Raw genomic sequence first — 56,862 nt, 5'->3', positions numbered from 1 at the left:
CCAATCTATATGTAGTGCAAAGCGGGAATATCCCCGCTATCGCAATATCCTGTCTGGGCTCAAGCCGCTGACAGGTTGGCGGCAGCCATTTTGCCGCGACGATCTTCCTGAAGCTCGTAATTCACGCGCTGGTCTTTTTCCAGTGTGCGCATGCCCGCTGCTTCAACGGCCGAAATATGTACGAATGCGTCATTGCCGCCTTCTTCAGGAGCGATGAAACCATAGCCTTTGTCGGCGTTGAAAAATTTAACTGTGCCTGTTGGCATAACTGTATTCCTTTAATAAACCGCGAGCACCCCGCACGCCGTGGATCGGCGCAGCATTGGTCCCGCGTAACAAGTGCCAGAAACGTATTCGGAAGAGAGAGTAGAGCAGCAAAACGGCCATATTCAGTCACCTAGGGCGACATCCAGCACGGCTTACATAGGAGCGCATCACCGCAATAGCAAGCCGTGTCCGCAAACTGCGCCTCAATAGGCGCCGAAACGGGCAACTCATGGGCCGGATAGCGGGAGAATACCCGCCCTGCTTGACATGGACCACCCACCGCCTTACCGTGTTAATTAAATAACACAGTAAGGAGTATCCCCATGCGCAAATTCTATATCCTACCGCTTATCACCCTGCCCCTCACACTCGCCGCCTGTGAGCGCGTGCAGGAAAGCGTTGAAGAGAAGATTCAGGAGACGGTCGAGGAAAAAACCGAAGTGTCGATCAAGACCGGTGATGGCAGCGAGGATGGCAAGACCAATATCTCGATTAATGCCGAGGGTTTCAATCTCGACCTCGATATCCCTGATCTCAACATCGACGCGCGCACTGACAAGAGCGACAAAATATATCCCGGCTCCAAAATCACCGGACTGAACGTCAACGCCAACAAGAAAAATGGCAAGGGTGATGCCAAGGTCGAGCTGCGCTTCACCTCCCCCGCCGGCAGCGAAGAAGTCGCCACCTGGTTTGCGGACAAAATGCGCGAAGATGGCGGCACCGCCACCATTTCCGGCAACACCGTCACCGGCACCAGTGACGAGGGTAAGGAGTTCACGCTAACGCTCAACGGCGATGGCGACACCACCAATGGCACGCTGAACCTGACGGAGTAGGTCCGCACGGCGGACAGAAAAGAGATTGCGAAGGCAGGCATGCTGAGAAACCCCGATTCCCCTTTCGTGCTGTTCCACATATTTGCCGGCACCATCCTGCTCGCAGCGGGAATTGCCGCGCTGCTGCTCACCAAGGGGTCGCGTCCGCACCGCATGGCGGGGCGCATCTTCACCACCTGCATGGTGCTGGTATGCCTGGACGGCACGTACCTTGCCGCAATCAAGGCAGACGCGTCGCTCGCCACGCGGACAGGGACGATGATTATCGCCCTCACCGCGCTCTATCTGGCCGTGACCGGATGGGCGGCGGCACGGCGCGATGATGGTGAAACCGGGTGGATCGAACGCATTGCCATGCTCGGCATATTCACACTCGCCGCCATCAGCGTCTATATGGGGCAGCTGATCGCAGGGCGCAGCGACCCGCTCGACCTGATGCCGCCCTCTGTCTATTACGTGCTGGCGGGCATAGCCGCATGGCTGGGCGCGCTTGATATCAGCGTGCTGGTGCGCGGCGGGCTTAGCGGGCGGCACCGCATCGCGCGACATTTATGGCGGATGTGCTTCGCCTTTTTCTTTGCCGCGGCGATACTGTTTGTCGCCAATGACCATGTTTTTCCGCAAAGCTGGCGCGACAGCGGCCTGCTCCGCCTCATCCCGCTCGCGATCATCGCCATCATGCTCTTCTGGCTGGTGCGCGTACTCTTCACCCGCTGGTGGAAAACGCCGCATGACGGGCGGATACAGGCTATGTGAAGTCCACTGCATTCGCTGCTGGTTAAGCCAGACGACGATTGAAGGCTTTGCCTGCCAAAAACTGTGCGATATGGTCAGCTATGCAAAATAAAGACGATATAGCATCATCAGGCATCACACTGTCCGGCCTTGCGCTTCATGTACATAGCCCGGACGCACTGGCGCGTTTTTACACCGAATATCTGGGCATGCAGGCACAGCAGGCCGGCGATGAACTGCGCGTCGGATATGGCCCGCAAAGCGCCTATATGGCGCTGCGTCCGGCGTCGGACAAGAAACCGTACCGCCACGCCCCGAATGACCGTTACTGGAAAATAGGCATTACCCTGCCCGATCTGGATATGGCCTATCGCCAGCTAAAGGAAAAAGGCGCGCAAATCACCACACCGCAGCAATTCGGGGATATCGGTTACCTGTGCCATGTCACCGACCCGGAAGGGTTTCAGGTTGAATTGCTGCAACACAGCTTTGCAGGGCAGCCAAAAACTGTAGGCGGAGACAGCACCCTGCCCCTTGGCGGCGGCGCGATGATCGCACACATAACGCTACGAACCAGCAATATTGATGCCGAGCTTGCCCATTACCGCGACCAGCTGGGCATGCGACTGCTGTCGGTGCAGCCCGTACCAGACTATAATTTCACGCTCTATTTCCTTGCTTTTACCGGCGACACCCCGCCGCATGAAGACCTGACCGCTGTTGAGAACAGGCCCTGGCTGTGGCAGCGCCCCTATGGCGTGCTCGAAATCCAGCACCGCCAGGCGGACGACACTAAAATTAGGCAAACACCGGACAACCAATGCGGCTTTGCCGAACTTGTTATCGGCTAAACACCAAACCAATCACAATGCGCGGCGCGCGCATATCCTAAAACATCCCGTTATCGTGCAGCGCGGCTTCGGGAACGATCTGCAGCACGTCCCAATGCTCGACTACCTTGCCGTTGCTGTCGAAGCGAAAAATGTCGATCCCCGCATATTCCTGCGCCTCTGAGGTCTCCGTCGCGGGCCAGGTCTGGAGGCAATGCAGCACCACCTTGTCCCCCTCGGCGACCGTGCGGACAAACTCCACCCGCTTGCCCGGATAGTCCTTCGCCATGCGCTCAAAATAATCCACAAACGCCTGCTTCCCATCCGCAACATCCGGATTATGCTGAATATACTCCGCCCCCACATAAAGCCCCACCGCCCGCGCAGGCTGGCACTGGTTAAACATAAGGTCATAAAATGCCTTGGCGGTTTCGGTGTTCTGGGATGGGGTCATGTGACAGTCCTTTCGCACTTCTGATATGAATAATATTCTACCTACAGTAGTATCATGCTATCTACCCCAACATCCCCCGCAAATACCCCCCCGTAAAGCTCCGCTTATTCGCGGCCACTTGCTCCGGTGTGCCTTCCGCGACGATTTCTCCGCCCTTCACGCCGCCTTCGGGGCCTAGGTCGAGTATCCAGTCGGCGGTTTTTATGACGTCGAGATTATGTTCGATCACGATCACGCTGTTGCCCTGTTCGACCAGGCGGTGGAGGACTTCGAGGAGTTTGCGGACGTCCTCGAAATGCAGGCCTGTGGTGGGTTCGTCGAGGATATAGAGTGTTTTGCCCGTTGAGCGCTTGGAAAGTTCCTTCGCGAGCTTTACGCGCTGCGCCTCGCCGCCCGATAGCGTCGTTGCCTGCTGGCCGACCTTTACATAGCCTAGGCCGACTTCGTAGAGCATCGCCATCTTGTCGCGGATCGGCGGCACCGCCTTGAAAAACTCGACCGCGTCCTCGACCGTCATGTCGAGCACGTCGGCGATCGACTTGCCCTTGAATTTTACCTCCAGCGTTTCGCGGTTATAGCGTTTGCCGCTGCATTCCTCACACGTCACATACACATCGGGCAGGAAGTGCATCTCAATCTTGATCAGCCCGTCGCCGCGGCAGGTTTCGCAGCGTCCGCCTTTCACGTTGAAAGAGAAACGCCCCGGCTTGTATCCCCGCGCTTGGCTTTCGGGCAGGCCGGCAAACCAGTCGCGGATATTGGTGAACGCACCGGTATAGGTCGCCGGGTTGGAGCGCGGGGTGCGGCCAATGGGCGACTGGTCGATATCAATCACCTTGTCACAATGTTCGAGCCCGGTCACGCGCTCATGCTTGCCCGCAATGATGCGCGCGCCGTTCAATGACCGCGCGGCGGCAGCATAGAGCGTGTCGATCGTGAGCGAGCTTTTGCCGCTGCCTGACACGCCGGTGACACAGGTGAAGGTGCCGAGCGGGATTGAGGCGGTGACGCCGCGCAGGTTGTTCGCCTCCGCGCCATGCACGGTGAGCGCTTTGCCACTGCCCTTGCGGCGCTTTTCGGGGACTGCGATCTTCTTTCGCCCCGTCAGGTAATCGGCGGTGAGCGACTTTTTTGATTTCAGGATCTGCTTCAGCGTCCCCTGCGCCACCACTTCGCCGCCGCGCACACCCGCGCCGGGGCCAAGGTCAACCACATGGTCGGCATTGCGGATCGCATCCTCGTCATGCTCGACCACAATCACCGTATTGCCAAGATCACGCAGCCGTTTGAGCGTTTCCAGGAGCCGGTCATTGTCGCGCTGGTGCAGGCCAATGCTCGGCTCATCGAGCACATAGAGCACGCCGCTAAGCCCCGAGCCGATCTGGCTGGCGAGCCGGATACGCTGGCTCTCCCCGCCGGATAATGTTCCCGATGTTCGGTCAAGGTTGAGATAGTCGAGGCCTACGTTATTCAGAAAACCAAGCCGTTCGTTGATTTCCTTCAGAATCGCTTTCGCAATCTGTTGTTGCTGGTCGGTCAGGTGGTCGTTCAGCCCCGCGAAAAACTCCACCGCGTCTCCGACGCTGAGCCGGGTTGGCATCGAAATGTCCTGTCCGGCGATCTTGACCGCGCGCGCCTTCGGGTTGAGTCGTGCACCGTCGCACACTTCGCACGGTGCCGCCGCCTGGTATTTCGACAGCTCCTCACGCATCCACGCGCTTTCGGTCTGCAGCATGCGGCGGTTGAGATTGCCAACCACGCCCTCGAACGGTTTTTTCACTTCATAGGATTTGCGCCCGTCCTTGAACGTCAGCAGCACTGGCAGGCCGCCCGTGCCGTTCAGGATCACGTCCTGATGTTCCGGCCGCAGATCGCGCCACGGTGTATCCATTGCAAATTCGAAATGCCGCGCGAGCGACCCCAGCACCTGCATATAATAAGGGGATGGCGGGTTGGATTTCGCCCAGGGCATAACCGCGCCCTTTTTAAGCGACAATTCGCCGTTGGGCACGACCAGTTGCGGGTCGAAATATTGTTTCTCACCCAGGCCATCGCACGCGGGGCACGCTCCTTGCGGAGCGTTGAAGGAGAATAGCCGTGGCTCGATTTCCTCAATCGTGAAGCCGGACACCGGACATGCGAACTTTTCGCTGAACACGATGCGGTTATCGGGAATTCCGGCGCCTTTCATCGCGCCGCCAGCTTCTGTGTCATCCTCACGCCCCGGCACGGCGCCATCGGCCAGATCAACATAGGCAAGCCCGTCGGCGAGCCGCAGCGCAGTCTCAAAACTATCCGCAAGCCGCGTTTCCATGCCGGGTTTCACGCCGAGCCGGTCGACCACGACTTCAATGTCATGCTTGTATTTCTTGTCGAGCGCGGGAGCATCCTCGATATCATAAAATTCGCCATCAATGCGCACGCGGGTAAAACCCGCCTTGGTCCATTCGGCCAGCTCCTTGCGATATTCCCCCTTGCGGCCGCGCACCACTGGGGCGAGTAGGTAGAAACGCGTCCCCTCCGGCATGGCGAGCACACGGTCGACCATCACTGACACGCTCTGCGCTGTAATAGGTTCGCCGGTCGCGGGGCTGTATGGCACGCCCACACGCGCCCAGAGCAAGCGCATATAGTCGTAAATCTCCGTCACCGTCGCCACGGTCGAACGCGGGTTGCGACTGGTGGTTTTCTGCTCAATCGAAATCGCGGGCGACAGTCCTTCGATATGCTCGACATCAGGTTTCTGCATCATCTCCAGGAATTGCCGGGCATAAGCGCTAAGGCTTTCGACATAGCGCCGCTGGCCTTCTGCATAGATAGTATCAAACGCCAGCGACGATTTGCCGCTGCCCGACAGGCCGGTCATGACAATCAGGCTGTCACGCGGCAGGTCGATATCCACGCCCTTGAGATTATGTTCGCGTGCGCCCCGGACGCTTATCTTGGTCAACATTCAGAAGAAACCTTTATATGAGTCAGAGTGGCAATCCGCTTGTTCCATATTTGTTCCAATGAAGCAAGTCCATCAGTACCTATATTTCGTTCCCCATATGGCGATCCGTGACTAATGTGCAAATGTGTATGTTCCTAACCAATAATTAACCATGTCTACCCTATGCCCGGTTCAAGACCTTAGGAGCATTGCATGACCGCGCAGACACTTAAAATCGATGACACTATTCTGGCCCGTGAAGAGGCACGCTACAGGCAGTATTTTGCCGACACGCTGACGCTTCATAATTCGCACGGTGATTTGAACCGGGTGGGCGCGGAAATGTTTGCGCGCATCGCCGATGATGCCATTGAAATCGGTGAAGCTTTCTGGGGCTTCTGGAAAGACAAGGGGCATGACATTACCGATCTTGCCCGCGGAGATGTAGAGGCACGGATCAGGGCCACGCCCGAATATATCCGTTCGCGCTATAGCGAAGTTGAAAATGGCGCATGGATCGAAAATATCCACGAAACTGCACGAATTGCGAACAGCAACGACATTCCGCTAAACCTATTTATCGCCGCATCAATGGCAGGGTCACAAAAATGCATGGAAATCATGCAACGCAATGTGGCGGCAGATGACCCGGCCTATGCCGATTACCACCGTGTCATAACATCAGTCGCGGCGCTGGAAATCACCATCCTCACCTATTGCTATGACATGGTGAAACAAGCCATGGCGGAAACGCGGCAGAATGAGAGCGGCGACCATTTCACCCACGAAATAGCCAGCACCATTGATGAAATTTCGGGCAATAGTACACATCTGAAAAAACAGGCGCAGCAGGTATCCGAGCGGACGGCGCGGATGCACGAAAAATCATCCGAAGTGGCATCTGCCGCAGAGCAGTCAGCCATAGCTATGCGCGAAGCCGCGACAACCACGGCCGGGCTGATCCGTGTGATTGAAGATACGCGTCATGAAGTTCAGGGCGCTGCTGAAATCGCAACACAAGCCGCAGAGCAGACACAGGAAGCCGCCAATGTTTCCGCCACACTAGCGGGTCACGCGGAATCCATCGAATCCATTGTCAGCCTGATTCAGGAAATTGCAGGTCAGACCAACCTGCTCGCGCTCAACGCCACGATAGAAGCCGCACGCGCAGGTGAAGCGGGGCGCGGATTTGCGGTCGTCGCGCAAGAAGTCAAGAGCCTCGCCAGCCAGACCGCCAAGGCCACAGGCGAGATTGCGACAAAAATCGGAGCGATCCAAAGCGCGGCTTCGACCAATGTCGAAACCAGCCGGCAAATCCGCGCGACAGTCGAAAATGTACAGGCATCAGCCACGCGTATCCGCGAGGCGATGGAACAACAGGCACAGACCGTCACCACCATCACCGCCGCTGTTGATGAGACCGCCCTTGCCGCTGACAGCATGTCGGGTTCGATCGCAATTATCCGCAGCGATACACAGGATGTGAACGACGATATCGAAGCGCTTGAAACCGGCTTTGGCAAGGTGGACGAGAATATGGCCCTGCTCGGCAAGCGCAGCAATGAATTTGTCGGACGGCTGCGCAAAAGCTGGAACGCATAGGCGCGGAGCCATCCTGCCATAATCGAAACCTGTTCGCACTTGGTCGAGCCATATTTGCCATGGTAGCACCTCCTGCCGCATAAGATGCCCACACTAATGGGGGACACTATGGCTTATTCACAAAATATCAGGGCGAAAGCATGTATCGCGGCGGCATTGTTTTCACTCGCCTGCCCGGCAATCGCGCAGGAAACCCAGAACACACCGCCGCCACCAGCACCGGCGCAGACACCCCCGTGCGACACGCCAGAGCACAAGCAGTTTAATTTCTGGCTGGGCACATGGGATGTTACCCCGGCGGGGCGGGATGCGCCGAGCGCCACCAACATCCTGACATCTGAGCATCTGGGTTGCGTAGTGAGCGAGGATTACACAACCAAAGGCGGCTATACCGGCATGAGCATGAGCTTTTACGATGCCGCACGCAAAGTCTGGCATCAGACATGGATCGGCCGTGATGGTGGCGCGCTGTTTATCGAAGGCGGCCTGAATGACAAAGGCGAAATGGTGCTGGGTGACAAAGGCATGGCCCACAAGGCAAAAGACGCACCCATCAGCCGTGTGACATGGACGCCGAATGCCGACGGCAGTGTGCGCCAGCACTGGCAATCCAGCCAGGACGACGGCACAACATGGACGACCGTTTTTGACGGGCTGTACACAAAGAAGATGGATACAAAAGCAAAAACCCGCTAAATTCAGGCCTGGTCATGCGGGGCGCTATACAACAGTTTCTGTCCGTCACCGCTTTCCAGCCACCGCGCATGCACATGATACACATTTTCGATATTCTGCACTGATAACGCATCGGCAGGCCCGCCATTTGCAGCTACCATGCCGCTGTCCAGCATGAGCACATGGTCGGCGAAGTTCATGGCATGAGACAAATCGTGCAGCACCATGACAACACCCATACCGCCATCATGCGCCGCCTTTTGGAGCGCGGCCAGCATGTCCAGTTGATGCGCGATATCAAGGTTGGCCAGCGGTTCATCGACCAACAGCCAATCAGGCTGTGTAGCCAGTACGCGCGCCACCAGTACCCTTGCACGTTCACCGCCCGACAGACTGTTCACGCTGCGGGCCGCAAACCCTGTCACATCCATAGCTGCCATGGCATCATCAATCGCGCTGCGGTCCATCTCGCTTTCACCCGCAAAAGCGCCGCGATGCGGAAAACGGCCTATCGCCACCAGCGCGCGCGCATCAATGTCCCAATGCACATCCTGCACCTGCGGCAGATAGCCGAGCCGCTGTGCACGCTGTCCGGGCGGAATATCAGTCAAGGGGGCATCATCCAGCGACACTTCACCCATATCCGGCACGCGCAAGCCTGCAAGGCAATCAAGCAGGGTCGATTTGCCGGCGCCATTGGGGCCGACTATCGCACTCACCTGCCCGCGCGCAAAAGCCGCGTGCACGCCTTCCAGTATCTGCGTATTGCCTAGCCGGACGCTGATGTCTTGCGCTGCGAGCGTCATGCGAGCTTCCTCCGCATCTGGATGAGGAGCGCCAGGAAAAATGGTCCGCCGATTAGCGACATGGCAATACCAAGACGCAGCTCGCTCGCCATTGGCAATATACGGACCAGGCTATCCGCGGCGAGCAGCAGCACTGCGCCTGCCAACGCCGAAGGGACAAGCAGCGAAGATGGCCTGCCATCTGTGAGCGGGCGTACAAGATGCGGCACAACCAGTCCGACAAAGCCGATTATACCCGCCACTGCCACCGATGCACCGACGCTCAACCCGATGCCGATGATAATCCACCATTGCAGTCGCACCATATTCACGCCCAGCGAACGTGCCGCCGCCTCGCCCAATGTCAGCGCATCCAGCGCGCGCATTGTCATCATCAGGCACACCATGCCAAGTCCAATAAGCGGCGCGGCAATCCAGACATCGCGCCAGCTTCGGTCAGTGAGCGCACCCATCAACCAGGTGACGATTTCGGTCATGGCAAAAGGCGTGGGCGCGAGCGATATGGCGAGCGAGGTAAAAGCGCCAGCAAGGCTGGCAATCATCATGCCCGCAAGCGTGAACAGGATAATGCTCGCGCTGCGTCCGGCGATCAGTGCCAGCAGGAACATCGCTCCACCTGCACCGATTAGGGCGAATATAGGCAGCAGCCACGCGCTGGCCGCAAAACCGAAATAGAGCGACAGCACAGCACCCAGCGCAGCACCCGGTGAAATGCCGAACAGTCCGGGATCCGCCAGCGGGTTGCGCAGAAAACCCTGCATCACCGCACCCGCCATGCCCAATCCTGCACCAATCACAATCGCCAGCACCGCACGCGGCAGGCGTAGTTCCGCCAGAATGATAGCCGCTGTGCCACCTGCGCCCCATTCATCAAATGGCAGCCACACCTTGCCCGCCAGCAAAGACAGCACAAAAGTCACGGCAAGCACAAAAATAAGAAAAAGGTTGAGGCGGGTATTCATTCTTTTACCTCCCGCCTTATCGCCGCCAGCCGCTCTGCTGCGCGGATAATGGTCGGCCCGCCACAAAAAATCAGGCTTTGGTCAAACTGCGCGGTTTTCATCTGTCCTTCAAGATGCTTCAGCGCCGGATGGCCCAGCATCCTGTCCTCCTGCGCCACGGAACCCGTTGACGAAAGCAGCACCCGGGGCGGATTATCGACCAGATATTCAAGGCCCAGCACATCCCACATGGCAAGCCCGTGATCCTCCGCCACATTATCAAAGCCGGCGCGCGACAGCAGGTCGTCGATCAATGTGCCGCCGCCCGGTACAAGCCCCCCGCCCTGCCAGACCAGAGCAGGCACAGGTCCGCCAGACTGCGGTGCGTTTTCGTCAAGCGCTGCGGCAATACGCCTCACCAGCTTTTCTCCCTGCTCCGTCCGTCCAATGGCGGCTGAAATAGAACGGATCGCGGCATCGCTTTCTTCGACGCTGTTCGCAACCGGGGCCTGTACAAGTACAATCCCGAGCCGGTCCAGTGCGTCAACCGCGGCTGGGCTGACATGCCCGCCCGCGATGACAATATCGGGCTCAAGCGCTAACACTTCTTCGACACTGCCCGAAATGGCGGGGTAGCGCCGTGCAATCTCCAGTGGCATCGAAGCCGCCTGCGGATCATGTGAATAATGGCTGATTGCCAGTATCTGCGCAGGGTCGGCCACCTCAGCCAATATCGCATCGGTGCAGGGATTGATCGAAACAATGCTAGGCAGCTCTCCTTCCGGTGCTTCTTGCCGCTCACCACCCGAACAGGCGGTGAGCAGCAAAGATACCGGAAGGAGAAGCCGTTTCATCAGAAACGAACCCTTGCGCCGATTGTGCCCGCACGGCCGGCTGTGCCAAAATTGGCCACGGTCTGGTAATCGACATCAAACAGGTTTTCGATACGGCCATATAGTTCGAACATATCACCGAATGGCACCGATGTACGCAGTGTCAGCAGCGCATAGCCGTCGAGCAGGACGGAATTGGGCGCATTGTCGAAACTGTCGCCGACCAGCCGCATATCCGCACCGATGTTGACGCCCTCACGCGTTTTGCTGCTGTTCCAGTCCGCCGAAAGTGTCAGCGCATGTTTCGGCCGCCGTGCCAATACATTACCGAAATTGGGCGAAGCTTCGCTTCGGTTTTCAGTGTCGATATAGCTATAGGCCGCACTGGTGCGCAGCCGGGCCGATACATCAGCACCCAGCTCCGCTTCAAACCCTCGCGCCCGTGCCTTCGCCACATTGTCATACGTGCCAAACGGGCGACCAGTGCAAATAGGATCAACCACGCCAAAACAGGACACAAAATCAATCTGGTTCCGGGTATCGCGCTGAAACAACGTCAGCGCCGCATAAAACCCCGCTTGGCGCAAACCATGTTCAATACCGATATCATAGTTCTGGCTTTTTTCTGACTGCAGCGACGCATTGCCAAAATCGCTCAGCAGCTGAAACAAAGTGGGTGCCTTGAAACCTTCGCCATAGCTGGCCCGGAAACGCCACTCACCGACGATATCGAAACTGCCATTGGCACCCAGTGTCACTTCAGACCCAAACTGCTCATGGTCATCTACGCGTAGACCCGCCGAAAGGTTGAGTGGTCCGCCCGAAAAACTCAGCAGGCCATAGCCGCTGTCAATCCCCGTTTCTGCGGTCGCCCCGGTATTAAATTCGCTGTTCTCACTTTCCGCACCGAAAGCAAAAGCGAATTGATCCGTAATATACCAATTACCTTTTAATTCAAATCTTTCTGTACGACCTTTGGCAAAGAAACTAGGATTATTCCCGAATGCTGGATTGAAATTCGTGCGATCAATATCGCTGATCGAATAGCCACCCCGCAGGGAGAAACTGTCGCCCAAGTAAGCCAGCCCGGCATAGCCCGACCATTGCTCGGTATCCTGAAACTCGGCCGTATCTGCAAAGGCGAATAGCGGTGCGGGGAAACCGTCAATCTCGGTGCGGCCATCGGCATATCGGCCACGCATTTCGGCGCTTAGGCCGTCGGTGATTTCCACATTGGCCCGCGCATTTACATAGGCCTGGTCAAAACCATCAGCTTCGGTTCCACCCGCAAAGCTGGAATAGCCATCCGTCTGGTAATAACCGCCGCTTACGCCAAGAGACAACGGGCCGATATCACGTGATACATTGCCGGAAATATTGAAGGTATCAAAGCTGCCATATTCACCGCGCAGATTAATGGTATCGCCCTGCCCGCCGGTCGTGATAGCAATAACACCGCCCACAGCCTGACTGCCCCACACCACGGAGTTGGGCCCGCGCAATAATTCGATTTTTGAGATATTGCCCGCGAGTGCATTACTGAAATCAAACCCGCCACCCGGCGACGATGGATCATTCACCCGTACACCATCGATCAGCACTAGCACCTGCTCCGCTTCGCTGCCGCGGATGCGAACAGCGGAAAATCCCCCAACAGGGCCATTGCGAGAGACTGTAACGCCGGGCGCGCGTTCAAGGACTGGCAAGATATCTGCGGCTTGGATGCGCTCCAGTTCTTCTTCGCCAATGACAGTGATGGCCTGGCCTTGCCGGGTGATTTTCTCTCTATTGCCAGTAGCGATTACGACTATCGATTCTTCTGCCGGCAAACGTAGGTCCGCAATTACGATCTTATCGCTATACTCTTTTGCACCTGCAACATCCTGCGCCTTTGCGATATCAGGCACGCTTACCAAAGCCAGGACAGATAACCCGCCCAGCAGCGTATTTCTTCGTAGTTTTTTCATGGGTTTTTCTCCTTCACCATGACCGTTTCACTTAACGCCGTCATGCGAAGGGCTGGTTTCAGAACGCAGCACCATTGCCGCACCCAAAACCATGCTTCGTCCGTTCGGTACACCTCGCCCGTGCGGAAAAACGACCGTTACGGGCTGGTCTCCTGGCTCCCGGGTCCTCATTTCCGCATGCCTTCCCAGATTGCTCCAGTGGCTTGATATGCAAAAACTCGCCGGTCACAGTTGCGAGGGCAGCTTTGGTGCAGCTGTGTGCCTAATGCACGCAGCCATGTTCCAAATTCCCAATTCACGGACGTTTCCGCCCGACCTGTAACGTGAAACGGGCTTTAAAAGCCTATGTACATTTGTGCAAGCCCCTGCGAACAGATGCACGAACGGATATTGAATGCCAGAAGTCGTTAAACGACGCTTATTGCTGCTAAACTAAACATAGCTGGCATCACCGCGCGCGATGCAGTAGCAACCGGCAAGTTCATCCAGTGCCTGAATCGGTTAAACCCAGTATCGGTTAAACCCAGTATCGGCTAAACTCAGTATCGGAAAATTACCATCACACAGACCCCCGACGATGAATTGCCCCATGCGCCGATCGGTAGCGCCACCGGCGCCAGCGAGGCTGGTATGGACAGTGAGCTCGGCCATGACGAGGACAATGCCGCCAACAGCAAACAGGCCCGCTTCCTGACTGGCAATTTGATGCATCATGTCGCGGTTATGACGCTGACCTCATCCTTCGGCCTGCTCGCAATGTTTCTGGTCGATTTTGCCGACCTCTATTTCATATCGCAACTGGGCGATGATGCACTCACTGCCGGCATGGGCTTTGCCGCAACCCTGCTGTTTTTCAACAGTGCGCTCAATATCGGCCTGATGATTGCCATCAGTGCACTTGCCGCACGGCGGATAGGAAGCGGCGATGCGGAGGCCGCACGCGCGCTGCTAACCCATATCGCCCTGCTGGGTGTGGGCCTGTCCATACCTGTCACTATCGCATTTTGGGTATTTTCGCCGCAGATAATGGACCTGTTTGGCGCAAGCGGCGCGGCAAAGGATGCCGCTGTGCAATATATCCGCATCGTAATGCCATTCACGCCGATAACGGTGCTTGGCATGGTCTGTTCAGGCTTTTTACGCGCGCATGGAGATGCAAAAAGGGCGATGAACACCACACTTGCTATGGCGTTTACCAATGGTATCTTCGATCCGATTCTGATTTTCGGTGTCGGCCTTGGTTTTGCAGGCGCGGCCTATTCCACCGTGCTGTCCATTTTTGCCATGGCCGCGTTTGGCCTTTGGCCGGTGCTGCGCATATATGGCGGATTTGCGCCTTTCCGTAAGGAAGAGTTCCAGGCCAACCTGCCTGCCATATGGGACATTATGATCCCGGCGGTGCTGACCAACCTCGCCACCCCTGTGGGCGGTGCAATATCGTTCCGCTTCATTGCCGAATATGGCGCCGCGATCGTGGCGGCCTATGCGCTGATCGGGCGGATTATTCCGGTGGCTTTTGGCCTGTTCTTCTCCCTCTCCGGTGCGATCGGACCGATTGTCGGGCAGAATTTCGGCGCAATGCGGCTCGACCGGGCGCGTACAGCTATCAACAATGCCGTGCTGTTTGCCGCTGGTTACCTGCTCATCATCTGGCCATTGCTTTACCTGTTCGCCCGCCCGATAGCGGCGCAGTTCAACCTGAGCGAACAGGGGCAGGACCTGGTCGCCCTGTTTGGGTTGGTCGTTACCCCGCTCTTCCTGTTCAACGGCATACTCTATATTGCCAATGCGACATTCAATAACCTGGACCGCCCGCGTTGGGCGACATGGCTGAACTGGGGCCGCAATACTATTGGTGTGCTGCCCTTTGCCTGGGCCGGCAGTCATTATTATGGCGCAGAAGGCGTCCTCGTCGGGCCCGCCATTGGCGGCGTGTTATTCGGCCTGCTTGCCTATTGGATGGCGTTGCAGCTCGTCACCCGTCAGCATGCTGCGCAGACCGCTAAGGCCTGAACATATCTCCTTTTGTTCACATGCATGGTTAAATATGCCGGGAAGATTTTAACCAATACTCCCAATTCAATATTAGCCCGTGGGCGGTAACAGTAGCGCATCCCGTTACTCCCATCGCGATGCTGTCTTCTGCATTACACTTTTTGCATTACAAGGGCTTATACCATGCACCCATTTTCTTTATCGCATACCCGATCTGCCAAACTGCCACTTATTTCGGGATATGATTCAGCCCATGGTCGTGCCGCAAACGACAATGCCCGTTTTGAAACAGCTGCGGATGCGCTGCGCAGCCATTATGTCCAGTCCGCGCTGCGCCTGCTCGCCAACCATGGCCTGAACGCAGCTGAACATGCATACCATATGGCTGAAAGTGAGAGGCAGTCCGGCACACATCAAAAGGCGCAAGAATGGATGCAGATATGCAGTATTCTGGACCGCCGACTGATCCAGAGGATGCGTCACCGTAAACCACCGGGCCGCATAGCGGAATAACAGCGAGAGCGTCACTTTTGTCTAAGATACAAAGACACGCCCTGGCATGACAAAATGTTAATTTTTGCGCCGAAAGAGAGGATTTTCCGGCGCTTCAGAGTAGTTTTGAATAGGTTGCCTGTGTTACAAAATATTGTCGTTAAAGGAAAATTTACCAATAGATACACGCAATGAAATTATTACCTGGCCGTTAACCTTAAACTTACAGATTTGTGCAAATATGCACTGTCGACAATAAAAGGAGCCGTCCAATCGTCATTTCGCATTCTTTTGTCGGGAATGACCCCAATGTGTCCATGAACACGCGTACCGGTGCATCTGCGTCATGCATTTGCATTGTGTGTGATAGTGCATCATGGCAGGGAAGGCGCGTAACATGGTGACTGTCCGGCATCATATATTCCGCTTCCGGCGGATGCTGCGAACTATCCTGCAAAAAAGCCGCAATGTCATGGTCTGGGGTCTGCTCACTGCCGTTTTGATAGGCGTCAGTGACTTTGGTGCTCCGCTGGAAGACAGTTTTCAAGCGGCCCGCAACAAGGCACGCAGCCATGATGCAAGCGGTGAAGTTGTCGTGGTCGGCATAGATACATTGGCGGTCGAGGGAATTGGTGACTGGCCTTGGTCCAACGGACAACTCGCAACCTTGGTAAGCAGCCTTGATGAAGCAGGCGCAAAACGGATATTCTTTGAATTCCCAACACAGGCAGATAGATCTGATAGTGAAAATGAAGCTTTCGTGAAAGCTCTTGCATCAAGTAAGGCAAAGGTCTTCCTGAATGGACGCTTTGAAATTGATCCGGTTACAGGCCAGCGGGACGATATACTTCCCCCACCCGAGTTCAGCCAGCACGCCGGTCTGATAAACACGAACTCACCCATTACCGGTTATAATAGCATACGCGATATGCCTTACGGCGTGTTGGTATCTGACATACCTGTTCAGTCTATCGCTTCCAAAATATCCGGTGTTACAGGTGATGTTGGCAGTACTTTCCCGGTGGATTATTCCGTAAGCACGTACACTCTGCCCTATGTAAGTGCATCAGATGTCATAGCAGGCACTGGTGACGTGAATAAAGTTCGCGGCAAAGATATTATCATCGGTACCAACGGTGTGGAGCAGGAACAGAAATACTGGATCATTGGTAGCGGCCCCAGCTCGGGTGTATTTATATCTGCACTTGGTGCGGAAACTTTATTGCACGGGCAGCCATATAATATGGGTTGGGTGGCGCCTCTCTTAGCCATAGCATTGCTGGTTATTGGCATCCAAAAAACAACACGCACCGTAGTACGCCGTACAGCTAAGGTGACGGGACTGGCCGTTATTCTTACAGGTCCGATTTTTCTGGAAGCGCTGAATATCTTTCTGCAGATAATGCCCGCACTGACATTCTTTGGGTTGGCAATGATAGCGGGTCTGTACCAACGCTATAGCCAATCATACAAACTGCGCGGCACGCGCAATGAATTATCCGGTCTGCCCAATTTAAACGCATTGCGCGAATCCAGCCTGCCAGACGAATATCTTCTGGTCGCGGCACGTATCCAGAATTTCGTTGAGGTGGCCACCGCCCTGCCCGCCAATTCGGAAAAGGACTTCGTAAAACAGATTGCCAGTCGCCTGTCTTTCGGGACCAGCGGTGAAACCCTTTACCAGGGCGACGAAGGTATTTTCTTCTGGAGCCTGCCAGCGGCACAGAAAGACGACCTGACCGACCAGCTATCGGCCCTGCAGGCGATTTTCCGTAACCCTGTGCCAGTGCAGGAACGTAAATATGACCTTGATATCTGTTTTGGCATAGATGTCGATACCGAACGCTCGCTTTCGAGCCGAATCTCAAGCGCTTTGCTTGCGGCCCAGGGCGCACATGAGAGTAGCGAACAGTGGAAATTTTATGATCCCTCCGACCAGCAGGCAACAGCATGGAAACTTTCCATGCTGGGCGAACTGGATGATGCGATTGAAAACGGACAGCTGTGGGTCGCTTTTCAGCCCAAGCTGGATATTCGTAATCAGCGCATTTGCGGCGCGGAAGCATTGGTGCGCTGGACCCATCCTGAACATGGCGATATCAGCCCGGAAGATTTTGTGCTGGCCGCCGAAAAGCATAACCGTATTGGCCGCCTGACCGAATTCGTCCTCGGCAAGGCGCTCGATACTGCCGAACAGTTCTCAGCATTGGGATTGGACATCAAAATTGCGGTCAACCTGTCACCGCGCCTGCTAGATCAGCAAGGCCTCGCAAAAATGATAGGCCGCGCCTTTGTTGGCCGTGAAGTGGATAAAAGCCAGCTTATCCTGGAAGTCACTGAAACCGCGGCTATGTCCAGTTCAGAAACAGCGCTCAAGCAACTGCATGACATCAAGGCACTAGGTGTGGCAATTTCTATCGATGATTATGGCACCGGCTTTTCCACGCTTGACTATCTCAGAAAATGTCCTGCCAGCGAGGTCAAGATTGATCGCAGTTTTGTGCAGATGCTCGCACAGAGCAGTAGTGACCGCATCATGGTCAATTCGACAATCGAGCTTGCCCACTCGCTTGGCCAGAAAGTCGTGGCTGAAGGTGTTGAGGACACGCAGACTCTGCAGCAGCTTACCGAAATGGGCTGTGACATCGCGCAAGGCTATCTGATCGGACGCCCTATGCAGCTGGACGCGCTGCGTGATTTTCTCGCCAACTATAAGAAACGCAACGCCGCATAACATGCGTCCCCTTCGCGTTTAATCCCGAAATCTTGCTCTATTGAGGACGCTCCTATCCCAAAGTACGCGTCAGAAAATGGTTAATGTGGATTTAACTGAAAAGGTTAACGACTTGCTAACCATAAATGTAAAATGTAGTATACCCTCCTAAATGCGCGTCAAAAAGCGCATGATAATAAGGAGGCTTTATGAAAAAGCGTACACAACAACAGGGCCGCGGTTTCTGGGAATGGCTTCTCGGAAGCGGGTGGAAATAACCCAGTCCTTAATGAATTTTGCCATATGGCTTAATGAGAAGAGCTCCGGATTTTCCGGGGCTTTTTTTATGTCGGTATATTTTACATTAACTTTATATTAACCATTTATTTTAAATATTTATCGTCCTGTAAAATCGGGATCGCGTTTTTCCAAAATGGCGGCAATCGCCTCGCGATGATCGTCCATTTGCTGGAGCACACCCTGCAACATTGCTGCCTGGTCCAGATTCTCTTTCAGCGTCATATCACGCGCATCTTTCAGCAAGCGCTTCGATTTGCGAATCGCCTGTGGCGGAAACCCGGCAACCGATTCGGCGATTTGATTCGCACGGGCCAATAGTTGCCCATTTGCAACAATTTCCGACACCAGGCCATATTCGACTGCACGGTCCGATTTTACAAATTCACCCGTGAATAACATCTGGCTGGCACGCGCCATTCCGACAATGCGTGGCAACAGCCATGCTCCGCCGTCCCCCGGAATGATGCCGACACGCAGAAAACTTTCTGCGAATATGGCATTTTCATCGCAAATCCGGATATCACACATACATGCCAGGTCGCAGCCTGCGCCAATAGCATGGCCATTTACCGCAGCGATTATGGGAACGGACATGGCATCCATGGCAAGCGGAATTCGCTGTATACCCTCGCGGTACCATTGTTCGATTTCCAGCGGACTCATATCCTGCTCTGCCGTCATGGCACGGATATCCTTGATATTGCCCCCGCTACAGAAACTGGTCCCCCTGCCCGTCAATATCACGCAGCTAATGTCAGGATCCGCCTCCGCACGTTCCAAGCCCTCCACCAGAGATGCGATAACATCATCGGCCAGCGCATTGCGGCTGCCAGGCCGGTTAAGCGTAATAGTGGCAACCTTGCCATCCACCTCAAACAGTACGGGTGTATCGTCACGAACAGCATCACCTGCAGGTTCAATTTGTGTTGTTCCTGAATTTTCAGCCAGTGGTGGACGCTTTTTCTTGTCGGCATAATCACCGCCATGGAACAGCAATGGCGGCTTATCGGCATGGTCGTAATCAATCACTTCACCCACGAAAATCACATGGTCACCGCCATCATATTGATTGCGGGTGCGGCACAGGAATCGCGCGGTGCAATCTTCCAGCAATGGCGCGCCTTCCTCGCCATGTTCAATCCCCGCGAATTTGTCGATATCGCGCGAGGCGAACCGATTGGACAGCGCATCCTGGTCACTCGCCAGAATGTGTACGGCAAAGCTCTCCGCCTGTTCGAACACTTTCATCGACCGTGAAGACCGCGCCAGTGACCAGAGCACGAGTGGCGGGTCCATCGACACCGAATTGAAACTGTTCGCGGTTACGCCTACCGGATGTCCATCGGCGGCGCGTGCCGTAACAATCGTCACACCAGTTGCAAACTGGCCCAGAGCATCGCGGAATGAATGGGGGTCAAAATCAGCCATAACCGGCATTTAGCGGCAAAAGCATGTACGATGCAATCGGCTAAATAGCGCCCGGCTGAGCACGGCATCAAGGCCAGTTACCAACCAGTCGGCCTGCCGAGCCCGGCAAAAGCCACCTTTTCGACGCCCGAATCTTCGACCAGCTTCATATGCTGTACAAATACATCATAGCGCGTGCGCGGATCGGACTGGAATTTCAGCAACGAGCTGTCATGCGCCGACAGTCCTTCCAGCCTGGGCTTAAGCTCTGTCATGGTGACATTTTCTCCGTTCCAATATGCTTTGCCCTGTGCATCCAGCCGCAGTACATATTCGTCGGTTTGTGGAGGACCGGCCGGCCCTTGCGGCAAGGGGACGGTGAGCTGGTGCGTCGCAATGGGTATCGTCATGATCATCATGATCAACAGCACCAGCATTACATCAATCAGCGGCGTGATGTTAAGATCGCTCATCGGCCTGTGCGCCGCCGCGGCCTGCGCGTAGCGGTTTCGCCGTGCCTGTAAATGTGTCTTATACGCCATGATGCTTCTCCCTTCGCAAATCACTCCCTTATTATGTTATGTGATAACATCGCATGTTTAACGCTACATAAAAAGATACCGTAAACGTCAATGCATTTTAGCATTGGCACTTGCCCCTCGCCTGCTATGCTGAAAACGGCGCAGGGGCGGGAGAATATTGCCATGGGCGATGAAATTGATGCAATAGGCACGATGGCCGAAGGGGCACTTGTCGCCCGCGCGGTCGAGGACAAGGCCGGTGAAAAGGCATCAGGCCATGATAGCGCTGCCTGCCTCAATTGCGGGGAAATCCGCAGCGGCAATTATTGCGGGAGCTGCGGACAGTCCGCGCATATCCATCGTTCAATTGGTGCCTTCTGGCATGACATATTGCACGGTGTGCTGCATTTTGAAGGCAAGTTCTGGCGCACCATGCCCATGCTCGCATGGAAACCAGGAGAGCTGACGCGGCGTTATATCCATGGCGAACGCGCCCGGTTTATATCCCCCATGTCGCTTTTCCTTTTTGCCATATTCATGATGTTCGCGATCTTTTCTTTCATGCCTGGCAGCGGCGACAGCATTGAAGATTATATGAACAGCGAAGAAATAACCAAAACCGCCGAAAAGCTGGATCAGCAGATTGCGGAGGGTATAGACAGGCTGGAGGCATCGGGCGAACTGTCAGCCAAAGAGCGGGAGATATTGGAAGAGCAGATTGACGACTGGAAAACCGAAAGCAACGGCATTTCCTATGTCCGCACTGGCAAACCCAAATATGCCGGCTCTGAATCAAAAATTGATGCGGACGGGCTCAAGATCAGCACTGGCAACGGACTCGATTCCGGTTGGACTGCGCTAGATGATACGGTAAATAAATTTGTCAAGAAAACTCAGACAAACCCGGACCTTATCCTCTATAAACTCAAATCCAACGGCTATAAATTCGCGTGGCTGTTGATACCACTTTCGATACCCTTTGTCTGGCTTGTCACGATCGGCGTGCGCGGCCACCGTTTCTATGATCATGCGGTTTTCACCACCTATTCACTCGCCTTCATGTCGCTGGTGTTTATCGCCGTGGTCTTGCTCGGTGGCCTTGGTGTCGAAACTGGCCTGATCATCCCGCTCGCACTGGGGTACGCGTTATTCCACCTTTACCGGCAGTTGCGCCATGCCTACGCACTCACGCGTATAGGCGCATTGATCCGTCTGATCTTCCTGCTCGCCTCTATCGTGATCGCGCTGGTGCTGTTCGCTCTGATCCTGTTGGTGCTAGGGATGCTGTCCTGAGCGTGAGAGTGCCTAGCTGGCCGCCGCGCAGCTGCCCATAAATGCGCGTTTGATATCCTCGGCCAACCTCGCGGGGCGGAGTGTTTCGGCATCAACGCAGCACCAGCTGGACTTGACCTCGGCCAGCACTTCCTCGCCGCGCGTAATGACCGTATCGTAAAATGCGCGCGCGCCGTGCACTTTTTCCAGAATCACCGTGGCTATCACCTCATCGTCCAGAAACGCGGGCTTGCGATAGGTAATCTCATGCTTGAGCGCGACCCACAGATGTTCGGCTACAGCTTGCGGCGGCGCAATTTTCTGCCAATGCGCAATCACGGCATCCTGCACCCAATTGAGGTAATTGGCATTATTCACATGGCCCATAAAGTCGATATCGGACGCCTGGACAGAAATATTATGATCGTGGATCTTGCTCATGATGCTGACATTAGTGTCAGCGGCAGGAGATTCATAGGTGAAAGCGGCGAAATGATAATATTTTTATATCTTGCGCAACATTTACACTACCCATCCAAGACGATAGGAGAATATGGAAGCGTACAGGGGATAAATCATGGCTGTAATGGCAGAAAAACTGGCAAGTCCTTTTTGGACACTCACTTGTGCCGTCCTGCTTTGTTTAGGGCTGTCCCTGCATGCTGCACCTGCAAAAGCACAGGCAGACAACAATAGGCAGTCCACTGTCTCCAGCGAAATTCAGAAAATCAGGCAAGAGGCGTGGGATGCTGCCGAAAAAGAAGATTATGAAAGTTCATTTCGCCTGTATAAACAGCTGGCAGATGCTGGTGATGTAGAAGGAATGTATGGCCTTGGCGTGTCATATGGAAAAGGCCATGGTACCGCACAGGATAACGAAAAAGCCGTGCAATGGTATCAAAAGGCGGCGCAGCTCGATCATGCTGCATCCATCACCGCACTGGGCGTTTATACAGAACTTGGAACAGTGTTGCCCAAGGATGCTCAAAAGGCAAACATGCTTTACGAACGCGCTGCAAACCTAGGAAGTGCACGTGCGGAATATTATATCGGATACAATTATTCCGAAGGAATTGGATATCACGAAGATGATGCCGAATCTATAAGATGGTATCAAAAAGCGGCAGCAAAGAATTATGCCCGTGCTATGACACAGTTGGGCCTTGCCTACCGTAGCGGTGAAGGAGTTGAGAAAGACGCTTTACTGGCTGCAGCATGGTTCATGAAAGGCGCAAGCCTGGATGATAAGGACAGCCTTTTCAATCTGGGACTGACGCTTGACCAGGGGCACGGCGTTGCAGTCAATTATGCACAGGCTGCTTTCTGGTATGAAAAAGCGATCGAGGCCGGCAATATTCAGGCATATAACAATCTCGCCGTCATAAAAGTGGATGGTGTTGGTGTGGCAAGGGACATCTCACAGGCTATAGAACTGTACAAAAAAGGCATTGCAGCCGATGATGAATGGGCGATGGCCAATCTCGGCTTTCTGTACCTGAAGGGGGAGCATATAAAACAGGATGTCGAAGCAGGGCTCAAGCTCATAGATGTTGCTGTCGAACGAGATCTGAACTGGGCAGTTACGAAACTGGGCGTAGCCTATGAGGAGGCTAAGGGTGTGCGTGTTGACCGGCATAAAGCAAATAAGCTGTACCGCAGGGCTGCTACCAACGGGCATGCAGAAGCAATGCGCTATCTAGGTCTAAACTATGAAAATGGGATTGGCGTGCTAAGAGACCCTGTCGTGGCAGAGCAATGGTATACAAAAGCCATCGAGGCAGGTGATGAGAAAGCCAAAGAGTTGCTTCAGAAAATAAAAACTAAAAATACAAAGCTTTGAACCTGTAACGAAGCAGGTTAAATCACCCGCGCCCGCGATAGCCGGGAACGCCCTGTTCAGGGATCCACAGGCCTTCAGGCGGCGGACCGGATTGCCAGAACACGTCGATGGGAATGCCGCCGCGCGGAAACCAGTAGCCGCCGATACGTAGCCAGTGGGGTTCCATTTCGGCAAACAGCCGCTGACCGATACCCACCGTGCAATCCTCGTGAAACGCCGCATGATTGCGGAAAGAACCGAGGAAAAGCTTTAGCGACTTGGATTCGACAATTGTCTCATCCGGCGCGTAATCAATCACGATATGCGCAAAATCAGGCTGGCCAGTAACCGGGCAAAGCGAGGTGAATTCCGGCGTCACGAACCGCGTCATGTACAGACTGTCCTTGCGCGGGTTGGGCACATAATCGAGCACCGCCTCTTCGGGCGTGGTCGGCAAAGGCGTGTCCTTGCCAAGGAATTTCGGTGCGTCTGGTGTATCTGTCATATCCGCCATATAGGTGAGTGGAGCGCCATTGTCATCCGCAAGATGCAGCGAAACTGATTGGTTCAACAAAACGCTGGTATGTAAAATGTTCAGCCGTTATTCACTGCCATCCGCTAGTTTGAAACGTTAAAGTCTTTCACAAAAACTGCTATGCTTGGAATCATGTCCCGTTTGCGTATCTTTTCCTGCACTTTGTTCACAGCAGTCAGCCTGACCGCTTTACCAGCGCAGGCACAAAATCAGTCGCCTCCACCCTTGCGTGATTTTTCGTTGGAGCCGCAGCCCAAGCAAGAAGCACCCAGCAAGGTTCAGGGACCTGTTGTAGATGGACAACGCCCACGCGATTTGAGCCAGCCGCAACAACAAAGTGCGCCCTCACAAACCTCGCCGCAGGTGCAATCGCGCCGTCCAGCGCCATCATCTTCATCGCCTGCAACAGTACAGCCGCTGCCTGAGCAGACGCGTAACACACCATCACGCACCGCCCCCGCGCGTACCGCCGCTCAGGCACCAGCACGCCCACCGGTCACACCAGAGCAGCAGGATACTACGCCCGCACAGCCAGCCGATGGCACTGTAACTGCTACACAGGAACAAGGTGTGCCGGGCGAAAGCGCGGCGCGCCCTTCACCCGCTATAACTGACACTGGCAACGCCGCCGCACCTGAACCAACGGACAATGACACTGCCAATAACAGCATAGCTTCATCTCTACCGCTTTGGGCTTATATGCTTGGCGCGCTGGTACTGCTTGCCGCAATGGCATGGCTTTACCTGCGCCGCCGCAAGAATGCACCTGTGCAGCCCATGGCGCGGGAAGACGAACAGGCCGTTTCCCAGCAACCTTCCCCGCCTGTCACGCTGAACAAGGCACCCAAGAAGCCAGCCCCGGCACCGCAAACGGAGCGCAACCCTGCGCCGCAGCCTGCCCCTGCCATGCCATCACCCGCTTTTTCAAGCGTGGCAGGCAGTGATATGCCGGGCAGCAGTCTGGCCATAGAATTTATTGCCGAAAGCGCCGGGGCGACACTCATGAACGCAGTGCTAGGATACCGCATCACTGTCCGCAATGGCGGCGAGATGGCGACAAAGCTGAAGCTTTCCGGCATAATGTTACAGGCCGCAAATGGCAGCGAGAATATGCCGGACGAGCTATACCAGCCTTTGCATGAGCTGGAAAAAATTGATGGCCGCGGGGAAGAAGAACTAAAAGGCGAGATCCGCCTGCCGCTCACGCAGATACGCCCCATTACCTATAACCGGCAGGCTTTATTCGTGCCGGTCGCGCATTTCGTGCTCGAATATACCGATGGCAAAGGTGAAATTCGCCGCGAACGGCACAGCTTTATTGTCGGGCGCGAACATGAGCCGCCACGTGCAAAAATGGCACCATTCCGCCTCGACCTGGGGCCACGCACATTCCATGGTGTCGGACAAAGGCCACTGGCAATATAATTCGCGCAGCTTTCCAGTGCTTAACCAGGCACACAAACCACCGTGCGATAAAAATCACTTTTCATGCCATTGCCCTCTAGCCGAGACCAGAATCAGGCGATAGGTTGCGATTTCGCAGTGCAATAAAGCGTCATGGAGTCGAACATGGAATCATTAGTAACAACCGAATGGCTGGCCGGTGAAATGGGTGCGTCCGATCTCAGGATCGTCGATGCCACGAAATTCCTGCCTGATGCGGGGCGTAACGCTGCCGCTGAATATGAAGCTGGCCATATCCCGGGCGCCGTGTTCATGGACCTTGGCGAACTGACTGATTCAAACAGCGATATCGACAATATGCTGCCGCCGCCGGAAAAATTTGCCAGCCGCATGCAATCGCTTGGCCTGGGTGATGGCAGCCGCATCGTGCTTTATGATGACAGCCCGCTCAAGTCATCCGCCCGCGCATGGTTTATGCTGACCATGTTCGGCGCACATGAAGTCGCCATGCTGGACGGCGGCATTGCCAAATGGAAAGCCGAAGGCCGTCCGCTTGAAACCGGCAAGGAAACATTACGCCACCGGCACTTTACCGCATGGGCCGATGACAAGAATGTCCGTACCAAGGCTGATATGCTGTCGAACCTGCACAGCCAGGGTGAACAGGTTGTCGATGCCCGCCCCGCAGCGCGTTTCAGCGGTGAGGAAGCCGACCCGCGCGATGGCATCGCATCAGGGCATATTCCAGGTTCGGTTAGTCTGCCGCATGGAACATTATTCAACGGCGATGGAACGTGGAAAACCGGTGATGATCTGAAAGCCGCATTTGAAAGTGCGGGCGTCACTCTGGACAAAGCCATGGTCACCACATGCGGATCAGGCATGACCGCCGCAGTGGTCGCATTTGGCGCGCACCTGCTCGGCAAAACTGACGTCGCACTATATGACGGCAGCTGGTCCGAATGGGGCGCTGACGGCAATACGCCGAAGGAAATGGGTTAGCCTGAAACCCTATACGCATCTAGATGGTAAAAAGGCCGCCTCCCATATGGCAGAGCGGCCTTTTTAATGCCTGCTATTTTCAACCGAAACCAGAACCAGATGATCCCGGTTCCCCGCACCTGATCAGCCGCGATGTCTGCACGGCGGCCTGCCGATGTACCACGGCTTTGCGGTATTCGGGGTCTGTCACCATTTCCATGAAACATGATGCATCGGGATAACGCGCGATAAACACAGCGTCCCAGCGCTCGTCAGATGGGCCGATAACCACACCCTCAAAATCGCCGCGCCAGATAATTTCGCCGCCTACGCGGGCGAATATCGGGCCGGTTGCCTGTCCATATGTTGTATAGGCCTCCGCCCCTGTCAGGTCTTTGCCGTGCAGCTCATGGCCTTCGGGATATTCCGCCTCGGCCTTGAAACGCACAAGGTTGAGCATATTAATGGGCCTGTCACGCGGCAGATCCTTGAATGCTGCAAATTGTGCTTCCTGCGGATCAACATGATTTTCTGTCGTCATATGGAACGCTCCTTATTTCTTGCACGCCATTCATCGCGCGTCTGGCCATAACTGTCGACCCTGTGCTCATGGAACGGTTCGGGCATCTGCGTCGGGCCCTGGTTATAGGAGCCCAGACGTTCGGCCAAGGCCGCGGACGCATGATTATCGGGTGCAATGCAATGCATCACCTCATCCCAGCGCAGCACATCAAATACATAGTCGAGCGATGCACAGGCGGCCTCATAAGCATAGCCCTTGCCTTCAAATTCAGAAAGAATGCCCCAGCCGACTTCCTTGCCCGGCCAGCCTTCGGGCTCCCATGGCCCTATCCGGCCAATCCATTCACCAGTGTCACGCAAGATCAGCGAAAACATGGCAAAGCCGCGAATATGCCACGCGCCTGACATACTGCACAGGCCGCGCCACGCTTCGCTGCGCGCCTGCACTCCGCCCAGATGCTCCATGGTTTTGGGGTCGGCATGGAATCTCGCCCAGCCGTCCATGTCTTCGGGGCCGGGTGGACGCAAGATCAACCGCTCCGTTACCAGTATCGGTCCGTTTATCATGATGATCGCCCCCTCAAAAAATCGCGGAAAAGCGACCATAGGGGCAGCGGCGCAAAAGGCAAATAAAACAGGGCCAGCCGATCCGGTATGGATGGCTGGCCCTGATGGTTTGCAATATGGTGAGGGGATGAGAATTCTCGTTACATATCCCCTCACCCTTTGCGACCCGGCAGGCTTTGCCGGACCTTATCACTGCCCCACACACTGGCGGGGCGGTAATCCGTTAAAAAATCAGCGGCAGCGGTAATTGCCACGGTCAATGGCACGGCCAAGGATCGCACCGCCCGCAGCGCCCAGTATCGTACCCAGCGTCTTGTCACCGCGGCCCGCAACTTCATTGCCAATCAAACCGCCGACTGCGCCGCCAATCAGCAGGCCGGTCGTGCCATCGTCACGGCGACAATAATAACGGCCATCACGGCGATCGCGCCAGATGCGTGTGTCACGGCGAATCTGCTGGTTACGGTAATAGGTACGGCGATCCTGGCGGTAACGGCGTTGATCCTGACGGTATCGTTTTTGGGCCCGCTTATACCGTTTTTTGGAACGCTTATAGGCACGTTTGTCACGGTAGCGGCGGTCACGGCGGTAATCATCATCGTCGTCATCGTCATAACGATAGCGACCATAGCGGCGGTAACGCCGGCCATCATCGTCATCATCAAACATAGCTGCGGACGCCATGGCAGACGGCATATAGGTTGGAGCCGTATCGGCGATAAGTACAGTAGAATAGCCTGAAATCGCGGGGGCCGCCATTGCTGGCGCGGAAACGGTCATGGCACCAATGGCCAACGGTGCGGAAACTAGTGTAAATAACGCCTTATTCATTTTTCTCTCTCCCTGGCAAAATCCGTATGAATCACTTTGCGCAATTCGTATGTTCAGAATTACGCCCCGTTTCCTGAACATTTTACAACCAGTCCGACAGATGGAGGATTTTCGCGACGAACCGTTTACATTTCAGCTTTTCCTGTCCCGCAGGTGAATAAAATCACGTTCTTGTGCGGAAATTCACACCATTTTTTGGTGCCGCCTATTGCAGAATATGGCTGCATTACCTATATAATACACATGGCTAATATAGTTTCTCTTATTATCGGCATTTTCGCTTTGATACTCGCAATACCTTCTTTCATACCGCTGCTTGGCTGGGGCAATTGGCTGGTTGTACCCATCGCGCTGGTCGGTGTCGTCTTTGGCGTTATTTCCAGTTCGAACACGGGCCGCAATTTGTGCCTGATCGTGGCGCTGGTTGGCATCATCCGGCTATCTTTGGGTGGCGGCTTCATCTAAAGCGCGTGGATGAACAATGATTCATCCGCATCTTCATCAAAAACCGGCCTGATACAGGCGGTCATCACCTATAGCATCTGGGGTTTCATGCCGCTGTTTTTCAAACAGTTACAGCATGTTTCTGCACTGGAAGTTGTGGCGCACCGGATTGTCTGGTCGGTCGGCATGCTATTGCTGATATTATGGATGCTGGGCCGGATGGACGAATATCGCGCCGCGCTCGCTGAACGGCGAACACGCAATATGCTGTTTTTCAGCTCGTTCCTGATCGCGGCCAACTGGCTAATCTATATCTGGGCGATTTATCATGACCAGATTCTGGCGGCGAGCCTCGGCTATTATCTCAACCCGCTATTGAACGTAGTGCTGGGTGCGCTGTTCCTTGGTGAGCGGCTGCGCCCTGTGCAGTGGTTGTGTGTGGCGCTCGCCGCCATCGGTGTCGCCGTGCTCGCTTCGGAAACGCTGTCGACCATTTGGATTAGCTTTGCGCTTGCCCTCACATTCGGCACCTATGGCCTGGTGCGTAAGGTCGCACCTGTCGGTTCTATCCCGGGCCTGACCGTGGAAACCACCCTGCTCTTCCCGATTGCACTCGGCTTTGCCGCCTGGGCCTGGTTTTACAATGCCAGCCCCGGTTTCGGCTATGACACACGCACGGATATCTACCTGATTGCCGGAGGCGCAATTACCGCAACACCCTTGCTGCTATTTGCTTCTGCGGCCAAGAAACTCACGCTCGCGACGTTGGGTTTTATCCAGTATATCGGCCCCACCATCCAGTTCCTGCTTGGTGTATTCCTGTATAAAGAAGCGCTGACACCAGCGCACCTGATCTGCTTCGGTCTGATCTGGGCCAGTCTGATTATCTATTCGGGCGATGGATGGCTACGCTCACGCAGGCAGGCACAGCCCGTTTAGTCAGTGACTATCCGCCAGTTCAGCTTTTCACCTGCATGGAAAGGTACGATAGCGCCACCTGCAAGCGTAATACGTTCGGGTACATCCGTGACCGCACGTTCAAGCGTGACCGTGCCATCGTTCAGTGGCAGGCCATAAAAAAGCGGCCCGTTTTTCGAAGCAAACGCTTCCAGCCTGCCCAGTACGCCTTCCTCATCAAACACCGCAGCATAGCTTTCCAGCGCATAGGGCGCGTTGAATATGCCCGCACAGCCGCAGGCGGATTCCTTTGCACCCACTTCATGTGGCGCGCTGTCGGTGCCAAGGAAATATTTAGGAGAGCCTGACGTTGCCGCTTTGCGCAGCGCCAACCGGTGCTCTTCACGCTTGGCCACCGGCAGGCAATAGGCATGTGGGCGGATGCCGCCGGCGAAAATCGCATTGCGGTTGATATGCAGGTGCTGCGGCGTGATGGTCGCGCCCACATTATCGCCCGCGCCATCCACAAACTGCACCGCGTCGCGGGTAGTGATATGTTCGAACACCACTTTCAGCTGCGGCAGGCGCTGTATCAGCGGAGCCAATATGCGCTCGATAAACGCTGCTTCGCGATCAAAAATATCGACATGCGCTTCGGTTACTTCGCCATGCACCAGGAGCGGCATGCCGATGTCCGACATACGTTCCAGCACGCTCATTATGTTAGCAATATCGGTGACGCCATGCGCGCTATTGGTTGTGGCATTGGCTGGATATAGCTTGGCAGCAGTGAAAACACCGCTTTCAAACCCGCGCGTCATATCATCCGCATCCGCATCATCGGTCAGATAACAGGTCATCAGCGGGGTAAAATCACTGTCTCCAGACAGCGCGCCCATGATCCGGTCGCGATAGGCAGCCGCGGCCCCCGCGCTGGTCACGGGTGGCGACAGGTTCGGCATGACAATCGCACGTGCAAACTGCCGCGCGGTATAATGCGCTACAGCACCCAGCATATCGCCATCGCGCAGATGGACGTGCCAGTCATCAGGGCGGCGGATCGTGATTGTGTCGGTCATAGAGATAGCTTTCTTTTTGATCGCCTCACGGCGATAGTCGGGAACAGGCCGGTACCGACTTGTGAGAAAGAGCGAACCAAAAAGACTCTACCCCACTCACTTCCATTTCCTTATCGCAACTCCTACCTAATCAACATGACCAACACCACCCTAATCCACCGCGCTCTAATCAGAATTTCCCCCATGGACGCGCCAGACGGCACACGAGAGGATATCCGTGCTTTTCTGCAAGGTCTTGTCACGCAGGACATGACCGCCGTACAGCCAGGCGCGCCGCAATGGGCAGCATTACTGAGCGCGCAGGGCAAAGCACTGTTTGATTTTATCCTGTGGGCAGATGGAACCGATGACATACTGATCGACTGCGAGCGCGAAGCGGCAGGCGACCTGGCCAAACGGCTGACGCTCTATCGCCTGCGCAGGAAAATCGCGATTGGCCGGGAGGAAACACTGTGCGTACACTGGTCCCCTGACAGCGAGCAGGGCACAAATGATCCTCGCCTCCCCGCGCTTGGCAAGCGCTGGCTGGCGCCTGAGAACCCGGACGATACAGATGAAACCGATACGGCATGGAAAGCGCACCGCCTGTCACTAGGCGTGACCGAGGGGCAGGCTGAACTGGGTAGTGACAAGACACTATGGCTCGAATGCAATGCGGCGGAACTGAACGGCGTGAGCTTTACCAAGGGCTGTTATGTCGGACAGGAAAACACTGCCCGCATGAATTATCGGCAAAAAGTGAACCGCCGCATAGTGGTTGTCCCGCTGGATCAGGCTGAGGAAAAGCGGCAGCGCACCGCTTATGCTGATCTGGGCCTGTCGGTCGAGCATCGCCGGGTGGATGATTTGGGTGGACTTGCCCTGCCGGACTGGCTCTCAAATGCGATTTCAAACGGTAACACCGCTGCCGGTGCATAAAACGCCTTTCTTGTTGCAAAAATCATAATTGATAATTTTACTCAATTATCATATAACTGTCTTACTTACCTATTGCAGATACTTACTTACCTATTGCAGATAGAAGACAGGAACCACATATGGCACGCCCCCAAGTCGATATGGAAGTCACCAAAGCCAAGCTGCTCGAAACTTGCGAAGACATGATCCGCGAGCGCGGCGCCGTCAGTTTCACCATGACAGATATTGCGCAGGCCGCCGGCATGTCACAGTCCAACGCATACCGTTTCTTTGCCAGTAAGGATGAACTCGCCGAGGCGATGGCAGGTCGGTGGTTTGAGGAATTGACAGTCATGATGGAAGACGTCGTGGCATCGGACCTCCCCGCACGTGACAAGATGTATCAGTTTTTTGCCCGCCGCCTCGAACTCAAGCATCAACGGCTGAACGAGGATCCATCGCTATTCGCGGCCTATATGGAGCTGGGTGATGAGCATTTTGAAGTGGTCCGCGGCTATATCGATCTGGCCGATCATTATATGGCAACCATCATTGCCGAGGCGATGGAAGAAGGGCATTTCAAAGGGCTGGAAATTGACGAGACTGTCTCGCTGATCAACACAATGGTGCAGCCGTTTTGCAACCCGACCCTGATGATGCAGCTTCACACACTCGCCAATACCGAAAAACTGGCCATGGTGATCGACACGATTTTCCGGGGTCTTCACAGAGACGGTGATACTAGGGTTTTCACGCCGGAATTGCGGCAGGTCAGCTAGGCACTAGCCCTCTGCATCGCGTGAGGCTTTGACAAAACGCACACGCGAATCGTCCATGTCCACCACATCGTTCAGCTCGTAGATATTGCGATAGCCATAGCCGTACAAGTTAATGAATGTCGGGATATTGAGTGCGAGCGGCGCACGTTTAGTCACGACAGGCGCGCGGTCATTGCTGAAATTATTGTTGCAGTAGATCAGGATCGTGCGCCCCGTATCGCCAATCACGTTGGCCAGCTTTTCATCGGTGAAATCGGGAAAAGGCAGGTTGACCGCACCCTCAATATGCCCGGCGGCAAAAGCAGCGGCGCTGCGCGTGTCAAGCACCAGAACGCCCTTCTGCCCAGCCAGTTTCTGAAAATCATCAAACCCGACCAGCCGTGACTGGCGATATCCGGCAATATTCGATGCCAATTCCGCAAATGCTGCATAATCCACCTGTGGATTGTCCGGCAGCGGCGCTACGGTCTGGGCATACCCAGCGGCGGCGGGTAACAGCGCGAATAGCGCGGCGGCAAGACGTATAGTCAGCATGATTGCTCCTCCACTATGGTTGGAGGATAGGCTTTTCCTCATAAACGCGTGCTGAATGAGCTGGCTACGCCTGAAATCAAGGCGCAGTATCTTCCTCAAGCACCGTGTCAGGCGGCAACCAGCTCAGCTCCACTCGTCCGCTGCTCCCGCTGCCTCCCGGGCGGACTGCAGAGGCGATATCCTGTGCCCGCAGCAGCTCCAGAACGCGCCGGGCATCCTGCCCGCTGCCCTGTATGCCCAGCGGCGCGTCAATGCGCTGCGCAGCCCAGGCCGCCAGCACGATATTGCGCGCGCCCACAGCAGATGGCTCACCGTCTTTCATCTCAATCACTGGCAATTTGCTCGCGGGCGGTTCGATTATCACGCTCCAGCCCTCTTCCAGCGCCTCAGCCCTGCGTTCGAGAGCATAATAGGTTTCCAGCGTGGCACCAGGCAGCTTCTTCGCTTCCACCACTGCCCGCTTGGCCTGTCGGTCGATAATGACATCCTGCGCCGGCACACCTGCGACCAGTGAAAGCCGTTGCGCCAGTTCGGTGATTTCCTGTTCCTGCGCCGCTATCTGTTCATTCGCCTTGGCCGCCGCGATTTCCGCGGCCTCCGCATCGCCCGTATTGGTACCAACTCGGAACTGGCTGATCTTTACATCGATATCCTGCCCCAATTGCACTTCCATCAGCTTTTCCGAACGCCGTTCGGCATCAGGCTGGAATTCCGGCGTGAGCACGGTCGCATTGACCGCAAGCGGATGTGCGCTGAAGTCGAGATCAATCTGGCTGAGCCGTGCGCCGCTCCCAAATTCATCCTTCACCACGCTGGTTGCAATGCGGGTGGCATTGGATTCCCAGGCAATCTGCCGGAGCGAATAGCCTAGCGGAACGGCCAGTGCGATAAATATAATCACTGTGACAGCAGCCTGCAGCTTGGTCTGCTTGTCCGACAACCGGCTACGGAAACCGTACAGCCGTGCCATGATCGCAGCAGTGAGCGCGATGGTCATCAGGTTGGTGAAGTAAAGCAACAATGCCCCGCCAAACACGGTCCAGTTAAGTGTGGCCAAGCCAAAGCCCACCACGGCAAGCGGCGGCATCAACGCGGTGGCAATCGCCACGCCCACAATCGTGCCTTCGCGCCCGCGGATCATGGAATAGGCGCCGGCCAGCGCGGAAAACAGCGCCACGCCAAGGTCGAACAGGTTCGGCCGCGTACGTGAGGCTATTTCGGGGGTTACATTCTGCAACGGTGATAGCATGACAATAAATGCGCAGAACAGAATTGATATGATTGTCCCGACCGCAAGCGCATAGGCCGACTGCTTGCCCCAGTTAAGATCGCCGATCGCCAGTGCAAAGCCCGCGCCCATCATGGGACCAAGTAGCGGTGAGAGCAGCATCGCGCCGATCACCACCGCGGGTGAGGACAGCAGCAGGCCGAGTATGGCGATACCTGCCGACATCAGCAACATGAAGGCATAGCGCAGCGACCAGCCCGATTCCTCACGGACCTTGTCAACCACCGCGCGCTGCTTGATTTCCTGCCGCACCCCCTTGCGCCACCAGTTCGCAAAGGCATCCCAGCTCGCTTTCAGCGGATTGCTGGATATTTCCTGCGGTGAAGGTTCAACGGCGGGCTTACGGTTCGAAATAGGCATAAGAGGCAAGTTAGCCGCAATTTGAATGGCATGGAAGTGGGTTTGGGATATGCCCTATGCCTTATGAAATCACGGCCCCGGACATCTTGTGTCCTAGATGTCCGGGAATGCATAAATTCCAATAGCAGTTTACGGTGCTTTGCGTACCTGTCGGATCACAGCCATTGTTCCGCCCATGGCCACCAGAAAAGCGAAATATCCGCCGTGACCGGGTTGCCAGATGATATGCAGGTTTCCTATCATTATGGCAGCCAGGACTGCGATAGCGGCCTGTTTGGCAATCTCGTGCCAGACAATCGCCCTGGCATCCGGCAACGCGCTTGTCCGGCCAAGATGCGCTTTATATACGTCGCCATGCCGGTGGCGCAGTTTGCTGTCCTGCATCACCAGGCCAATCACGGACAGTAACGAAAAACCCGCGAAATAGACGCTGGTTGCCAGTGTGGAGGATATGAGGGCATGGGCGCCCGCCCAGATTGCCAGACCAGTGAAAAAGGGGTGCCGGGTGACCCGCGATATTCCCTTTGGTCCTGCCAGCGGCTTATGCAGTGCAGCTCCCTGCAGGCGCATTCTCCGTCCCAGTACGGCCATGGCCGATTTCGCATAATCCATCAGGCCCAAGAGCATCAACACCATGCCCAGGAACGAGGCACTGCCCAGCACAAGCCACCCCACCGGGTGCTTCCCCCATGCGAGCCCCGCCATGCCTGATCCGCCATGCAATATTGCCGTCACGCCAAGCAGGCTGAGGCTAAATGCAGCAATAAGGGCATAGAGGCCAAGAAACCTCTCTGATCCGACCCGATCCGCCAGATACGTGCGTAGCGGCGTGCCGCTGAGTAGCAGATGGCTTCCCCCGAATAGCAGCCAGGCCCCCAGGACGGATAGTACAGGCGTCATGCATCACCGCCTGTCAGTGCCATCGCGGCATGGAAAGTCGCTTCGACCAGGCTATCCACCAGAGGCGGAGGGGTGCCACCTTTTTCCAGATAAGGGCGAACAGCTCCCATCGGCGCTTCAACCATTGCATAGCACAGGATACGCATCGTCTTCCTGTCGTCACGGCCGGTAAGTTTCCGGCAGAAGTGCTGCTGCGCAGCCTGCATCTGCCTGCCCAGCATTTCAGCCTGTTCCAGCATCTTTACAGGCCATCCGGGCACAAGGAAATCCTCGCGCCGATGCAACAGCATCAAACGTGCCTCCGCAGTATTTTCACGTACATAGCGCGGAACGAACAGCGCCGCGTCAAGCGCTGCACGTTCCACATCAGAACCATCCAGAAGCTTGATATAGGCATTTTGAAAGTCGGTGACGGCCTTCAACCACACCTCTCCGAGCAACACATCGCGGGAACGGAAACGGTGATATATTGATCCAGTCGGCGCATCGGCCTGTGCAGCAATTTTCGCAATCGAAGCACCAGCCGGGCCTTCCCGCGCAGCAACAGCCAGCGCAGCCTCTATAATATCTACATCTTTGAAACGGGCAGGTCGCATAGTTTTAGAATATATATTCTAATTACTTTGTCAACAGGATATTCTACTTTGCGCATACAAAAACGGGCGCCTGTAAAGACGCCCGTTCATGAACTTCGCATTTGGCTGTTCCTACTTCGCCAGGTTCCTTGGCACGTAATGCAGGATACCACCGTTCAGGAAATATTCCATGTGGGGCATGGTCAGTCCCGCTTTACCCGCTTTTCATCCCTAATCACACCATCCGCGACGGAAAGTGTCGGGATTTCCCCATATGGCTCCTCCCTGACATACCAGCTAAATACGGCACGTTGTGGAGCGCGGCGCACTGTCTCCCCAGATGAACGGTCAACCCAGATTGCATCGAAGCTACCTGTTGTCGACGCCAACCCACGCCACATGACCGGACCAGAGTCGAAATAGGCCTCACCAGCATTCCAGTAACTGCGCTGCCCGATATGCTCAGGTAACTGAGCAACAATATCGCTACCGTTTACAACGGTCAAAAACACAGGCTCGGCAACATGCTCGACAGAACGTGTAGTCCCGTCGACACTGCGCGACAGGCCCCAACCTACACGGATCGGTTGCCCTGCCCTCACTGCGCCGAACAGTCTTGCTTTTGAACCTTCAAGCGACTGCCCATCAGTGCCACTGCGATAGACCATTGTCCATGCGGGTTGTCGCGCCAGACACCACAAGGTCCCGACCTTGCGACTGCGCACTTCATCGCTACCTTCCATCCGTCCGCTGATGACGCCGTTGCTGCCAACCAAGCCATGCCAGGCGGAAAAGCCCTCAGTAAGGGCAATTTTTGCCTCCCCTCTCACCGGCCTTTGTCTGTGGATGGATTGCACCTGGGTAAATATTTCTCCCTCGAAAACGGACAGGAAGGCTGCCGCAGACCAGTGAGACAGATCCGTCGCGCCATCGCCGTCAAAATCTATAAACCAGCCGACACGTATCGGCTCGCCGCGCTCTGTTGCAGCAATCAGCGTCTCCTTGGAACCGCTGACCACGGAACCATCAAGCGCGGTTTCCAAAAGCGGCGCACTGCACCCCCGGTCATGCGGAAGTTCGCTTTCGGTCGCAGACGCGGTGGCAGCAGACAGTGATATTGCCATCACCGTCATGAAGAAAGTTACAGACATTACATTCTCCCTGAATATGGGATATAAAACTGTAACTACCTAGCATATTATAGCGATGGCGATAAGTAACAGCCTACTTCGCCAGGTTCCTCAGCACATAGTGCAGGATACCGCCGTTGAGGAAATATTCCATTTCGTTCGCAGTATCGATGCGGCATTTGGTCATAAAGGTCGATGCCGTGCCATCGGCGCGGGTCATTTCGACTTCGACTTCCTGCAATGGCGTAAGCTCCGACACACCCTTGATAGAGAAGCTCTCCGTCCCATCCAGGCTCAATGTATTCCGGTCCACGCCTTCTGCAAATTGTAGCGGCAGAACGCCCATGCCAACCAGGTTCGAACGGTGGATACGCTCATAGCTTTTCACAATCACGGCTTTCACACCGAGCAGGTTCGTGCCCTTCGCCGCCCAGTCGCGTGAGGAGCCGGTGCCGTACTGTTCGCCGCCAATCACCACCAGCTGCGTGCCATCCGCCTTGTGCCGCATTGCCGCGTCATAGATCGGCATGATTTCACCGTCATATTTGGTGTAGCCGCCCTCTTTACCTTCCGCCATTTCGTTCTTGATACGGATATTGGCAAATGTGCCGCGCATCATCACGTCATGGTTGCCGCGGCGTGAGCCATAGCTGTTAAAGTCCGCCTTTGCGACCTGATGCGACATGAGGTATTCGCCCGCCGGGCTGTCCTGCTTGATCGCGCCCGCAGGGGAAATGTGGTCGGTGGTGATGCTATCGCCGAGCAATGCCAGCACTTTGGCATCGGCAATATCCGCCACCGGTGCCGGGGTCATTTCCATGCCTTCGAAATAGGGCGGGTTGGCCACATAAGTGGACCCCGCACGCCATTGATAGGTATCACCGCCGGTCACGTCGATATCCTGCCACGCGGCATCGCCATCATAGACATTGGCATAGCGGCTTTCGAACATTTCGCGGCTGACCGCGCCCTGCATGGCGGCTGAAACCTCATCATTGGTGGGCCAGATGTCACGGAGGTACACATCTGCGCCATCGCTGCCCTGCCCGATCGGCGTTTCATACATATCCTCGCGCACCGTGCCTTTCAGCGCATATGCGACCACCAGCGGCGGCGATGCGAGATAGTTGGCCTGCACGTCCTGTGACACGCGGCCTTCAAAGTTACGGTTGCCAGACAATACCGACGCCGCGACCAGGCTATTGTCGTTAATCGCTTTTGAAATCGGTGCCGGCAAAGGCCCCGAGTTACCGATACAGGTTGTGCAGCCATAGCCGACCAGGTTAAAGCCAAGATAATTGAGATCCTCGCTCAACCCCGCCTTGTCCAGATAATCGGTCACCACCTGTGACCCCGGCGCGAGCGACGATTTTACCCAAGGTTTCCGCTGCAGGCCGCGTTCACGTGCCTTGCGCGCCACCAGGCCCGCGGCGATCAGTACGCTGGGGTTCGATGTATTGGTACAGCTGGTGATGGCCGCAATCGCCACGTCACCGTGCCCGAAATCATAATCCGCACCATCAACGGCAGCACGGCCCTTCGCATCGTCTGCACCAAATACTTCGCCCAGATCGCGGTTAAACCCTTCGTCCAGGTCCGCCATCGACACGCGCTGTTGCGGCAGTTTCGGACCCGATAGCGAAGGCACAACGCTGGTCATATCCAGCTCAAGCGTGTTGCTGTAAATCGCGTCCGGCGTGTCATCGAGGCGCCAGAAACCCTGCTCTTTCGCATAGGCTTCGGTGAGCGCAATATCGTCTTCGCTACGGCCCGTGAGGCGCAGGTAATCAAGCGTCTTGTCATCAATCGGGAAATAGCCGCAGGTCGCGCCATATTCGGGCGCCATGTTGGCGATGGTCGCACGGTCGGCGAGCGACAGCGCCGCCACGCCGGGACCGTAAAATTCCACAAAGCGACCCACCACGCCCACTTCGCGCAGCATCTGTACACAGGTGAGCACCAGGTCGGTCGCGGTAATGCCCTCGGCCAGTTCACCGGTCAGTTTGAAACCCACCACTTCGGGGATCAGCATCGACACCGGTTGCCCCAGCATCGCCGCCTCTGCCTCAATACCGCCCACGCCCCAGCCAAGCACGCCCAGGCCGTTGATCATTGTCGTGTGGCTGTCCGTGCCCACGCATGTATCGGGATAGGCCACGCGCGCGCCGCTCGCATCTTTCGATGACCACACGGCTTTCGCAATATTTTCCAGATTCACCTGATGGCAAATGCCCGTGCCGGGAGGAACAACGGAGAAATTGTCAAACGCTTTCGACCCCCATTTCAGGAATTCATAACGTTCCATGTTGCGCTGGTATTCCAGTGCCACGTTATTCTCGAACGCCTGCGGCGTGCCGAACTCGTCGACCATTACCGAGTGATCGATGACAAGATGCACCGGCACCTGCGGGTTAATTTTCTGCGCGTCACCGCCCAGCGCCTTGATCCCGTCACGCATCGCGGCAAGGTCGACCACGGCGGGCACGCCGGTAAAATCCTGCATCAGCACGCGCGCCGGGCGATACTGAATTTCCGCATCGGAGCGCGCGTTCTTCTGCCAGTCGACCACCGCCTGCGCATCATCGGTGGAAACGGTATGGCCCCCATCCTCAAAGCGCAGCATATTTTCGAGCAGGACTTTCAGCGTAAACGGCAACCGCGAAATATCACCCAGCTTTGCGGCGGCTTTAACAAGCGAATAAAACGCAACGCTCTCCCCGCCAACGTTCATAGTATCGCGTGTGCCAAGTGTGTCCTGTCCGGTAGTCGTCATAAAATGTCCTCGTCTTAAAGTTCGGTGTTTTAAGCCGTTTTGGGGAATGTGTGCGAAGGCAGCGAAGACCGCCAGCCAAGGCGCACAAAACGGGCATAAAGCCATGTGAATCGATGGTTCGGATGTGGTTTAGCGGAACTGTGCGGGGAGTGGAAGGGCAAAGCACCCAAAAACCACTCCCCGACAGTCGTTACCAAAAGGCATAGCGACTATATATTATTAAATTTCATATTCCATGGTCTCGAACGAAACGACATATTTGGATCCGCCGTTTCGTGCTTCCAAATATAATAGCGCGGTTGGGTCGTCCGGGTCCGCTTTATGACATGAAACAGTGGTCTTGCCATTCGTGCCGGTAGCGCCATTCAGTAGGCTTGTCGAAACATCCATATCACTGCCGGACTTGATTTCCTCTATGTCTCCCGAACGGGCGTCAAAGCGAAAATAACCCCAATGATCAAACTCGCCTGCGTTGGTACGTGTCACTTTCATGTAACCCACTGGCATTGGCGGGGTAATGATCTCGGCAGTGTCATCGGGCAGTGAAAATAGCTGGAGGTTCCAAGCCGTGCCATTGTGCACAATGGGGAAACCTTCCGCCGTACCATCTACGCCGTCCCTTAACACTGTCCTGCAGTTGGGTGATGTTGTGATATCCTTAAAATCAGTCCGCCTGACCTGCCCCTTGACCAGCTTGACGCAGCGCTTCGACGCGGGGTCAGCAGTGAACGGTGCCAGCGCGCTAAATGCATCACATTCAAGAATACATTCTGTTGCACCCGCGCCAAAATGGACCAGATTGCCAGCATCGGCAAAGGTGGGATTATGACAGCTCACCTCGACAATCACATTATCCGCATTTTCAAGATAGACGAGATCACCTTTCATCGTTTTCATATTGCAGTGGATGTTGCGGAAAAAGCCTTGATTTATGCGCGCGTTTGTACCGCTATTGTTCACAATGCCCGACACACGGGCCCAGTAATCCCCAAGATCAATAGTCTCAACAACCTGGTCCGCAATGTGGAACTGGAAATCTGCGCCCGGTTTTTCATTGAATATATCGATTTGCGCATATTGGCCGGACCGGATTACTGCATTGCTCGACCCGATAATGGTTTTTGCACCGCGCACCGTGCAGTTATCGAGCACCAGACCGGTTCCGCCGGTGTTGAGTTTCAGCCCCCAGTCGCTGAATGCATCGATATCACAGTCGCGTAGTGCCCAGGAATAAGCCAGATCGGTCGGATTTCCGACATCGTTACCAAGCGTGATGCCTTTTTTCGCACTGTTAAGACCCTGCAGCTTGACGCGTTCAATAATGCCATATGCTGCATCATCAATTTCGATTGCAGAGGCGTCATGATCCCCGTCATGAATAAGTTCCTGATCAAGGATTTGAACATAATCATAGCGACTGGGCGCGGATTTCCCTTCACCCAGAACCTGGATAATAGGCGCATCGACCGTATTCGTGATCACGGTATTGCCGATCCCCCTGCCCGTCAGCCGGTCACCGCGGCCCAGGGACAGGTTTGTCTCGCCGCCATAGAACCGCCATTCCAGCATATCATACTGCCGAACCCAGGCACCTTCTGATCCATCGTCCTTAACAGCCTTGGCGATATAAATCGCTTGATTAGGGTCAGCCGTCACTTCATCCGAAAGGTTAGCTGTCGAAAATATGAATTTTCCTTCGCGTCCCGGCTCACTCAGATAGGCATCTTCCAGATTGCCTGCCGTGTTACCTGCGGCGGCCATTGCCGCAATTGTCGTATATCCTGTACCCATGTTGTAGCTCCTGTAAAATGCAATTGAGAGGAGCTTGATATCAGCCAGGCATATTTGTAGGACAGCAAAATATTCACTTAAGCTGTTGATAAATATCCAACAAACCCAACATTGGCAGTCTTATCGCTCGACCCTGGTACTTCTCACAAACCCCTGTCCTACACATCTCGGCATATGCTAGTCCCAAGGCGCTGATGTTTCCTCGTGCGAACCGCTGGCTCCGGCTCCCTTCGAAAGGCTTTCATATTGTTGCCCACTCCCTTTGGCGCCCGCCTGCGCGAGTGCACAATTACACTAACAGCTCACTTACCCCCCCAAATATGTTGGATATCTCCTACACGATTATCCAACAAATGGCGCAATCAACACGCTCCTGGGTGCGAAGCTAAGGGAAGTTAAGGAATGGCTGGCCCTCTCCCCATCCCCGTTTACCCATAATTAACCATGTTCGGCGATACCGGTGTCATGAAATGTAAAATGACTTTGCGGGCCGCATGGATGCGCGGTTTGCAAGGAACTGATAAACGGGGAAATATCATGTCGCACATGGATAATACGCACATTCGCTATACCGCGCGCAGGGGGGATATCCGGGCGCTGTTTGGCTCTGTGGATAGCAGGCGGAGCACGCTGTTTTATGCGGTCGCGCTGGGCCTGGCCGCCTTGCTGGGTTCCGCCATGGCGACGTCCGCAGCGGCACAGACGGCAGCTCCCACGGGGGCAAAGGCCGTGCAGATCAGCTCTGAAATACAGGTTGAGCGCACAGATGCGAATGGCAAGGCAGAGCTGGTCGCACCCAGCGATGTGACCGTGGTGCCGGGCGACAAGCTGCTTTTCACCCTCACCTACCGCAATGCAGGCTCCACACCCGCAGGCAACTTTGTCGCGGTCAACCCGGTGCATAAAGCTGTCCGCTTCACCGGTGTGGATGAGGATTGGGCCGCCGTGTCAGTTGATGGCGGCAAGACATGGGGCAAGCTTTCCGCGCTGACCGTCGATGACGGCGCAGGCGGCACGCGCCCTGCACAGGGCGGCGATGTCACGCATATCCAGTGGAAATTCGCGCAGGCCATCCCGGCGGGCAAGAGCGGAAAACTGCGCTTTCGCGGGGTTGTTAAGTAAGAAAGAGCTTTATAAAGCCACTTGCTCCGGCTCCGCCATTTCCGGCCGCCGCCGGGCGACGATCAAGCACCCACCGACGATCAGCACTGCGCCGATCAATGTCGCTGCGGTCACCGGTTCGGCAAAGAATATCCAGCCGAAAATGATGGCCCAGATAAAGGCGCTATATTCGATCGGCACCAGAGCCTGTGCCTGCTCCCGGGCATAACCCCAGCTTATCAGCAACAGCGAAACAAGCGCCAGTGCCGCTGCGCCTACTATCGCGGGGCCATGCTCCGCAAAGTCGGGTACGACGGCAAAGAAAGGCGCGAACAATAGCAGGATCGCGGTGACGATGCCGTTCTGGAACAGGCCGATTTCGACAGGGCTGGCAATCTGTGCCTGCTGCCGCTGCAATATCAGGTTGAAGGCATAGAGCACTGCGGAAGTCAGGATCGCGGCAATGCCCCATTTCGCGTCGCTGTCAAAATCCTGGCCCAGCTTGCCCGCGACAATCACGATCACGCCCGACAGGCCCAGGACCGAGGCGAATATCGATGACCGCCCCACCCGCTCGCCCAGCATGACGGCAGCGAGATAGAGCGCGATGATGGGTGCGATAAAACTGATCGCAATCGCCTCTGCAATCGGCGTGCGCGCCAGGCCCCAGAAGAAGGTGAAGGCCATGACCGACGTGATGCTGCCGCGCAGGACGTGCAGCCTGAGCGCCGCTTTCTCGGGCCATTTGCTGGGGCGGATGGCGAACAGGACCGCCGCCATGACAACTGCGGCACCGCACCGCCACAACAGCGCATTATAGGTGCCCAGCGCCAAAGCGAGCCCCTTCATCAACGCGTCCATGCCGCCGAATGTGGCAATACCGGTCGCCACCGCGAGGAATGGCAGTATCGCATGGTCACTATGGCGGGCAGCGGTGTTCATACACGCAGCCTATCGGCGCGTGAGAGCAGATTGTCCAGATGGCAAATTGCCAAATCTTGGCGAACGGCTATAGTTACGCGCAGCAACAAGGATATTTCCTGATGAACCGCAGCTCCGCCGCCATTGCCGCCATGTCGCTAACCTGCCTTGCCGCATGCAGCATGGGCAGCACGCGCGAACCCGATATTGCGATGGATGAGCCTCCACCGGCAACAAGCAGTCCGGCCACACCGCCGCCGCTCACCCGGACTGAGGTGGATAGCGCAGAAACACTTGAAAAGCTTACAAATGCGCGCGGCATGACGCTGCAATGGATCAGCTGGGACTATATGGGACCGGTCGCTGTATCAGATAACAGCGGCGTGATCCGCATTTCGGCGAGCCAGAGTGCGCGCAGCGGTGATGGTAAAGCAAGCATGCTGGGCGATATTGTACGCATCACAGATAACGAATTCGTCTTTCGCGGCCGTATCGCCATTATCGACACGCCCGATGCGGGGCGCGAATGCATACTCGACAGCGCCACCGCAGGCGACCAGATTTTTGCCATTACACAGAACCGGCAATACTGGCGGCTGCGCAATTTTGAATGGTGTGATGGCCTGACCGACTATATCGATATCTATTTTTAACCGGCAATCGGGGGCAATAAAGAATGACTGAGAAGAACTGGTGGCGGCTATGCGCATTGGCGGGGCTGGGCGTGATGACAGTCAGCTATATCATTGGCACTATTCCGAATGTGAATACAGCGTGCGGGGGCTCCAGCGAATTGCGCCCCATATTGACGTTCGAATTTGCCCGCACACCCGCGGATATCACCGCGCTGTTCGGTGAAGACCCGTGCCGCAGCCAGCTTGTCCGTGCGATGGATACGCTCAACACCGTCGATGTCTTTGCCTTTATCCCGCTCTTTGTCGCGTTCCTTGTCACGGGCGCAATGGCAGTCAAGGGGCATGGGCGCACGCTTGCTTTAACAGCTGCAGCAATAGCAGTCATCGCCGGGCTGTGTGACCAGGCGGAGGACCAGATACTGTTCGCCATCACGGCGGACCTGCCCGGTACACAGCCGCAGCTCAGCTGGCTGTTCTGGTTCGTGCACATCAAATTTGCCGGACTGGCGCTGGCGGGCATGGCGATTGGTTGGCTGGCGCTTAAAGACACTATATTCGGCAAGGGGGTAGGCCTGATAATGGTGCTTGGCGGGTTGGTCAGCCTGTTTGGCCTTGCAGGCGCCAGTTATTGGCCGCTTGCATCGCTGGGCCTGGTGCTCGCCTGGCTGCCGCTCTGGGCCTATGCCATCTGGAACGGGTTTATCCGCAAGTCTGCAGCGTAACGCGCGTTATTCCAATCCGTCGAAATAAGTGAAAATTGCGTCTTCGCTGCGGCTGGCGGCGTTGCGCCAGCTTTTGGCATCTTCCTCGCTGTTGAGCAGGGTGCCATCGGCGGAGAGCACCAGCACCATTGGCGTGTTTTCCTGAGATTCAATGCCAAAGCGCTGGGCAATTTCTATATTCCGCCCCTCGCCTTCCTGTGGCATGCCGACATTGACATAAACCGTTTCATATTTGCCGCCAAGCATGTTCGAAAAACGCGGTGTGGCGAACCAGCCCGCAAGCCCGCGGCTATCATGGCACCAGTTTGCGCCCATGACCACGATCACGCGCTTACCGCTCTCTGCCGCACGCACCAGTGCCGCATCAACATCGGCCATCGCGCCACCGCTTTCCTGATAGGGCCGCGCTTCGGGATGCGCATCCATAGACGCGCTTTCGATATCGCTGTCGAGCAGGTCCTGTGAGGGCGCCGCGGCCTCTGTCTGTGCAGAAAGTTGATCTGCAGGAGAACAGGCAGAAATTGCCAATATTCCAGCTGATACCGCTGTCAGATCAAATACTGTCAAACGCATCACGCCGCCTGTTCCTTCGCGTCATCGGCGCTGATCGCATCGCCTGCTTCTATTTCCGCTGCCTTGGCCTCGACCAGTTTCACGATATGGTCGACCATATCGTCATCCGCGACATGGTGGTCGGTGACGCCGGAGAGATAAACCATGTGTTTGCCCTTACCGCCGCCGGTCAGGCCGATATCGGTTTCACGTGCTTCGCCAGGGCCGTTGACCACGCATCCGAGCACCGACAGTGATAGCGGTGTGTTGATATGCTGGAGCCGTTCCTCCAGCGTCTGCACGGTGCGGATCACATCAAAGCCCTGCCGCGCGCAGCTGGGGCAGCTCACCACACGCACGCCGCGGGTGCGCAGGCCGAGCGATTTCAGCATTTCATAGCCGACGCGCACTTCTTCTTCCGGTTCAGCCGACAGGCTCACGCGGATCGTATCGCCTATGCCCGACCAGAGCAGGTTGCCGATACCGATCGATGATTTGACTGTGCCGCCAATCAAGCCGCCTGCCTCGGTAATGCCCAGATGCAGCGGGCAATCAACCGCATCGGCGAGCTCCGCATAAGCCGCCACAGCCAGGAACACATCCGATGCCTTTACCGCGACTTTATATTCGTGAAAATCATGGTCCTGCAGCAATTTGATATGATCCAACGCGCTTTCCACCAGCGCTTCGGGGCACGGTTCGCCATATTTTTCGAGCAAATCACGCTCGAGCGAACCTGCATTGACGCCAATACGGATGGCGCAGCCATTGGCCTTGGCCGCATCGACCACTTCTTTCACGCGGTCCGCGCTGCCGATATTACCCGGGTTGATGCGCAGGCAGGCCGCGCCTGCTTCGGCGGCTTCGACCCCGCGTTTATAATGAAAATGGATATCGGCCACGATCGGTACACGGCTGGCGCGGACAATCTGTTTCAGCGCCGCTGTGCTGTCTGTATCCGGGCAGGACACACGGATAATATCCACGCCCGCCTCTTCACAGCGGCGAATCTGGTCAATCGTCGCCTTTGCGTCCGATGTCAGCGTATTGGTCATGGTCTGCACGGTGATCGGCGCATCGCCCCCCACAGGCACGTCACCCACCATGATCTGACGGCTTTTTCGGCGTTCAATATCACGCCATGGACGCAGGCTAGGATTTTCGGTTGTCATTCGCAGGCTTGCTCCGCTATTCAGGGGGACGAACCAACTATATAGCGCCGCACCCTGCGATATGCGAGGGTTGAAATTTGCGGTGACGCAAAAAACCGAGGTCATAGAACAGGGAAAAGGACGCACAACCATGCCAACAGTTTTGATCACCGGCGCCAATCGCGGCATAGGACTGCAATTCGCGCGCGATTATGCCGCCGCAGGCTGGGATGTGATCGGCACATCGCGCAATCCCGACCGTGCCGATGATTTGCGCGCAATCAGCGGTGCTACCGTAATGCGCCTGTCGGTTGCCAATCCGCACAGCGTCGACAATTTTTTTGACGAGCTGGGCGACCGCCAGGTGGACCTGTTTATCAGCAATGCAGGGTCCTATGGCAGCCGCGACCTGGACAAGGATAGCTGGATTGAAACGCTGGAAATCAACACGATTGCCCCCACGGTAATGGCAACCCAGCTCAAGAAAAATATGGAACAGAGCGATGTAAAGAAAATGGTGGTGCTTTCCAGCCAGATGGGCAGCGTCAGCGATAACCAGAGCGGCGGTTCAATTATCTACCGCTCCTCAAAAGCCGCTGTGAACGCAGCATGGAAATCGCTCAGTATTGATTTCAGGGATGACGGTATTGCCATCGGCATATTGCACCCCGGCTGGGTCAAAACCGAAATGGGCGGTGAAAATGCGCTGATCAATACCGAAACCAGCGTGGCGGGCATGATGCAGGTCATCGAAAACCTGTCACTGGAAAATAGCGGTGAGTTCCGCGTTTATGATGGCAGCAAAATGGGCTGGTAACTCACCGCTTGCCCACTACCGAAACGCCTCCTAGCCTGTCCTGACCTCGACTCAAGGAGAGACACACATGATCCGCTTCCTCACAGCAATAATCGGAGTATTTCTTATGGCGACTGGCGCACAGGCACAGGGCAGTGACACCACAGACAAAAGCTGGTCACTGACCATCCACGGCGGCGCGGGCGTCATTGAACGCGAAAACCTGACCGAGGAAAAGGATCGCGAAGTCCGCGCAGCGCTAACACGGGCGCTCGAAGCCGGATCCGAAGTGCTGTCAGGCGGCGGCACATCGATGGACGCGGTTCAGGCGGCCATTATCGTGCTGGAAGATGATCCGAATTTCAATGCCGGGCGCGGTAGTGTTTTCACTTATAAAGGCCGCAATGAAATGGACGCGGCGATCATGGATGGTAAAACACTTGATGCAGGCTCAGCTGCTGGTGTGACTGCCACGAAAAATCCTATCAAGCTGGCACGTGCAGTCATGGAACAAAGTCCACATGTGCTGCTCAGCCGTGACGGCGCCAATGAATTTTCGATGGAGCAGGAGCTGGAACAGGCCGGACCGCAATGGTTTGCCACAGACGAACGCTATCGCCAATTAGAAGAGCTGAAAGCACGGCAGGCAGAAGACGAAGCCAGCGGCAGCGGTGCCAAAACCAGCTATTTCGATATTGATATGAAATATGGCACGGTCGGCGCAGTGGCGGTCGATATGGACGGCAATATGGCGGCGGGCACATCAACCGGCGGCCTGACCGGTAAACGCTGGGGCCGGATTGGCGACAGCCCGATTATCGGCGCGGGCACCTATGCCGACAACCGGGCCTGCGCTATCTCCGCCACCGGAGCAGGCGAATATTTCATCCGTCTGGGCGTTGCGCATGAAATCTGCGCACGGATGCGGATGAAGGGCGAAGATGCAAAGACTGCCGCCGATGCTGTTATCAAGGAACTGGGCGAACTGGGCGGCACAGGCGGCGTGATTGTCGCCGCGCCTGACGGCACTGCGGCCTGGAGTTATAACACGCCCGGCATGTACCGCGGCCGCGCCACCAGCGCTGGCATGAAACAGGTCGGCATTTACGGTGATGAGGAATGAACTGACCGAACGCCTCTGATAACGAAGAGGCATTGATACATATATTGGCACCATTTTTGACAATTCCTTGACTTTATGCTTCACTCTAGGAAGTAAATGGGGGAATATAATGAAAAACCGTATAGCCAATTGCCAGTATAAAAAGTTTTTTACTTTAACTGTCTTACTAACCGCACTTGCTGCATGCACACCATCGTCTGATATCACTGATCCTGACGAGCATGAAGATTATGATGACGATGGTGTAATAGGGCCTGTAGACGACAATCCTCCATTGACTCAGGATGACCCTGCACTCGTAACCTGCCTTTTGCCAGAGCTTGTCAACAATCCGCCTGCACCAAGCGACAAATGTTTCAAAAAAGCCAGTGACGGGTCTGACAGCTACACCGCAGCCAGTTGCCAAATATCCGCAAGGCAGGACCAAGCCTGGGTCAAAGCGAAAAGCCAAAGCTACTATAATAGCTGGGTATTGGTATCGGAATCAGATCCAAAACTGACTATCGGTATTTCAATGCCCGGTAATGTGCGCACTGTATCTTATGCCCCTGATATTATCTATGATGGAGATAGAAACACGTTTAGCCATAAGGAATGTGATTTCACAAACCTTACACGGCAACAATGTCCTGTTCCTGATGCAGATAATAATTGTTTGAGGGCAGTTGAAGGCGATCCCAGCGTAATCGATCAAGGAGGGAGCGCAGCACAGACTATTCCCGAATAGCGCAAAAGCCGCCTGTTTGTGACATGCTCGAATATTAATGGCAAATTTCTGTAATGGATATTAGCCAACCCAGTTTCTGGGGCCGGCATATTATGCCGCGTCTTATCTGTTATGCCTGCGGGCAACCGCAGATTATGAAGCGGCGAGCGCAGATAGTGCCCAAAGCATCAGGTAAAATACTCGAACTGGGCGCGGGCGGCGGGATTAACCTGCAATTTTATGATCCGCAAAAAGTGGATCACGTAACGGGTATCGACCCATCGACCGAACTGATCAACCGTGCAAGGCAAACGGCAACACGGTCGCAAACACCGTTTGATATTGTCGGCGGGGTTGCTGAAGATATGCCGTTTGAGGAGGATAGTTTTGACACGGTTCTTATCACCTTTACGCTGTGCACCGTTACCAATCAGGCGCAGTCATTACGCGAAGTACGTCGTGTCCTGAAGCCCGGCGGAAAACTACTCTATCTGGAACATGGCCGCGCACCGGATGATGCTGTACATATATGGCAACAACGTGTGGAGCCCATGTGGAAACGCATGGCCGGCGGATGTCATTTGACGCGCGGTATTAGCAGCGCTATCGAAAATGCCGGTTTCTCTACCACTGCAACAACTGGCGAATATATGCCCAAAACACCGCGTATATTGGGTTGGATCGAAAGCGGCGAGGCAAGCATAGTGCAATAGCCAGGCAGACAGGCGCAATGCGTTTGTCGATTAACACTTGCCGGCAAGCGTGCTGTCGCTAGAGGAGGCATATGATGAAAAAGCTGTTGATCCTGTTCGCCGCGCTGCTGGCGCTTCTCCCTGCCCCCGCACTGGCATGGGGCGAGTATGCGCATCGCACCATTGCGGAAATTACCGGGCAGAATATCAAACCTTCGACAGCAGCGAAAATCCGTGAACTGCTGCGTTCCGAGGCACTGCTGGGGACGCCCGAATGCGACCTTAAGTCTATCAGTGATGCCAGTGTCTGGCCTGACTGCGTACGCCGTGACCGGCTCCGCTGGGGCTACACCGCGCCATGGCACTATCAGAATGTCGATATCTGCAAGGATTTCACCCTGCGCGGTAATTGTCCCGGCGGCAATTGCGTATCGGCTCAGATTGACCGCAATGCCGCGCTCCTCGCCAATAAAAGCCTGCCCGCACATGTTCGTCTTGAAGCGTTCGCCTTTCTCGTCCACTTTACCAGCGACTTGCATATGCCACTCCATGCCGGTGACCGTTCGGACCGCGGCGGCAATGATGTTTCCGCCGCTTATGGCATTGTCGAAGGCCGCATGAACCTGCACTGGCTGTGGGATGGGCCATTGGCCGAGCGCGCCATTACCGATGGTGCCAATATTGTGCGGCGCTACAGCGCATCTGAGCGCGGCGAAATGAGCATGGGGACGAGCGAGGAATGGTCACGTGAGGCTTGGGAAATCTCACGCGATTTTGCCTATCGCACTGCCGAAGATGGGAAAGCATGCGGCCCAAAAATGGAAAGCAGGGCTCAGGTCGACAATGATGAAATCCGCGCCCTTGTTCCAGTGGCCCGCCTGCAAATACAGCGCGCCGGTCTGCGCCTCGCGCGCCTGCTGGATGAAGCGCTGGTCTAGAGCGAAACGCTTTTCTTCACAAAGTCCGCTATTGTTTCAACCAACTCGGCCGAGACAGGCAGGTTCGGGTCTGTATAGGTTTTCTGATTAGCAGCACGATCATCGCTATCCACAGTTTTCAGCGTATGTGTCATTTCAGCTATCAGTTTCAGTGTCGCTTTTGGCTGAGCTGCTGCAATTCTCTGTGCATCTGCGACTGAAACCTGAATATCACGTTCACCCTGTACAATAAGCAGGGGTTTCCTCACGCCAGCCGCCAACACAGCTGGATCCTGTGCAAACAGGCTGATGATAAAGTCCTGCACGGCTGGTGCAAAAAGCGGCATGAGAGGCGCCGGAATATCCTTTGCATCAACACGGTTGCCTGCCTCCAGCACCTGCATTATTTTTTCCGATGGTTCCAAAAGCGAGGCATTAGCCGGGTTGGCGCGCAATTGTTCGCGCAGAACATCCGCTAGCGCACGCCCCGGTGCTGCCATTGTAATTACACCACAAATTTCCGTATTATCCTGCGCCGCCGCCAGTACCATGAGACCGCCTTCGGAATGTCCGGCAATCCATATGCAATCGCGCCCTGTATTTTGCCTGACTGTCTTAATCCAGCTATTGATGTCGTCAACATACGCCCCAACAGTCACCTTGTTGGCATCTACGACTGCTGCCGCACTGCCAAACATGCCTCTCTTGTCAACACGAAGCGTGGAAACATTTTTCTGCGCCAATTCTTCGGCCAATAATTTATAACTTGCCGCTTTCAAGGAACGAGGGTTGTTGCCGTCACGGTCAGTCGGGCCGGAACCTGGAATGATCAATATAAGCGGCGTATCCGGGCCTGCATCAATCATAGTGCCAGCCAAATCGCCTTCCGGACCAGGGGCAGTTATTTCCTGTGTAGTAGTTTGTGATAATGTGACACCTTGCTTATCCGCACTACTTGCATAAGCGCAGCTTGATACTGCAAACAGAGCCAGCGCAGCGACACCCGAATAAAATCCAGTCATGATAATCCCTCTTCCAATATGTTTTGTCGATGCCTTATTTTCCCCAACGCCAGCGCCAGCCGCCTTCAGTTTTCTTCCACGTGCTGAATGTAAACAGCGCTGTTACAATGATGATTACGGCCCACCATAATATTGTTACTTCACCACCATAGCGCGCTGCGTACATTCCCATGCCAAGCATGAAGGCCAGATACAGTCCCACAAAAGCCCAGCCCTGCCATGTATGGGGATAGGAACCTAGGCCATATTTTTTAGAACGAAACCAATACTTCTTATCAAACATCATATGTAACATACTCTCTAACCTTCATTTTTATTCTTAGTCGGCCTACCTCTCTTGCGTTTTTCCGGCGGAGCTACCTTGACGCCGCGGCGCGCAAGTGCCTCGCGCAGCAGTACTTCGACCTCCGCATTCACGCTGCGAAACTCGTTCGCCGCCGCCCGCTCCAACGCTTCGTAAAGCGCAGGCTCCAGCCGGAGTGGGAATGCTTTTTTGGGTTTCGCAGTCATGACCTGCTCCCGGGTTTCAGGTTACTGGTAAAGCGAACCGGTATTGACCACCGGCTGGGTATCACGCTCACCACACAGCACCACCATCAGGTTCGATACCATGGATGCCTTGCGCTCATCGTCCAGATTAACAACGTCCTTTTCAGACAGCATATCGATGGCCGTTTCCACCATCCCGACTGCGCCCTCGACAATCCGCTGGCGCGCAGCAACCACTGCATCGGCCTGTTGCCGTTTCAGCATCGCATGTGCGATTTCCGGCGCATAGGCAAGGTGCGTAAGACGGCATTCATCAATCGTCACACCCGCAGCAGCCACACGTTCCTGCAACTGCTCTTCCAGCTGGTCGCTCACCTCTCCAGTATCACCGCGTAGCGTGGTCTGATCATGTTCAAAATCGTCATAGGGAAAGCGGCCGCCGATGACGCGGATCGCGCTTTCGATCTGGATATCGACAAATTCTTCATATTTCTCGACATCGAACAGCGCTTTGGCCGTGTCCGACACACGCCAGACCACATTGGTCGCTATCTCAACAGGATTACCGCGTAAATCGTTAACCTTGACTGTTTCCGATGTCACATTGTGCACTCGGGCTGATATTTTTTGCCGGGTCAGCCAGGGCCAGCGCCAGCGCAGTCCGGTATTACGGTCCGTGCCCTTATATTCACCAAATAGCTGGATCGCCGCCGCCTGATTGGGATTGAGGAAATAAAATCCTATCGCAACAAATGAAAACGCGAATATACTTACCCCCATGGCGAATATGCCAATTTCTCCCATCCGATCAATAATGAAGATCGACATCACCATCGCGGCAACTGTCAATAACAGGACCAATAACATGCCATAACCGCTTACCGTCGTTGATTCGCGTTCAGAACTGGCGGTCATCTCGCGTCTTTGCCCAGAATCCTCACCCGGGTTAACCATATCTGTCATTATTTTTCTCCTCGAAATTAATTATGATATCATCATTATATCATTAACCAATAAGAAGCAAGCATATTCGTGCTCGCGGGACTGAAATTACCGTGCAGTTTACATCTAAGTCCATGTATTTTACATATTATAACACTCACTGAACACCTGCTTCCCATTGCGTTCATGTGGAAAGTTGCATATCCTCTCATCGACTGTGGAACACTTCTCGTCGTTAACGGTTGTTTCCATGTCACAGGGAGAAAAGACAATGACGGTTCAGATACCATCTAAAGATTTCGCTCAGCAAATGCCTTCGCGCGGTTTTATGCCGCTCTATTATGCAGGTGAAAACAACTATTGCCCCGGCTGTGGTGGACGCCATTGGCATGTTGGCCGCATCAGTGCACAGTGCGCGCACTGCGACACTGCACTGCCCATTGCGATGGCGGATTATGACTTTGACGGTGAGGTACTCGCCGCCTGATATTTATAAGCAAACCGGCTGTGAACCAGTTATAACTGACTAGCCGGATTATGCTGCAAAGCTTTTTAGCGCAACCCGGGCTATAGGGTCGCCCCATTCCTGCACAAAATGCCCTCCATCCTCGATCATCATCGGGTCAGGACATCCTTTTATCATTCTTTGCAAACTCTTCATTGTGTCCGGGCCAAGTACCGGATCGAGCACACCCACGGCCATAAAGCTTTTGCCGCTCCACTTCTCTGACCAGAAACGCGCCGCAGCCAGGCTGACATCCACACCTTCCATCTCAGGTGATACAGGGACCAATGCAGGGAACACCTGCGCGCCTGCCTTATATTCGGGCGAAGGGAACGGTGCATCATAAGCCGCGATTTCAGCCTCACGCAGATGTGGCGTGCCGCGGGCGATCAGGGAACCGATCGGCAGATCAGGTGTTGAGAGTGCATAATTTTTCCATGCCATAAAGCCCTCACCGGGCGCTTTGCCAATGCCCAACCCCGTGTTCATCACTATGAGGCGCGACAGCCGGCCTGCAAAATCATTGTCTACCGGCAGCGTCAGGCCAAGGAGCCCGCCCCAATCTTGTACCACCAGAGTAATATTCTTAAGATCCAATCTTTTCACAATTTTTAACAGATAGTTACGGTGAAAATGAAAGGAATAGTCTGATTGTAGTGCCGGTTTGTCAGAGCGGCCAAAGCCAAGCAGATCTGGCGCTATGACCCGCGCGCCGTCTTCCAGAAAAACTGGTATCATCTTGCGGTAAAGAAACGACCATGACGGTTCCCCATGCAGGCACAGAAATGTGTGTTCTGCGTCTTCTGGTCCGGCATCCACATAAGCAATGCGCAGGTCCTGATAGTCGGGAAGGTCATCGACATATTTTACCGGAAAATCAAAATCGGGAATACCGGCAAACCGTTCCTCGGGTGTACGCAATGCTTTCATAGGGGCTCTCCTTTTCAGTTGCTGATTGCAACTATGCGGTGTTGGCACGCAAAAGAAAAGGGGCGAGATACCCCGCCCCTTCTTTCCTTAAGTGTCATGCCTGCTTATTCGCCCGGCACCGGGAAGCCGCGGCGACGCAGCAACGCGTTTACATCAGGGTCACGTCCGCGGAACGCGCGATACGCATCTGCACGGTCTGTTTCGTTACCGGTGGACAAAAGCACCTTGCGGAACTTGTCTGCCACGGTACGATCCCATGGACCATCCGCCTCTTCAAATGCTGCCCATGTGTCTGCATCCATGACTTCAGACCACAGATAGCTGTAATAGCCAGCAGAATAGGCATCCGAAGTGAACAGGTGGTTGAACTGCGGCAAGCGGTGGCGCATCACGATTTCGCGTGGCATACCGATTTCTTCCAGCGTTTCACGCTCAAACTTATCCACATCGGTGACAGGATCGGTGCGGTTGTGCAATTTCATATCGACAATTGCACTAGCCATATATTCGGTTGTCGCAAAACCCTGATTAAACGTGTCGGATTTGAAAATCTTGTCGACCAGAGCCTGCGGAATAGGTTTGCCTGTCTTATAATGCTTGGCATAGTTTTTCAGCACATATTCGGTCATCAACCAATTCTCATTCACCTGGCTCGGATATTCCACAAAATCACGCGGTGTGCCGGCAAGGTCGGGATAGTAAACATCCTGCAACAAGTAATGGATGCCATGGCCAAATTCATGGAACAGCGTGGATGCGTCATCCAAGCTGATGAGTGTCGGCTCACCATCTGCGCCTTTGGTAAAATTGTTATTGTTCGACGCAAGCACATTGTCTTCACCGCCCAGCCCTTTCTGACTGCGGTACGTGGTCATCCACGCACCCGAGCGTTTGCCGTCACGAGCGAAGTTATCGAGATAGAGCACGCCGATATTTGAATTGTCACGCTTGTCGAATACTTCGAACGTGCGCACATCGGGGTGGAACACCGGTATGGTTCCGGTATTTTCTTTGAACCCCATATCATACAGCTTGCCAGCAGCATCGAACATGGCATCCACCATATTATTCAGTTCAAAATACGGCTTGATCTCGCTTTCATCGAGATCATATTTCGCTTTGCGGACTTTTTCGGCGTAATAGCGGTAATCCCATGGCTCAATGGTAATGCCCGCACCTTCTTTGTCGGCAATCGCCTGCATATCAGCGACCTCTTCCTTCACTCGCGCTTTTGCGCCCGGCCAGACTTTCATCATCAGGTCCATCGCCTTGTCCGGGTCTTTCGCCATGGTATCGGCCATACGGTAATGCGCATGCGTTTTGAAACCCAGCAGTTCAGCGCGTTGCTGGCGCAGTTTCAGGATTTCCTCAATCACCGCATTGGTGTCATTGGCATCGCCATTATCGCCGCGACCCGCATAGGCTTTGAAGACTTTCTCACGCAATGCGCGGTTATTTGCATATTGCAAGGTTGGCTGCATCGAAGAACGGGTATTCTTGATCGCCCATTGGCCAGGTTTACCCGCGGCCGTTGCCGCGCTGGCAAGTGATGCCTTGAACGCATCCGACAAACCGTCCAGTTCAGCTTCATCGCTAACAAAAATGTTGGTCTGCTCGTCTTTCAACACACGCCCGCCAAAATCAGTGAACAGCTCGGATAAACGGCTGTTAAGCGCAATTAGTTGCTCTTTCTGCGCCGGCGGCAGGTTTGCGCCGTTGCGCACAAAACTGTCATAGGCGCGCTCGACAATACGCGTCTGCTCAGCATTCAGGCCAAGCGAACTGCGCTTTTCATATACTTCTTTATACCGCGCAAAAAGCCGCGGATCGAGTGTCAACTTATTATAAAAAGCCGAAATCTTAGGGCTCCACTCGGCATCGAGTTCACGGACACGATCGCTGGAAAGATTGGAAGTTTGTACACCCCAATAGGAGAACAGCCGGTCCATTTTTTCACCTGACAGCATCACC

56 protein-coding genes and 1 riboswitch (1 of these 57 running past the window's edge) are annotated in these 56,862 nt (G+C 55.1%); of the genes, 25 read left to right on the top strand and 31 right to left on the bottom strand.

What is annotated here, in order from left to right:
• Positions 1-59: 59 nt before the first annotated feature.
• A complete protein-coding gene (locus tag G6Q15_RS05265; RefSeq protein WP_164116393.1) occupies positions 60-266 on the bottom strand; it encodes a cold-shock protein in 207 nt (68 codons plus the stop codon).
• Positions 267-590: 324 nt separating this feature from the next.
• Here G6Q15_RS05265 and G6Q15_RS05260 point away from each other — a divergent pair, with 324 nt between their 5' ends.
• The 3 genes from G6Q15_RS05260 to G6Q15_RS05250 all read left to right on the top strand — a co-directional run bounded on the left by G6Q15_RS05260 (position 591) and on the right by G6Q15_RS05250 (position 2,692).
• A complete protein-coding gene (locus G6Q15_RS05260) occupies positions 591-1,106 on the top strand; it encodes a hypothetical protein (protein ID WP_164116391.1) in 516 nt (171 codons plus the stop codon).
• A gap of 39 nt (positions 1,107-1,145) precedes the next feature.
• Complete coding sequence (locus tag G6Q15_RS05255; protein WP_164116389.1) at positions 1,146-1,862, top strand: DUF2306 domain-containing protein; 717 nt, start codon at positions 1,146-1,148, stop codon at positions 1,860-1,862.
• An 80-nt stretch (positions 1,863-1,942) separates the two neighbouring features.
• On the top strand, positions 1,943-2,692 hold the full coding sequence (locus G6Q15_RS05250; protein WP_164116387.1) for a VOC family protein: 750 nt from the start codon (positions 1,943-1,945) through the stop codon (positions 2,690-2,692).
• Positions 2,693-2,729: 37 nt separating this feature from the next.
• Here G6Q15_RS05250 and G6Q15_RS05245 read toward each other — a convergent pair whose 3' ends face one another.
• Positions 2,730-3,125, bottom strand: a complete 396-nt coding sequence (locus tag G6Q15_RS05245; protein ID WP_164116385.1) for a nuclear transport factor 2 family protein — start codon at positions 3,123-3,125, stop codon at positions 2,730-2,732.
• Positions 3,126-3,186: 61 nt separating this feature from the next.
• Positions 3,187-6,078, bottom strand: a complete 2,892-nt coding sequence (gene uvrA, locus G6Q15_RS05240) for an excinuclease ABC subunit UvrA (RefSeq protein WP_164116383.1) — start codon at positions 6,076-6,078, stop codon at positions 3,187-3,189.
• Between the two features lie 192 nt (positions 6,079-6,270).
• Here uvrA and G6Q15_RS05235 point away from each other — a divergent pair, with 192 nt between their 5' ends.
• Together G6Q15_RS05235 and G6Q15_RS05230 are read left to right on the top strand one after the other, a co-directional pair.
• Positions 6,271-7,659, top strand: a complete 1,389-nt coding sequence (locus G6Q15_RS05235) for a methyl-accepting chemotaxis protein (protein ID WP_164116381.1) — start codon at positions 6,271-6,273, stop codon at positions 7,657-7,659.
• A 108-nt stretch (positions 7,660-7,767) separates the two neighbouring features.
• Entirely contained in the window at positions 7,768-8,355 is a 588-nt protein-coding gene (locus G6Q15_RS05230) for a hypothetical protein (RefSeq protein WP_164116379.1), read from the top strand.
• A 2-nt stretch (positions 8,356-8,357) separates the two neighbouring features.
• Here G6Q15_RS05230 and G6Q15_RS05225 read toward each other — a convergent pair whose 3' ends face one another.
• The 4 genes from G6Q15_RS05225 to G6Q15_RS05210 are packed head-to-tail and all read right to left on the bottom strand — an operon-like array spanning position 8,358 to position 12,881.
• Positions 8,358-9,140 carry an ABC transporter ATP-binding protein gene (locus G6Q15_RS05225; protein WP_164116377.1) on the bottom strand — a complete coding sequence of 261 codons (783 nt, stop codon included), beginning with the start codon at positions 9,138-9,140 and terminating at the stop codon, positions 8,358-8,360.
• Positions 9,137-10,102 (bottom strand): iron ABC transporter permease, encoded by a 966-nt coding sequence (locus G6Q15_RS05220; protein WP_164116375.1) that lies wholly within the window; start codon positions 10,100-10,102, stop codon positions 9,137-9,139. Before G6Q15_RS05220 ends, G6Q15_RS05225 begins: the two co-directional genes overlap by 4 nt.
• Positions 10,099-10,935 (bottom strand): ABC transporter substrate-binding protein, encoded by an 837-nt coding sequence (locus tag G6Q15_RS05215; RefSeq protein ID WP_164116373.1) that lies wholly within the window; start codon positions 10,933-10,935, stop codon positions 10,099-10,101. The genes G6Q15_RS05220 and G6Q15_RS05215 overlap by 4 nt, the downstream gene beginning before the upstream one ends.
• Positions 10,935-12,881, bottom strand: a complete 1,947-nt coding sequence (locus G6Q15_RS05210) for a TonB-dependent receptor (RefSeq protein ID WP_164116370.1) — start codon at positions 12,879-12,881, stop codon at positions 10,935-10,937. Before G6Q15_RS05210 ends, G6Q15_RS05215 begins: the two co-directional genes overlap by 1 nt.
• Before the next feature lie 124 nt (positions 12,882-13,005).
• A riboswitch (cobalamin riboswitch) is annotated at positions 13,006-13,216 on the bottom strand.
• A gap of 247 nt (positions 13,217-13,463) precedes the next feature.
• Here G6Q15_RS05210 and G6Q15_RS05205 point away from each other — a divergent pair.
• From G6Q15_RS05205 to G6Q15_RS05195, 3 genes are all read left to right on the top strand, one after another.
• Positions 13,464-14,894, top strand: coding sequence for an MATE family efflux transporter (locus tag G6Q15_RS05205; RefSeq protein ID WP_164116369.1), 1,431 nt, complete (start codon positions 13,464-13,466; stop codon positions 14,892-14,894).
• Positions 14,895-15,059: 165 nt separating this feature from the next.
• On the top strand, positions 15,060-15,389 hold the full coding sequence (locus G6Q15_RS05200; protein ID WP_164116366.1) for a hypothetical protein: 330 nt from the start codon (positions 15,060-15,062) through the stop codon (positions 15,387-15,389).
• A gap of 355 nt (positions 15,390-15,744) precedes the next feature.
• Positions 15,745-18,102 (top strand): EAL domain-containing protein, encoded by a 2,358-nt coding sequence (locus tag G6Q15_RS05195; protein WP_205518090.1) that lies wholly within the window; start codon positions 15,745-15,747, stop codon positions 18,100-18,102.
• A 375-nt stretch (positions 18,103-18,477) separates the two neighbouring features.
• On the opposite strand, the gene G6Q15_RS12235 is transcribed toward G6Q15_RS05195, so the two are convergent.
• A complete protein-coding gene (locus G6Q15_RS12235; RefSeq protein WP_164116361.1) occupies positions 18,478-19,809 on the bottom strand; it encodes an enoyl-CoA hydratase-related protein in 1,332 nt (443 codons plus the stop codon).
• A 77-nt stretch (positions 19,810-19,886) separates the two neighbouring features.
• Positions 19,887-20,330 carry a biopolymer transporter ExbD gene (locus G6Q15_RS05185; protein WP_164116359.1) on the bottom strand — a complete coding sequence of 148 codons (444 nt, stop codon included), beginning with the start codon at positions 20,328-20,330 and terminating at the stop codon, positions 19,887-19,889.
• A gap of 126 nt (positions 20,331-20,456) precedes the next feature.
• Here G6Q15_RS05185 and G6Q15_RS05180 point away from each other — a divergent pair, with 126 nt between their 5' ends.
• Complete coding sequence (locus tag G6Q15_RS05180) at positions 20,457-21,602, top strand: DUF3667 domain-containing protein (protein ID WP_164116357.1); 1,146 nt, start codon at positions 20,457-20,459, stop codon at positions 21,600-21,602.
• A gap of 12 nt (positions 21,603-21,614) precedes the next feature.
• Here G6Q15_RS05180 and G6Q15_RS05175 read toward each other — a convergent pair whose 3' ends face one another.
• Positions 21,615-22,022, bottom strand: coding sequence for a thioesterase family protein (locus G6Q15_RS05175; protein ID WP_164116354.1), 408 nt, complete (start codon positions 22,020-22,022; stop codon positions 21,615-21,617).
• A gap of 136 nt (positions 22,023-22,158) precedes the next feature.
• On the opposite strand from G6Q15_RS05175, the gene G6Q15_RS05170 reads away from it, so the two are divergent.
• Positions 22,159-23,421, top strand: coding sequence for an SEL1-like repeat protein (locus G6Q15_RS05170; RefSeq protein ID WP_164116352.1), 1,263 nt, complete (start codon positions 22,159-22,161; stop codon positions 23,419-23,421).
• A 22-nt stretch (positions 23,422-23,443) separates the two neighbouring features.
• Here G6Q15_RS05170 and queF read toward each other — a convergent pair whose 3' ends face one another.
• Positions 23,444-23,905: a preQ(1) synthase gene (gene queF, locus G6Q15_RS05165; RefSeq protein ID WP_164116539.1), complete on the bottom strand. Its 462-nt coding sequence runs from the start codon at positions 23,903-23,905 to the stop codon at positions 23,444-23,446.
• A gap of 192 nt (positions 23,906-24,097) precedes the next feature.
• On the opposite strand from queF, the gene G6Q15_RS05160 reads away from it, so the two are divergent.
• Both G6Q15_RS05160 and sseA read left to right on the top strand, forming a co-directional pair.
• Positions 24,098-25,360, top strand: a complete 1,263-nt coding sequence (locus G6Q15_RS05160; RefSeq protein WP_205518089.1) for a hypothetical protein — start codon at positions 24,098-24,100, stop codon at positions 25,358-25,360.
• Positions 25,361-25,504: 144 nt separating this feature from the next.
• Positions 25,505-26,341 (top strand): 3-mercaptopyruvate sulfurtransferase, encoded by an 837-nt coding sequence (sseA, locus tag G6Q15_RS05155; protein ID WP_164116348.1) that lies wholly within the window; start codon positions 25,505-25,507, stop codon positions 26,339-26,341.
• Between the two features lie 79 nt (positions 26,342-26,420).
• Here sseA and G6Q15_RS05150 read toward each other — a convergent pair whose 3' ends face one another.
• From G6Q15_RS05150 to G6Q15_RS05140, 3 genes are all read right to left on the bottom strand, one after another.
• Positions 26,421-26,861 (bottom strand): DUF1330 domain-containing protein, encoded by a 441-nt coding sequence (locus G6Q15_RS05150; protein ID WP_164116346.1) that lies wholly within the window; start codon positions 26,859-26,861, stop codon positions 26,421-26,423.
• Positions 26,858-27,448, bottom strand: a complete 591-nt coding sequence (locus G6Q15_RS05145; protein WP_240330756.1) for a GNAT family N-acetyltransferase — start codon at positions 27,446-27,448, stop codon at positions 26,858-26,860. The genes G6Q15_RS05150 and G6Q15_RS05145 overlap by 4 nt, the downstream gene beginning before the upstream one ends.
• 192 nt (positions 27,449-27,640) lie before the next feature.
• Complete coding sequence (locus G6Q15_RS05140; protein WP_240330755.1) at positions 27,641-28,240, bottom strand: glycine zipper 2TM domain-containing protein; 600 nt, start codon at positions 28,238-28,240, stop codon at positions 27,641-27,643.
• A 243-nt stretch (positions 28,241-28,483) separates the two neighbouring features.
• On the opposite strand from G6Q15_RS05140, the gene G6Q15_RS05135 reads away from it, so the two are divergent.
• Both G6Q15_RS05135 and rarD read left to right on the top strand, forming a co-directional pair.
• Entirely contained in the window at positions 28,484-28,705 is a 222-nt protein-coding gene (locus G6Q15_RS05135; protein ID WP_164116344.1) for a hypothetical protein, read from the top strand.
• Positions 28,706-28,714: 9 nt separating this feature from the next.
• A complete protein-coding gene (gene rarD / locus G6Q15_RS05130) occupies positions 28,715-29,623 on the top strand; it encodes an EamA family transporter RarD (protein ID WP_164116342.1) in 909 nt (302 codons plus the stop codon).
• Here rarD and pyrC read toward each other — a convergent pair.
• The gene (gene pyrC / locus G6Q15_RS05125) at positions 29,620-30,660 is read right to left on the bottom strand and encodes a dihydroorotase (protein WP_164116340.1); all 1,041 of its coding nucleotides are present in this window, start codon (positions 30,658-30,660) and stop codon (positions 29,620-29,622) included. The two genes, rarD and pyrC, sit on opposite strands and share 4 nt — an antisense overlap.
• A 135-nt stretch (positions 30,661-30,795) precedes the next feature.
• Here pyrC and G6Q15_RS05120 point away from each other — a divergent pair, with 135 nt between their 5' ends.
• Entirely contained in the window at positions 30,796-31,578 is a 783-nt protein-coding gene (locus G6Q15_RS05120) for a folate-binding protein YgfZ (protein WP_164116338.1), read from the top strand.
• A gap of 119 nt (positions 31,579-31,697) precedes the next feature.
• Positions 31,698-32,336, top strand: a complete 639-nt coding sequence (locus G6Q15_RS05115) for a TetR/AcrR family transcriptional regulator (protein ID WP_164116336.1) — start codon at positions 31,698-31,700, stop codon at positions 32,334-32,336.
• A gap of 3 nt (positions 32,337-32,339) precedes the next feature.
• Here G6Q15_RS05115 and G6Q15_RS05110 read toward each other — a convergent pair whose 3' ends face one another.
• The 7 genes from G6Q15_RS05110 to G6Q15_RS05080 form a co-directional block, all read right to left on the bottom strand.
• A complete protein-coding gene (locus G6Q15_RS05110; RefSeq protein WP_164116334.1) occupies positions 32,340-32,870 on the bottom strand; it encodes a rhodanese-like domain-containing protein in 531 nt (176 codons plus the stop codon).
• A 76-nt stretch (positions 32,871-32,946) separates the two neighbouring features.
• Positions 32,947-34,518 carry a DUF389 domain-containing protein gene (locus G6Q15_RS05105; protein WP_164116332.1) on the bottom strand — a complete coding sequence of 524 codons (1,572 nt, stop codon included), beginning with the start codon at positions 34,516-34,518 and terminating at the stop codon, positions 32,947-32,949.
• A gap of 129 nt (positions 34,519-34,647) precedes the next feature.
• Positions 34,648-35,418, bottom strand: a complete 771-nt coding sequence (locus G6Q15_RS05100) for an NnrU family protein (protein WP_164116331.1) — start codon at positions 35,416-35,418, stop codon at positions 34,648-34,650.
• Positions 35,415-36,014: a TetR/AcrR family transcriptional regulator gene (locus G6Q15_RS05095; protein ID WP_164116329.1), complete on the bottom strand. Its 600-nt coding sequence runs from the start codon at positions 36,012-36,014 to the stop codon at positions 35,415-35,417. The genes G6Q15_RS05100 and G6Q15_RS05095 overlap by 4 nt, the downstream gene beginning before the upstream one ends.
• Positions 36,015-36,196: 182 nt before the next feature.
• Entirely contained in the window at positions 36,197-37,144 is a 948-nt protein-coding gene (locus G6Q15_RS05090) for a hypothetical protein (RefSeq protein ID WP_164116327.1), read from the bottom strand.
• Positions 37,145-37,217: 73 nt separating this feature from the next.
• Entirely contained in the window at positions 37,218-39,896 is a 2,679-nt protein-coding gene (gene acnA, locus G6Q15_RS05085) for an aconitate hydratase AcnA (RefSeq protein ID WP_164116325.1), read from the bottom strand.
• 219 nt (positions 39,897-40,115) lie between these two features.
• On the bottom strand, positions 40,116-41,687 hold the full coding sequence (locus tag G6Q15_RS05080) for a hypothetical protein (RefSeq protein WP_164116323.1): 1,572 nt from the start codon (positions 41,685-41,687) through the stop codon (positions 40,116-40,118).
• A 546-nt stretch (positions 41,688-42,233) separates the two neighbouring features.
• On the opposite strand from G6Q15_RS05080, the gene G6Q15_RS05075 reads away from it, so the two are divergent.
• The gene (locus tag G6Q15_RS05075; RefSeq protein WP_164116321.1) at positions 42,234-42,809 is read left to right on the top strand and encodes a hypothetical protein; all 576 of its coding nucleotides are present in this window, start codon (positions 42,234-42,236) and stop codon (positions 42,807-42,809) included.
• 9 nt (positions 42,810-42,818) lie between these two features.
• Here the strand turns inward: G6Q15_RS05075 and G6Q15_RS05070 are convergent, their stop codons facing one another.
• The gene (locus tag G6Q15_RS05070) at positions 42,819-43,730 is read right to left on the bottom strand and encodes a DMT family transporter (protein WP_164116319.1); all 912 of its coding nucleotides are present in this window, start codon (positions 43,728-43,730) and stop codon (positions 42,819-42,821) included.
• Between the two features lie 101 nt (positions 43,731-43,831).
• On the opposite strand from G6Q15_RS05070, the gene G6Q15_RS05065 reads away from it, so the two are divergent.
• Together G6Q15_RS05065 and G6Q15_RS05060 are read left to right on the top strand one after the other, a co-directional pair.
• Positions 43,832-44,362, top strand: coding sequence for a hypothetical protein (locus tag G6Q15_RS05065; RefSeq protein ID WP_164116317.1), 531 nt, complete (start codon positions 43,832-43,834; stop codon positions 44,360-44,362).
• A 23-nt stretch (positions 44,363-44,385) separates the two neighbouring features.
• On the top strand, positions 44,386-45,066 hold the full coding sequence (locus G6Q15_RS05060; protein WP_164116315.1) for a hypothetical protein: 681 nt from the start codon (positions 44,386-44,388) through the stop codon (positions 45,064-45,066).
• 6 nt (positions 45,067-45,072) lie between these two features.
• On the opposite strand, the gene G6Q15_RS05055 is transcribed toward G6Q15_RS05060, so the two are convergent.
• Positions 45,073-45,639, bottom strand: coding sequence for a thioredoxin family protein (locus G6Q15_RS05055; protein ID WP_240330770.1), 567 nt, complete (start codon positions 45,637-45,639; stop codon positions 45,073-45,075).
• The gene (ispG, locus tag G6Q15_RS05050; RefSeq protein WP_164116313.1) at positions 45,639-46,790 is read right to left on the bottom strand and encodes a flavodoxin-dependent (E)-4-hydroxy-3-methylbut-2-enyl-diphosphate synthase; all 1,152 of its coding nucleotides are present in this window, start codon (positions 46,788-46,790) and stop codon (positions 45,639-45,641) included. Before ispG ends, G6Q15_RS05055 begins: the two co-directional genes overlap by 1 nt.
• 130 nt (positions 46,791-46,920) lie before the next feature.
• Between ispG and G6Q15_RS05045 the strand changes: the two genes are divergently transcribed.
• From G6Q15_RS05045 to G6Q15_RS05025, 5 genes are all read left to right on the top strand, one after another.
• A complete protein-coding gene (locus G6Q15_RS05045) occupies positions 46,921-47,586 on the top strand; it encodes an SDR family oxidoreductase (RefSeq protein WP_164116310.1) in 666 nt (221 codons plus the stop codon).
• A gap of 106 nt (positions 47,587-47,692) precedes the next feature.
• Entirely contained in the window at positions 47,693-48,688 is a 996-nt protein-coding gene (locus G6Q15_RS05040) for an isoaspartyl peptidase/L-asparaginase (RefSeq protein WP_240330769.1), read from the top strand.
• A gap of 109 nt (positions 48,689-48,797) precedes the next feature.
• A complete protein-coding gene (locus tag G6Q15_RS05035; RefSeq protein WP_164116306.1) occupies positions 48,798-49,415 on the top strand; it encodes a hypothetical protein in 618 nt (205 codons plus the stop codon).
• 53 nt (positions 49,416-49,468) lie between these two features.
• Positions 49,469-50,107, top strand: a complete 639-nt coding sequence (locus G6Q15_RS05030; protein WP_240330754.1) for a class I SAM-dependent methyltransferase — start codon at positions 49,469-49,471, stop codon at positions 50,105-50,107.
• A gap of 71 nt (positions 50,108-50,178) precedes the next feature.
• A complete protein-coding gene (locus G6Q15_RS05025; RefSeq protein WP_164116305.1) occupies positions 50,179-51,024 on the top strand; it encodes a S1/P1 nuclease in 846 nt (281 codons plus the stop codon).
• On the opposite strand, the gene G6Q15_RS05020 is transcribed toward G6Q15_RS05025, so the two are convergent.
• The 4 genes from G6Q15_RS05020 to G6Q15_RS05005 are packed head-to-tail and all read right to left on the bottom strand — an operon-like array spanning position 51,021 to position 53,468.
• Positions 51,021-52,025: an alpha/beta fold hydrolase gene (locus G6Q15_RS05020; protein ID WP_164116303.1), complete on the bottom strand. Its 1,005-nt coding sequence runs from the start codon at positions 52,023-52,025 to the stop codon at positions 51,021-51,023. The two genes, G6Q15_RS05025 and G6Q15_RS05020, sit on opposite strands and share 4 nt — an antisense overlap.
• A 34-nt stretch (positions 52,026-52,059) precedes the next feature.
• Positions 52,060-52,320 carry a hypothetical protein gene (locus G6Q15_RS05015; RefSeq protein WP_164116301.1) on the bottom strand — a complete coding sequence of 87 codons (261 nt, stop codon included), beginning with the start codon at positions 52,318-52,320 and terminating at the stop codon, positions 52,060-52,062.
• 5 nt (positions 52,321-52,325) lie between these two features.
• Entirely contained in the window at positions 52,326-52,535 is a 210-nt protein-coding gene (locus G6Q15_RS05010; protein WP_164116299.1) for a toxin-antitoxin system HicB family antitoxin, read from the bottom strand.
• A 21-nt stretch (positions 52,536-52,556) separates the two neighbouring features.
• Positions 52,557-53,468, bottom strand: coding sequence for an SPFH domain-containing protein (locus G6Q15_RS05005; RefSeq protein ID WP_240330768.1), 912 nt, complete (start codon positions 53,466-53,468; stop codon positions 52,557-52,559).
• Positions 53,469-53,727: 259 nt separating this feature from the next.
• Here G6Q15_RS05005 and G6Q15_RS05000 point away from each other — a divergent pair, with 259 nt between their 5' ends.
• Positions 53,728-53,943 (top strand): hypothetical protein, encoded by a 216-nt coding sequence (locus tag G6Q15_RS05000; RefSeq protein WP_164115898.1) that lies wholly within the window; start codon positions 53,728-53,730, stop codon positions 53,941-53,943.
• A gap of 48 nt (positions 53,944-53,991) precedes the next feature.
• On the opposite strand, the gene G6Q15_RS04995 is transcribed toward G6Q15_RS05000, so the two are convergent.
• Together G6Q15_RS04995 and G6Q15_RS04990 are read right to left on the bottom strand one after the other, a co-directional pair.
• Positions 53,992-54,891, bottom strand: coding sequence for a haloalkane dehalogenase (locus tag G6Q15_RS04995; RefSeq protein ID WP_164116297.1), 900 nt, complete (start codon positions 54,889-54,891; stop codon positions 53,992-53,994).
• 104 nt (positions 54,892-54,995) lie between these two features.
• Positions 54,996-56,862, bottom strand: partial view of a M3 family metallopeptidase gene (locus G6Q15_RS04990; protein WP_164116295.1) — the 3' portion only. Its footprint extends 332 nt past the window's final position; only the last 1,867 of its 2,199 coding nucleotides appear in the window; the start codon falls outside the window, past its right edge — the gene reads right to left on this strand; its stop codon occupies positions 54,996-54,998.

Source organism: Sphingorhabdus sp. Alg239-R122 (assembly GCF_900537065.1).
GTDB lineage: Bacteria > Pseudomonadota > Alphaproteobacteria > Sphingomonadales > Sphingomonadaceae > Alg239-R122.
This window is presented reverse-complemented; position numbering and strand designations above follow the sequence as displayed.

Coding starts and splice junctions, on each gene's coding strand:
- G6Q15_RS05030 (WP_240330754.1), top strand. CDS start 49,469: ATGGATATTAGCCAACCCAGTTTCTGGGGCCGGCATATTATGCCGCGT.
- sseA (WP_164116348.1), top strand. CDS start 25,505: ATGGAATCATTAGTAACAACCGAATGGCTGGCCGGTGAAATGGGTGCG.
- G6Q15_RS05095 (WP_164116329.1), bottom strand. CDS start 36,014: ATGCGACCTGCCCGTTTCAAAGATGTAGATATTATAGAGGCTGCGCTG.
- G6Q15_RS05140 (WP_240330755.1), bottom strand. CDS start 28,240: ATGAATAAGGCGTTATTTACACTAGTTTCCGCACCGTTGGCCATTGGT.
- uvrA (WP_164116383.1), bottom strand. CDS start 6,078: ATGTTGACCAAGATAAGCGTCCGGGGCGCACGCGAACATAATCTCAAG.
- G6Q15_RS05170 (WP_164116352.1), top strand. CDS start 22,159: ATGGCTGTAATGGCAGAAAAACTGGCAAGTCCTTTTTGGACACTCACT.
- G6Q15_RS05055 (WP_240330770.1), bottom strand. CDS start 45,639: ATGCGTTTGACAGTATTTGATCTGACAGCGGTATCAGCTGGAATATTG.
- G6Q15_RS05200 (WP_164116366.1), top strand. CDS start 15,060: ATGCACCCATTTTCTTTATCGCATACCCGATCTGCCAAACTGCCACTT.
- ispG (WP_164116313.1), bottom strand. CDS start 46,790: ATGACAACCGAAAATCCTAGCCTGCGTCCATGGCGTGATATTGAACGC.
- G6Q15_RS05215 (WP_164116373.1), bottom strand. CDS start 10,935: ATGAAACGGCTTCTCCTTCCGGTATCTTTGCTGCTCACCGCCTGTTCG.
- G6Q15_RS05120 (WP_164116338.1), top strand. CDS start 30,796: ATGACCAACACCACCCTAATCCACCGCGCTCTAATCAGAATTTCCCCC.
- G6Q15_RS05065 (WP_164116317.1), top strand. CDS start 43,832: ATGAACCGCAGCTCCGCCGCCATTGCCGCCATGTCGCTAACCTGCCTT.
- G6Q15_RS05210 (WP_164116370.1), bottom strand. CDS start 12,881: ATGAAAAAACTACGAAGAAATACGCTGCTGGGCGGGTTATCTGTCCTG.
- G6Q15_RS05235 (WP_164116381.1), top strand. CDS start 6,271: ATGACCGCGCAGACACTTAAAATCGATGACACTATTCTGGCCCGTGAA.
- G6Q15_RS05025 (WP_164116305.1), top strand. CDS start 50,179: ATGATGAAAAAGCTGTTGATCCTGTTCGCCGCGCTGCTGGCGCTTCTC.
- queF (WP_164116539.1), bottom strand. CDS start 23,905: ATGACAGATACACCAGACGCACCGAAATTCCTTGGCAAGGACACGCCT.
- G6Q15_RS05035 (WP_164116306.1), top strand. CDS start 48,798: ATGAAAAACCGTATAGCCAATTGCCAGTATAAAAAGTTTTTTACTTTA.
- G6Q15_RS05245 (WP_164116385.1), bottom strand. CDS start 3,125: ATGACCCCATCCCAGAACACCGAAACCGCCAAGGCATTTTATGACCTT.
- G6Q15_RS05010 (WP_164116299.1), bottom strand. CDS start 52,535: ATGACTGCGAAACCCAAAAAAGCATTCCCACTCCGGCTGGAGCCTGCG.
- G6Q15_RS05015 (WP_164116301.1), bottom strand. CDS start 52,320: ATGTTACATATGATGTTTGATAAGAAGTATTGGTTTCGTTCTAAAAAA.
- G6Q15_RS05105 (WP_164116332.1), bottom strand. CDS start 34,518: ATGCCTATTTCGAACCGTAAGCCCGCCGTTGAACCTTCACCGCAGGAA.
- pyrC (WP_164116340.1), bottom strand. CDS start 30,660: ATGACCGACACAATCACGATCCGCCGCCCTGATGACTGGCACGTCCAT.
- G6Q15_RS05070 (WP_164116319.1), bottom strand. CDS start 43,730: ATGAACACCGCTGCCCGCCATAGTGACCATGCGATACTGCCATTCCTC.
- G6Q15_RS05250 (WP_164116387.1), top strand. CDS start 1,943: ATGCAAAATAAAGACGATATAGCATCATCAGGCATCACACTGTCCGGC.
- G6Q15_RS05100 (WP_164116331.1), bottom strand. CDS start 35,418: ATGACGCCTGTACTATCCGTCCTGGGGGCCTGGCTGCTATTCGGGGGA.
- G6Q15_RS05225 (WP_164116377.1), bottom strand. CDS start 9,140: ATGACGCTCGCAGCGCAAGACATCAGCGTCCGGCTAGGCAATACGCAG.
- G6Q15_RS05080 (WP_164116323.1), bottom strand. CDS start 41,687: ATGGGTACAGGATATACGACAATTGCGGCAATGGCCGCCGCAGGTAAC.
- rarD (WP_164116342.1), top strand. CDS start 28,715: ATGAACAATGATTCATCCGCATCTTCATCAAAAACCGGCCTGATACAG.
- G6Q15_RS05175 (WP_164116354.1), bottom strand. CDS start 22,022: ATGAGCAAGATCCACGATCATAATATTTCTGTCCAGGCGTCCGATATC.
- G6Q15_RS12235 (WP_164116361.1), bottom strand. CDS start 19,809: ATGGCTGATTTTGACCCCCATTCATTCCGCGATGCTCTGGGCCAGTTT.
- G6Q15_RS05150 (WP_164116346.1), bottom strand. CDS start 26,861: ATGACGACAGAAAATCATGTTGATCCGCAGGAAGCACAATTTGCAGCA.
- G6Q15_RS05020 (WP_164116303.1), bottom strand. CDS start 52,025: ATGACTGGATTTTATTCGGGTGTCGCTGCGCTGGCTCTGTTTGCAGTA.
- G6Q15_RS05000 (WP_164115898.1), top strand. CDS start 53,728: ATGACGGTTCAGATACCATCTAAAGATTTCGCTCAGCAAATGCCTTCG.
- G6Q15_RS05090 (WP_164116327.1), bottom strand. CDS start 37,144: ATGTCTGTAACTTTCTTCATGACGGTGATGGCAATATCACTGTCTGCT.
- G6Q15_RS05110 (WP_164116334.1), bottom strand. CDS start 32,870: ATGCTGACTATACGTCTTGCCGCCGCGCTATTCGCGCTGTTACCCGCC.
- G6Q15_RS05255 (WP_164116389.1), top strand. CDS start 1,146: ATGCTGAGAAACCCCGATTCCCCTTTCGTGCTGTTCCACATATTTGCC.
- G6Q15_RS04995 (WP_164116297.1), bottom strand. CDS start 54,891: ATGAAAGCATTGCGTACACCCGAGGAACGGTTTGCCGGTATTCCCGAT.
- G6Q15_RS05005 (WP_240330768.1), bottom strand. CDS start 53,468: ATGGTTAACCCGGGTGAGGATTCTGGGCAAAGACGCGAGATGACCGCC.
- G6Q15_RS05185 (WP_164116359.1), bottom strand. CDS start 20,330: ATGGCGTATAAGACACATTTACAGGCACGGCGAAACCGCTACGCGCAG.
- G6Q15_RS05180 (WP_164116357.1), top strand. CDS start 20,457: ATGCTGAAAACGGCGCAGGGGCGGGAGAATATTGCCATGGGCGATGAA.
- G6Q15_RS05230 (WP_164116379.1), top strand. CDS start 7,768: ATGGCTTATTCACAAAATATCAGGGCGAAAGCATGTATCGCGGCGGCA.
- G6Q15_RS05045 (WP_164116310.1), top strand. CDS start 46,921: ATGCCAACAGTTTTGATCACCGGCGCCAATCGCGGCATAGGACTGCAA.
- G6Q15_RS05135 (WP_164116344.1), top strand. CDS start 28,484: ATGGCTAATATAGTTTCTCTTATTATCGGCATTTTCGCTTTGATACTC.
- acnA (WP_164116325.1), bottom strand. CDS start 39,896: ATGACGACTACCGGACAGGACACACTTGGCACACGCGATACTATGAAC.
- G6Q15_RS05075 (WP_164116321.1), top strand. CDS start 42,234: ATGGATAATACGCACATTCGCTATACCGCGCGCAGGGGGGATATCCGG.
- G6Q15_RS05060 (WP_164116315.1), top strand. CDS start 44,386: ATGACTGAGAAGAACTGGTGGCGGCTATGCGCATTGGCGGGGCTGGGC.
- G6Q15_RS05040 (WP_240330769.1), top strand. CDS start 47,693: ATGGCGACTGGCGCACAGGCACAGGGCAGTGACACCACAGACAAAAGC.
- G6Q15_RS05145 (WP_240330756.1), bottom strand. CDS start 27,448: ATGGTCGCTTTTCCGCGATTTTTTGAGGGGGCGATCATCATGATAAAC.
- G6Q15_RS05260 (WP_164116391.1), top strand. CDS start 591: ATGCGCAAATTCTATATCCTACCGCTTATCACCCTGCCCCTCACACTC.
- G6Q15_RS05265 (WP_164116393.1), bottom strand. CDS start 266: ATGCCAACAGGCACAGTTAAATTTTTCAACGCCGACAAAGGCTATGGT.
- G6Q15_RS05115 (WP_164116336.1), top strand. CDS start 31,698: ATGGCACGCCCCCAAGTCGATATGGAAGTCACCAAAGCCAAGCTGCTC.
- G6Q15_RS05195 (WP_205518090.1), top strand. CDS start 15,745: ATGGCAGGGAAGGCGCGTAACATGGTGACTGTCCGGCATCATATATTC.
- G6Q15_RS05220 (WP_164116375.1), bottom strand. CDS start 10,102: ATGAATACCCGCCTCAACCTTTTTCTTATTTTTGTGCTTGCCGTGACT.